52 protein-coding genes and 1 pseudogene (2 of these 53 running past the window's edge) are annotated in these 57,671 nt (G+C 36.2%); 30 read left to right on the forward strand and 23 right to left on the reverse strand.

The window, feature by feature from the left end; all coding sequences use genetic code 11:
* From MZO21_RS04945 to rapA, 4 genes are all read left to right on the forward strand, one after another.
* On the forward strand, positions 1 to 100 hold the 3' end of the coding sequence (locus MZO21_RS04945; RefSeq protein WP_248103719.1) for a GlcG/HbpS family heme-binding protein. The gene continues 317 nt to the left of window position 1, outside the view; the window shows 100 of its 417 coding nt (coding positions 318-417); the start codon falls outside the window, past its left edge; it ends in the stop codon at positions 98 to 100.
* A 130-nt stretch (positions 101 to 230) separates the two neighbouring features.
* Positions 231 to 935: a phosphopantetheine-binding protein gene (locus MZO21_RS04950; protein WP_248103722.1), complete on the forward strand. Its 705-nt coding sequence runs from the start codon at positions 231 to 233 to the stop codon at positions 933 to 935.
* A 132-nt stretch (positions 936 to 1,067) separates the two neighbouring features.
* Positions 1,068 to 1,712: an RluA family pseudouridine synthase gene (locus MZO21_RS04955; protein WP_154773400.1), complete on the forward strand. Its 645-nt coding sequence runs from the start codon at positions 1,068 to 1,070 to the stop codon at positions 1,710 to 1,712.
* A gap of 152 nt (positions 1,713 to 1,864) precedes the next feature.
* Complete coding sequence (gene rapA / locus MZO21_RS04960; RefSeq protein WP_248103725.1) at positions 1,865 to 4,693, forward strand: RNA polymerase-associated protein RapA; 2,829 nt, start codon at positions 1,865 to 1,867, stop codon at positions 4,691 to 4,693.
* 105 nt (positions 4,694 to 4,798) lie between these two features.
* Here the strand turns inward: rapA and MZO21_RS04965 are convergent, their stop codons facing one another.
* The gene (locus tag MZO21_RS04965; RefSeq protein WP_248103728.1) at positions 4,799 to 6,025 is read right to left on the reverse strand and encodes a pyridoxal phosphate-dependent aminotransferase; all 1,227 of its coding nucleotides are present in this window, start codon (positions 6,023 to 6,025) and stop codon (positions 4,799 to 4,801) included.
* 221 nt (positions 6,026 to 6,246) lie between these two features.
* Between MZO21_RS04965 and MZO21_RS04970 the strand changes: the two genes are divergently transcribed.
* Positions 6,247 to 6,429: a hypothetical protein gene (locus MZO21_RS04970; RefSeq protein WP_154773402.1), complete on the forward strand. Its 183-nt coding sequence runs from the start codon at positions 6,247 to 6,249 to the stop codon at positions 6,427 to 6,429.
* Positions 6,430 to 6,485: 56 nt separating this feature from the next.
* Here MZO21_RS04970 and MZO21_RS04975 read toward each other — a convergent pair whose 3' ends face one another.
* Entirely contained in the window at positions 6,486 to 7,925 is a 1,440-nt protein-coding gene (locus MZO21_RS04975; protein ID WP_248103731.1) for a sensor domain-containing diguanylate cyclase, read from the reverse strand.
* A 197-nt stretch (positions 7,926 to 8,122) separates the two neighbouring features.
* Positions 8,123 to 8,905, reverse strand: coding sequence for an A1S_2505 family phage non-structural protein (locus MZO21_RS04980; protein WP_248103734.1), 783 nt, complete (start codon positions 8,903 to 8,905; stop codon positions 8,123 to 8,125).
* Positions 8,906 to 9,127: 222 nt separating this feature from the next.
* Here MZO21_RS04980 and uvrB point away from each other — a divergent pair, with 222 nt between their 5' ends.
* From uvrB to rarD, 3 genes are all read left to right on the forward strand, one after another.
* Positions 9,128 to 11,155, forward strand: coding sequence for an excinuclease ABC subunit UvrB (gene uvrB / locus MZO21_RS04985; protein WP_248103737.1), 2,028 nt, complete (start codon positions 9,128 to 9,130; stop codon positions 11,153 to 11,155).
* A gap of 97 nt (positions 11,156 to 11,252) precedes the next feature.
* Complete coding sequence (locus MZO21_RS04990) at positions 11,253 to 11,843, forward strand: lipocalin family protein (protein WP_248103741.1); 591 nt, start codon at positions 11,253 to 11,255, stop codon at positions 11,841 to 11,843.
* 150 nt (positions 11,844 to 11,993) lie between these two features.
* Positions 11,994 to 12,938, forward strand: a complete 945-nt coding sequence (gene rarD / locus MZO21_RS04995; protein WP_248103744.1) for an EamA family transporter RarD — start codon at positions 11,994 to 11,996, stop codon at positions 12,936 to 12,938.
* A gap of 113 nt (positions 12,939 to 13,051) precedes the next feature.
* Here rarD and MZO21_RS05000 read toward each other — a convergent pair.
* Together MZO21_RS05000 and MZO21_RS05005 are read right to left on the reverse strand one after the other, a co-directional pair.
* Positions 13,052 to 13,444: pseudogene (locus MZO21_RS05000) on the reverse strand (transposase family protein); the annotation flags it as partial.
* Positions 13,445 to 13,481: 37 nt separating this feature from the next.
* A complete protein-coding gene (locus MZO21_RS05005; RefSeq protein ID WP_152872730.1) occupies positions 13,482 to 13,886 on the reverse strand; it encodes a transposase family protein in 405 nt (134 codons plus the stop codon).
* A gap of 175 nt (positions 13,887 to 14,061) precedes the next feature.
* Here MZO21_RS05005 and MZO21_RS05010 point away from each other — a divergent pair, with 175 nt between their 5' ends.
* Positions 14,062 to 15,831, forward strand: coding sequence for a hypothetical protein (locus tag MZO21_RS05010; RefSeq protein WP_248104079.1), 1,770 nt, complete (start codon positions 14,062 to 14,064; stop codon positions 15,829 to 15,831).
* Between the two features lie 239 nt (positions 15,832 to 16,070).
* Positions 16,071 to 17,528 carry a glyceraldehyde-3-phosphate dehydrogenase gene (locus MZO21_RS05015; RefSeq protein ID WP_171501341.1) on the forward strand — a complete coding sequence of 486 codons (1,458 nt, stop codon included), beginning with the start codon at positions 16,071 to 16,073 and terminating at the stop codon, positions 17,526 to 17,528.
* Between the two features lie 60 nt (positions 17,529 to 17,588).
* Here the strand turns inward: MZO21_RS05015 and MZO21_RS05020 are convergent, their stop codons facing one another.
* Positions 17,589 to 18,443: an SDR family oxidoreductase gene (locus MZO21_RS05020; protein ID WP_248104077.1), complete on the reverse strand. Its 855-nt coding sequence runs from the start codon at positions 18,441 to 18,443 to the stop codon at positions 17,589 to 17,591.
* A gap of 120 nt (positions 18,444 to 18,563) precedes the next feature.
* Here MZO21_RS05020 and MZO21_RS05025 point away from each other — a divergent pair, with 120 nt between their 5' ends.
* Entirely contained in the window at positions 18,564 to 18,935 is a 372-nt protein-coding gene (locus MZO21_RS05025) for a winged helix-turn-helix transcriptional regulator (RefSeq protein WP_154773408.1), read from the forward strand.
* Positions 18,936 to 19,085: 150 nt separating this feature from the next.
* Complete coding sequence (locus tag MZO21_RS05030) at positions 19,086 to 19,679, forward strand: cold shock domain-containing protein (protein ID WP_248104074.1); 594 nt, start codon at positions 19,086 to 19,088, stop codon at positions 19,677 to 19,679.
* A gap of 76 nt (positions 19,680 to 19,755) precedes the next feature.
* Here the strand turns inward: MZO21_RS05030 and MZO21_RS05035 are convergent, their stop codons facing one another.
* Entirely contained in the window at positions 19,756 to 20,952 is a 1,197-nt protein-coding gene (locus MZO21_RS05035; protein ID WP_248104071.1) for an MFS transporter, read from the reverse strand.
* Between the two features lie 261 nt (positions 20,953 to 21,213).
* On the opposite strand from MZO21_RS05035, the gene cgtA reads away from it, so the two are divergent.
* Positions 21,214 to 22,428: an Obg family GTPase CgtA gene (cgtA, locus tag MZO21_RS05040; RefSeq protein WP_154773411.1), complete on the forward strand. Its 1,215-nt coding sequence runs from the start codon at positions 21,214 to 21,216 to the stop codon at positions 22,426 to 22,428.
* Positions 22,429 to 22,457: 29 nt separating this feature from the next.
* Entirely contained in the window at positions 22,458 to 23,591 is a 1,134-nt protein-coding gene (proB, locus tag MZO21_RS05045) for a glutamate 5-kinase (protein ID WP_248104069.1), read from the forward strand.
* 284 nt (positions 23,592 to 23,875) lie between these two features.
* Here proB and MZO21_RS05050 read toward each other — a convergent pair whose 3' ends face one another.
* The 3 genes from MZO21_RS05050 to MZO21_RS05060 all read right to left on the reverse strand — a co-directional run bounded on the left by MZO21_RS05050 (position 23,876) and on the right by MZO21_RS05060 (position 26,098).
* A complete protein-coding gene (locus MZO21_RS05050; RefSeq protein ID WP_152875444.1) occupies positions 23,876 to 24,538 on the reverse strand; it encodes an IS1595 family transposase in 663 nt (220 codons plus the stop codon).
* Between the two features lie 101 nt (positions 24,539 to 24,639).
* Positions 24,640 to 25,236: a phosphatase PAP2 family protein gene (locus MZO21_RS05055; protein ID WP_248103923.1), complete on the reverse strand. Its 597-nt coding sequence runs from the start codon at positions 25,234 to 25,236 to the stop codon at positions 24,640 to 24,642.
* A gap of 157 nt (positions 25,237 to 25,393) precedes the next feature.
* Complete coding sequence (locus MZO21_RS05060) at positions 25,394 to 26,098, reverse strand: SIMPL domain-containing protein (RefSeq protein WP_248103925.1); 705 nt, start codon at positions 26,096 to 26,098, stop codon at positions 25,394 to 25,396.
* A 462-nt stretch (positions 26,099 to 26,560) separates the two neighbouring features.
* Here MZO21_RS05060 and MZO21_RS05065 point away from each other — a divergent pair, with 462 nt between their 5' ends.
* The 8 genes from MZO21_RS05065 (at position 26,561) to sohB (ending at position 37,125) form a co-directional block, all read left to right on the forward strand.
* Positions 26,561 to 27,934 (forward strand): diaminobutyrate--2-oxoglutarate transaminase, encoded by a 1,374-nt coding sequence (locus tag MZO21_RS05065; RefSeq protein WP_154773558.1) that lies wholly within the window; start codon positions 26,561 to 26,563, stop codon positions 27,932 to 27,934.
* Positions 27,934 to 29,466, forward strand: a complete 1,533-nt coding sequence (locus MZO21_RS05070; RefSeq protein WP_248103927.1) for a pyridoxal phosphate-dependent decarboxylase family protein — start codon at positions 27,934 to 27,936, stop codon at positions 29,464 to 29,466. Before MZO21_RS05065 ends, MZO21_RS05070 begins: the two co-directional genes overlap by 1 nt.
* Before the next feature lie 185 nt (positions 29,467 to 29,651).
* Positions 29,652 to 30,923, forward strand: coding sequence for an amidohydrolase family protein (locus MZO21_RS05075; RefSeq protein ID WP_248103929.1), 1,272 nt, complete (start codon positions 29,652 to 29,654; stop codon positions 30,921 to 30,923).
* A gap of 265 nt (positions 30,924 to 31,188) precedes the next feature.
* Positions 31,189 to 32,214, forward strand: a complete 1,026-nt coding sequence (locus MZO21_RS05080; RefSeq protein ID WP_154773561.1) for a substrate-binding domain-containing protein — start codon at positions 31,189 to 31,191, stop codon at positions 32,212 to 32,214.
* Between the two features lie 89 nt (positions 32,215 to 32,303).
* The gene (pstC, locus tag MZO21_RS05085; protein ID WP_248103932.1) at positions 32,304 to 33,683 is read left to right on the forward strand and encodes a phosphate ABC transporter permease subunit PstC; all 1,380 of its coding nucleotides are present in this window, start codon (positions 32,304 to 32,306) and stop codon (positions 33,681 to 33,683) included.
* Positions 33,683 to 35,071 carry a phosphate ABC transporter permease PstA gene (pstA, locus tag MZO21_RS05090; RefSeq protein WP_248103934.1) on the forward strand — a complete coding sequence of 463 codons (1,389 nt, stop codon included), beginning with the start codon at positions 33,683 to 33,685 and terminating at the stop codon, positions 35,069 to 35,071. Before pstC ends, pstA begins: the two co-directional genes overlap by 1 nt.
* Positions 35,072 to 35,085: 14 nt before the next feature.
* Positions 35,086 to 36,006, forward strand: coding sequence for a phosphate ABC transporter ATP-binding protein PstB (gene pstB / locus MZO21_RS05095; protein WP_154773564.1), 921 nt, complete (start codon positions 35,086 to 35,088; stop codon positions 36,004 to 36,006).
* Positions 36,007 to 36,162: 156 nt separating this feature from the next.
* Positions 36,163 to 37,125 (forward strand): protease SohB, encoded by a 963-nt coding sequence (sohB, locus tag MZO21_RS05100; RefSeq protein WP_248103936.1) that lies wholly within the window; start codon positions 36,163 to 36,165, stop codon positions 37,123 to 37,125.
* Positions 37,126 to 37,284: 159 nt separating this feature from the next.
* Here the strand turns inward: sohB and MZO21_RS05105 are convergent, their stop codons facing one another.
* Entirely contained in the window at positions 37,285 to 37,947 is a 663-nt protein-coding gene (locus MZO21_RS05105; protein WP_152875444.1) for an IS1595 family transposase, read from the reverse strand.
* A 78-nt stretch (positions 37,948 to 38,025) separates the two neighbouring features.
* Here MZO21_RS05105 and MZO21_RS05110 point away from each other — a divergent pair, with 78 nt between their 5' ends.
* Together MZO21_RS05110 and MZO21_RS05115 are read left to right on the forward strand one after the other, a co-directional pair.
* Entirely contained in the window at positions 38,026 to 38,430 is a 405-nt protein-coding gene (locus MZO21_RS05110) for a hypothetical protein (protein WP_248101877.1), read from the forward strand.
* A gap of 27 nt (positions 38,431 to 38,457) precedes the next feature.
* Positions 38,458 to 38,709 (forward strand): hypothetical protein, encoded by a 252-nt coding sequence (locus MZO21_RS05115; RefSeq protein WP_248101874.1) that lies wholly within the window; start codon positions 38,458 to 38,460, stop codon positions 38,707 to 38,709.
* Between the two features lie 203 nt (positions 38,710 to 38,912).
* On the opposite strand, the gene purB is transcribed toward MZO21_RS05115, so the two are convergent.
* Genes purB through MZO21_RS05135 form a run of 4 tightly spaced genes read right to left on the reverse strand, consistent with a single transcriptional unit; the run spans position 38,913 to position 42,726 of the window.
* Entirely contained in the window at positions 38,913 to 40,301 is a 1,389-nt protein-coding gene (purB, locus tag MZO21_RS05120) for an adenylosuccinate lyase (protein ID WP_248101871.1), read from the reverse strand.
* A 56-nt stretch (positions 40,302 to 40,357) separates the two neighbouring features.
* The gene (hflD, locus tag MZO21_RS05125) at positions 40,358 to 41,089 is read right to left on the reverse strand and encodes a high frequency lysogenization protein HflD (RefSeq protein ID WP_248101868.1); all 732 of its coding nucleotides are present in this window, start codon (positions 41,087 to 41,089) and stop codon (positions 40,358 to 40,360) included.
* 13 nt (positions 41,090 to 41,102) lie between these two features.
* Entirely contained in the window at positions 41,103 to 42,236 is a 1,134-nt protein-coding gene (mnmA, locus tag MZO21_RS05130; protein WP_154773570.1) for a tRNA 2-thiouridine(34) synthase MnmA, read from the reverse strand.
* Positions 42,237 to 42,240: 4 nt separating this feature from the next.
* Positions 42,241 to 42,726 carry an NUDIX hydrolase gene (locus MZO21_RS05135; RefSeq protein ID WP_154773571.1) on the reverse strand — a complete coding sequence of 162 codons (486 nt, stop codon included), beginning with the start codon at positions 42,724 to 42,726 and terminating at the stop codon, positions 42,241 to 42,243.
* A 255-nt stretch (positions 42,727 to 42,981) separates the two neighbouring features.
* Between MZO21_RS05135 and MZO21_RS05140 the strand changes: the two genes are divergently transcribed.
* Positions 42,982 to 44,280, forward strand: a complete 1,299-nt coding sequence (locus MZO21_RS05140) for a flavin monoamine oxidase family protein (protein WP_248101864.1) — start codon at positions 42,982 to 42,984, stop codon at positions 44,278 to 44,280.
* On the opposite strand, the gene MZO21_RS05145 is transcribed toward MZO21_RS05140, so the two are convergent.
* The 6 genes from MZO21_RS05145 to MZO21_RS05170 all read right to left on the reverse strand — a co-directional run bounded on the left by MZO21_RS05145 (position 44,277) and on the right by MZO21_RS05170 (position 48,334).
* Complete coding sequence (locus tag MZO21_RS05145; RefSeq protein WP_248101861.1) at positions 44,277 to 44,867, reverse strand: DJ-1/PfpI family protein; 591 nt, start codon at positions 44,865 to 44,867, stop codon at positions 44,277 to 44,279. The genes MZO21_RS05140 and MZO21_RS05145 overlap by 4 nt on opposite strands.
* Before the next feature lie 113 nt (positions 44,868 to 44,980).
* A complete protein-coding gene (locus MZO21_RS05150) occupies positions 44,981 to 45,451 on the reverse strand; it encodes a hypothetical protein (RefSeq protein ID WP_154773198.1) in 471 nt (156 codons plus the stop codon).
* A 49-nt stretch (positions 45,452 to 45,500) separates the two neighbouring features.
* On the reverse strand, positions 45,501 to 46,031 hold the full coding sequence (locus MZO21_RS05155; protein WP_154773199.1) for a gamma carbonic anhydrase family protein: 531 nt from the start codon (positions 46,029 to 46,031) through the stop codon (positions 45,501 to 45,503).
* A 110-nt stretch (positions 46,032 to 46,141) separates the two neighbouring features.
* Positions 46,142 to 47,290, reverse strand: a complete 1,149-nt coding sequence (dacC, locus tag MZO21_RS05160) for a D-alanyl-D-alanine carboxypeptidase family protein (protein ID WP_248101858.1) — start codon at positions 47,288 to 47,290, stop codon at positions 46,142 to 46,144.
* Between the two features lie 118 nt (positions 47,291 to 47,408).
* On the reverse strand, positions 47,409 to 47,786 hold the full coding sequence (locus MZO21_RS05165) for an MCR_0457 family protein (RefSeq protein ID WP_248101856.1): 378 nt from the start codon (positions 47,784 to 47,786) through the stop codon (positions 47,409 to 47,411).
* Positions 47,787 to 47,965: 179 nt separating this feature from the next.
* Positions 47,966 to 48,334 carry an MCR_0457 family protein gene (locus MZO21_RS05170; RefSeq protein WP_248101853.1) on the reverse strand — a complete coding sequence of 123 codons (369 nt, stop codon included), beginning with the start codon at positions 48,332 to 48,334 and terminating at the stop codon, positions 47,966 to 47,968.
* Between the two features lie 108 nt (positions 48,335 to 48,442).
* Between MZO21_RS05170 and surE the strand changes: the two genes are divergently transcribed.
* The 3 genes from surE to MZO21_RS05185 all read left to right on the forward strand — a co-directional run bounded on the left by surE (position 48,443) and on the right by MZO21_RS05185 (position 51,244).
* A complete protein-coding gene (surE, locus tag MZO21_RS05175; RefSeq protein WP_248101850.1) occupies positions 48,443 to 49,213 on the forward strand; it encodes a 5'/3'-nucleotidase SurE in 771 nt (256 codons plus the stop codon).
* Positions 49,214 to 49,399: 186 nt separating this feature from the next.
* Positions 49,400 to 50,221 carry a peptidoglycan DD-metalloendopeptidase family protein gene (locus MZO21_RS05180; RefSeq protein WP_248101847.1) on the forward strand — a complete coding sequence of 274 codons (822 nt, stop codon included), beginning with the start codon at positions 49,400 to 49,402 and terminating at the stop codon, positions 50,219 to 50,221.
* A 93-nt stretch (positions 50,222 to 50,314) separates the two neighbouring features.
* Positions 50,315 to 51,244 (forward strand): LysR family transcriptional regulator, encoded by a 930-nt coding sequence (locus MZO21_RS05185; RefSeq protein WP_154773204.1) that lies wholly within the window; start codon positions 50,315 to 50,317, stop codon positions 51,242 to 51,244.
* Positions 51,245 to 51,318: 74 nt separating this feature from the next.
* On the opposite strand, the gene MZO21_RS05190 is transcribed toward MZO21_RS05185, so the two are convergent.
* The gene (locus MZO21_RS05190) at positions 51,319 to 52,530 is read right to left on the reverse strand and encodes an aspartate aminotransferase family protein (RefSeq protein ID WP_248101845.1); all 1,212 of its coding nucleotides are present in this window, start codon (positions 52,528 to 52,530) and stop codon (positions 51,319 to 51,321) included.
* 200 nt (positions 52,531 to 52,730) lie between these two features.
* On the opposite strand from MZO21_RS05190, the gene grxD reads away from it, so the two are divergent.
* Positions 52,731 to 53,072 (forward strand): Grx4 family monothiol glutaredoxin, encoded by a 342-nt coding sequence (gene grxD / locus MZO21_RS05195; RefSeq protein ID WP_154773206.1) that lies wholly within the window; start codon positions 52,731 to 52,733, stop codon positions 53,070 to 53,072.
* A 56-nt stretch (positions 53,073 to 53,128) separates the two neighbouring features.
* Here the strand turns inward: grxD and MZO21_RS05200 are convergent, their stop codons facing one another.
* On the reverse strand, positions 53,129 to 55,759 hold the full coding sequence (locus MZO21_RS05200) for a Lon protease family protein (protein WP_248101842.1): 2,631 nt from the start codon (positions 55,757 to 55,759) through the stop codon (positions 53,129 to 53,131).
* A 181-nt stretch (positions 55,760 to 55,940) separates the two neighbouring features.
* On the opposite strand from MZO21_RS05200, the gene MZO21_RS05205 reads away from it, so the two are divergent.
* Positions 55,941 to 57,671, forward strand: partial view of an AmpG family muropeptide MFS transporter gene (locus MZO21_RS05205; RefSeq protein WP_248101884.1) — the 5' portion only. Its footprint extends 423 nt past the window's final position; only the first 1,731 of its 2,154 coding nucleotides appear in the window; the start codon lies at positions 55,941 to 55,943; the stop codon falls past the right edge of the window.

Consider the following 57,671-nt stretch of genomic DNA (forward strand, 5'->3'; position numbering starts at 1 on the left):
ACAAGTGGTTGGTGCTGTAGGTGTTTCTGGTGTTCAATCTCATCAAGATGCTGAAATTGCTCAACATGCAATTGATAAGTTTTTAGCTCAAGCGGGTTAATAAAATTCTAAATAGCGATAGTTAGATCTGTTTATTATTTAAATTTTGTCTATCTATCGCTTATTTTTTATATTATTTCATCATTGAATTACTCGTATAATTCAATTAATTATCCCAAATCTTTTTCTCAATGTTCTATTCATTTCCAAAGAAAATTCAGTTACAAGCCAGTTTAGCCAAATGGGCACTTTCATCTACAGACAGTGTTTTACTTATTCTTGGTTTAGATGAATTACAACAAGATCAAAATTTTGAACATTCAGAATTAAATCAACATTTAACGAGTTTAGTTAAAAAAGCGAAAACGCTAGAAATTCCAATTGTATCTTTAAATACAAATGAACTTATGAACGGCATGATGTTTTTAGGTGAGCAAGTGAGCCTAAGAAAACAGCTTATTGTTACGGGAAAAATCACAGCTCAAGCAAAGCAATTAATTGAATATTTAGGTTCAGTTACTGAAAATATTTGCGTAATAAATGATGCAATATTACTTTCAAATATTGAGCAACATATTCAATGGATTGAAAGCATTTCTAAGCAAAAATATCATCATACAAACACTTATACTTTATTGCGTTTGTGGACTTTAAGTGCGCCCAAAGAATTCATTCTTTCAAGTAAGGGAATTTTATTGTCTATTGCAGAAGCTTTAGATATAGAAGCATTAGAAATTGATCCAACTATAGATTTAAAAAACTATGGATTAGATTCTGTATCTATCGTGAGTTTAGTTGGATTATGGCGTGCAAATGGCGCAAATATTCAATATGAAGATTTTACGAAATATCCAACGCTGGAAAAATTATTGGCTTATTTAGTGAATCGACAGTAAAAAGCGTAAATTGAAAATTTTATTGAGATAAATCGGAAATTTCGTCGGTTATTAACGCTTTAAACATTGTATTTTAAATCTAAGATTCATATCATTGCTCGCTTGTTTTCGTGATCAGATTGGAATAGAAACTTGAGTAATTTTCTAAGCGAACACCTGATTCATCGTGATGAAGATTTCATGGTGATTCATAAACCAGAAGGAATACTCACTGTTCCCGGGAAAACAGCCGATTTACAAGATTGTGTCATCAATCGCTTATTAGACATTGAACCTAAAACGTTGCTTATCCATCGTTTAGATCGCGATACATCAGGTATTTTGGTTTTCGGTTTATCTAAATTTGGTCAAAACAGAATTTCGCGTCAATTTCAAGAAAGACAAACTTCAAAAATTTATCAAGCCGTTGTTGCCGGACATTTAGAAGGTGAGGGAACTGTAGATGTTCCTGTCATTTATGATCCATCTCGACCGCCATTGCATATTGCAGAACCATCTCATAATAAACCTGCGCTAACACATTGGCAGGCAACAGAACATTTTCAAATTCAGGGACAAGATGTAACTCGCGTAAAACTTACGCCAATTACAGGTCGTTCTCATCAACTCCGTGTACATATGCAATATTTAGGTCATCCAATTATTGGAGATACTTTGTATGCAACAGAAGAACAGCAAAAGCTTTCTGAAAGATTATGTTTACATGCGGAAAGATTAAGCTTTAATCATCCAAAAACAGAACAGCCAATTGATTTTTATTGTGCTGTGCCTTTTTAAGATGAAAGTGTTTCAAGAGATTTAATTTAGCTCACTTTTTAGTGGGCTTTATGTCAAAATATATTGCTTAAAGGTGTGGTTTTTTGATCAAATGCTAATCAATGGTATTGGATAAAAAATACATCCTAACTTCTAGATAAAGGTGGAAAAAATTGCAGCAGTTTGCTATTGGTCAACGTTGGCTTTCAGACACAGAAACAGAACTTGGTTTAGGAGTTCTCATTGATGTAGATGAGCGATCGGTCAGCATTTTATTCCCCAAAAGTGATGAAACTCGTGTCTATGCACGAAGCAATGCACCTTTAACCCGTATTATCTTTAATACTAAAGATGAATTAATGGATCAAGAAGGTACAACGTGGATTGTTGAGTCTTTTGAAGATCGCAATGGCGTTATTCGTTACGATGTTATTCGTACTCTTGAAGATGGTACGGAAGAGCGTAAATCTTTAAATGAAACCCGTATTGGCGCAACAATTCAGTTATCTAAACCGCTAGATCGTTTACTTGCAAGTCAAATTGATTATAAAGAATGGTATGACTTGCGTATTGAATCTTTGCTTATGCAAGCGAATATGAAATCTAGTCCATTACGTGGCATGATTGGTTCGCGTGTGGGTTTAATTCCGCATCAGCTTTATATTGCACACGAAGTAGGTCAGCGTTTTGCACCACGTGTTTTACTTGCCGATGAAGTAGGTTTAGGTAAAACCATTGAAGCAGGTTTAATCATTCATCAACAACTAAAAACGGGTCGTTCTGAACGTATCCTAATTTTAGTGCCAGATTCACTGCAATATCAGTGGATGATTGAAATGCGTCGTCGTTTTAATCTTCAATTTTCATTGTTCGATTTAACACGTACTGCGTCTATTAAAGAACATGATCCAGATTTAAACCCATTCTTGACAGAACAATGCATCATCGCAAGTGTCGATTTAATGATTGACCATGATGATTTACGTGAACAAGCAATGGAAGCAGGTTTTGATCTTCTTGTTGTCGATGAAGCGCATCATTTAATGTGGAGCGAAGAAGATGGCGGAAACGATCGTTATGACTTGGTTGAAGAACTAGCACAACAAACTGCGGGTGTATTGTTACTCACAGCAACCCCTGAACAGCTTGGTGTAGAAAGTCATTTTGCCCGTTTACGTTTACTCGACTCGCAACGTTTTAGTTCTTTAGATCGTTTCTTAGATGAAGAAGAGCAATATCAACAAACAGCTAAAATTGCTGAAGTGTTGATGTCTGATTTGCCTTTAGAAGAAGCACATTTAGCTGCAATTGAGGGCTTATTAGGTCATCGTATTGAAGATCATCCTGAACAGCGTTTCCGTGCAATTCACGAATTATTAGACCGTCATGGTACGGGTCGTATTTTGTTCCGTAACACACGTGAAGCAATTCAAGGTTTCCCTGGCCGTGATTGTCAGCCAGCACCTTTACCAGCACCAGAAAATTGGTCTAAAGAAGGTAAACTACGTGAACAGATGTGGCCTGAAGAAGCACAATTAGACGGTGCTTGGATGGAAACAGATCCACGTGTTTCGTGGATTATGGAAATGCTTCGTACGCAGTTAAAACACAAAAAAGTGTTATTAATTGCACGTAGTGGTCCAGTTGTTGAAGCTTTAGAAAATGCACTTCGTATTCATGCAGGTATTCGTACCGCAATGTTCCATGAAGGTATGAGCTTACTTGAGCGTGACCAAGCTGCAGCTTATTTTGCTGAAGACTCTTATGGCGCACAAATTTTATTATGTTCGGAAATTGGTTCAGAAGGTCGTAACTTCCAATTTGCATCTGACTTAATTTTATTTGATTTACCTGCAAACCCAGATGTACTTGAACAACGTATTGGTCGTTTAGACCGTATTGGTCAAGAAAACCGTATTCAAATTCATGTGCCTTATTTGGTTGGTACTGCACAAGAACGTATGTTCCGTTGGTACAACGAAGCTTTAAATATTTTTGGTAATATTTCGCCTACAGCGCAAACTTTACAAGAAAACTTTATTGTAGATTTAAAAGACTGTTTGCTTACAGATATGGGGCAAAAGTTTGAAGAGTTACTTGAAGCGGTTGTTGTTCAGCGTGAAGCTTTAGAAGCAGAGCTTCAAAATGGTCGTGACCGTTTGCTTGAGTACAACTCTTGCCGACCTATTGTGGCGCAAGAAATTGTTCAAGCACTTGAAGATTATGATGACAACACGACTTTGCCAATGTTTATGAAGCGCTTTATGGCATCCACAAACATCGACTTTGATGAGCAAAGTAACGGTACTGTTATTATAAAACCAACAGACCAAATGCAAGTTCAAGGTTTAACACTTGATGAAGAAGGTATGACGGCTACGTTCTACCGAGATCAAGCGCAAATTCGTGAAGATGCTGAATATTTAACGCTAGAACATCCATTTACAGAAAGCGTAATGGAAATGATTGGCACGCAAGGTTTTGGTAGCACAAATGTTGCTGTACTTAAATCTGCGGCTTTACCACAAGGTTCTGTACTTCTTGAAGTATGGTTTAAGGTAGATGTTGTTGCACCAAAAGCATTGAATTTGCCATCTAGCTTACCGCAACAATTAGTACGTGTATTATTAAGTGAAAAAGGTCAGGATTTATCTCAAAAAATTGCACCTGAAATTTTAAAACCTTATATTCATCACTTAGATGGTAATAGCTGTCGTCAGGTTGTAAAAGCACGTCGTGATATTATTGAAGCGCGTTATGCACAAGCTTTAGATATTGCAAAAGCAGCTTTACCAAACTTCAAAGAACAAGCGAAAGAAGTGTATGGTAATAAGTGGCAATATGAAATTGACCGTTTAACTTACTTAAAACAATTTAATCCAAGCATTCGTGAAGATGAAATTGCACGCCTACAAAAATTCCAAAAAGAAGGAATTAGTTTGTTAGATGGATTGGCTGTAACACCAGAAGCAATTCAGGTGATGGTTGTTGTGAAACCATAAGTTAGAATAGTAAAAAAGCACCTTCGGGTGCTTTTTATTTGCTTATATTTTTCACATAAAAAACCCGCGAAAATCGCGGGTTTTTTAAATCTGTTTTAAAGCAGATTATTTTTCAGCAGCAATAGAAGCAATTGCAGCATCTACGCCTTCAATTGAGTCTGCAGCTTTTTTGATACGTGAAAGTGCATCAACAAGTACTTCGTCAGCAGTTGCATAAGAAATACGCATGAAACCGCCTAAACCAAATGCATCACCAGGAACAACTGCAACACCAGTTTCTTCCAATAACCATTCAGAGAATTCTGTGCAAGATTTCAAACCTTTCGCACGAATTAACGGACGGATGTTTGCGTATGCATAGAATGCACCATCAGCAGGTAAGCAAGAGATACCGTTGATTTCGTTCAAGCCGTTTACCACTAAGTCATGACGACGTTTGAATGCTTCAATCATTGGCTCAAGAACATCTTGAGGGCCATTCAATGCAGCTTCAGCAGCAACTTGTGAAATAGAAGTTGGGTTTGAAGTAGATTGAGATTGGATTTTTTTCATTGCACCAATAAGCTTAGCAGGACCCGCTGCATAGCCAATACGCCATCCAGTCATTGCATATGCTTTAGACACACCGTTAAGAACGATTGTGCGGTCATAAAGGTCAGGTGCTACAGTTGCAATGTTGTAGAATTCATCATCCCAACGAATTGGTTCGTACATATCATCAGAAGCGATATAAACTTCTGGGTATTTACGAAGAACTTCAGCTAACGCTTCTAATTCAGCTTTAGTGTAGATCATACCTGTAGGGTTTGAAGGGCTGTTTAAAACAACTAAACGAGTTTTGTCAGTAATCGCTGCTTCTAATTGAGCAGGTGTGATTTTGAAACGTTGCTCTTCACCACATTTTACAATTACAGGAACGCCTTCAGCGATGATTACCATATCTGGGTAGCTTACCCAAAATGGCGCAGGGATAATAACTTCATCACCTTTGTTTAACAAAGCTAAAGCTAAGTTAAAAAATGATTGTTTACCACCACAAGAAACCAAAATTTGGTTTGCAGCATAGTCAAGGTTATTGTCACGCTTAAATTTAGCAATAATTGCTTTTTTAAGACCTGGCGTACCGTCAACAGCCGTGTATTTTGTGAAACCATTGTTAATTGCTGCAATTGCTGCATCTTTGATGTGTTGTGGTGTATCAAAATCTGGTTCACCAGCACCCAAACCAATAACATTTTTACCTGCAGCTTTTAATTCAGCAGCTTTATTGGTAACAGCAAGTGTAGGGGACGGTTTGATGGCATTTACACGATCAGAGAGACGTACGTCCACGGCAGTATTCCTTCTTATGGGGTTTAAAAAATAAAAAGCATTTAATCTTATCCTAAAATGAGGCTGTTGGGCGTACATAATCTTTACAAAATCATAAAAAAAGTAAAAAAATGATAAAGCTCATGCATTTCCTTATATCCAATTTGTGCATTTAAGCGCAAAGGGTCGCGAAGCTTTCAAAAATTACGTACAATATGTGCAGTTATAATTGAGTGAATCTAATGAGCACCCAAAATACTCCCAAGAAAAAACCTGTGGTAAAGCTACCTTTCCCTGTGAAAGAAGTAAACGATGCAAAAAGTGCAGATGAGGAAGTGGAAGGTTTACGTCCTAAACCAACACCTTATGCTGACCGTACTTGGATGCCTCCACGTGGTACACGTCGTTCGATGGGTAAACGCTAAAAAAAATAGGTGCATTAAGCACCTATTTTTTTTAATTTTAATAAACTCTTCAGCTATTAAGGCGTTGCTTTTAAGCCTTCGTAAAACTCTCTCTTCTGAACATACATAAGTTGATCTGCACGTTTTAGCATATCTTCAATTCTTTCATTTTCTTTAGAAGTTGCAGAACCAATAGAGAAACTAATTGGTTGATTAGAATAAAATTGATTATCGATGTGAATGAGTTCAATTAAGGCATCTAAGCAATTTTGTAGTGCTATTTCATCTGCACCTGGTAGTAAAACAACAAATTCATCACCGCCAATACGAGATGTGCTATAAAGCGTGTTTTGAATAAGTTGTGTCAAAATCCCGCCTGTACGTCTTAAAAGATCATCACCAACATCATGTCCTTGAGTGTCATTAACAGGTTTTAGACCATTCATATCCATAAAGATACAAGAAACGGGGCGTAATGAATTTCGCTCTAAGCGATTAATTTCAGCAGTAAAGAAAGAGCGATTATAAAGTTTTGTTAAAACATCATGCTTACCTAAATATTCTAAATAGTTCTCTGCTTTTTTACGTGCTGTAATATCGGTTAATGCCAGTTGCGCCATGCTCCAATCATTTTCAAAACCAGGGAAAATGGTAAATTGAAGTAAAACATGTCGAATACTGCCATCTAAAGCGTAGTTCACAGCTTCACATTGATGGTGGATGTTGCCTTTCCAAAGTTCGATAAGTTGTCCACGGAAAGTTTGCAGGGTTTCAGGGCCAAATACTTTATAAATATTTTGCATTAAGTGTTCTTTAGATGAAGCACCAAATAAATTTAGCGTTGATTGATTTACATCAATAATTGAAATATCACGTAGACATTCAACAATAAAATCATTGTGAACATCTAAAAAAGTAACAAAGTCTTCAATACCTAAAGCTTTTAAATGATCTAGACGAGTTTTGATTCGACTAAAATCTTCCACCCATAAAGACGTGGGTGAATAAGTGAAACGTGCTTCTGCAATTGAGCGACTACGCATTTCTAAGCGGCAAGCATCTTGATAAGAAGTAATGTTTTCTGTGCTGAGTAAAATGAGTGATAAATCATTTTCATGACCAGGTAAAACTGTTCCTCTTAAATGAATATCAAGGCGTTTACCAGATAATGAATAATTCACAGCAGTATTTGAAAAACTGAGCTCTTTCTTCCAAAGCGCAAGTAACTCATGTATATGGCTTTCTGCCATATCATTGCTAAAAATTTTGCTTAAATTTCCCCGTAAATGATCTATATCTTTAGCTTCATAAAGATCTAAAGTTTTCTGATTTACTTTAATAACTTTAATTAAATTTGCGCAGTGTAAAACTCGAGAAGTATCTTCTTTTAAAAAGGTTTCTAAGTCTGTTATGCCATCACTTTTCCATAGATCGAATTGGTTTTTGACTGCACTAAAATCTTCGAGCCAAAAAGGAATGGGGGACAAATCAAAAATAGAAGAATCAAGAATCTCCATTTTATTAATACCTAGCATTTTTATATGTTCTAATGTGTGAAATATATCACTAAAAAGTAAGTAATAACATAAGGATAGTGATGGAAGTGTTATGAAATATCTATTATTTTTATATTGTTAATCGATTTTATGAAACATACATTAATTAAACATAATATATGTTTCATGTGTTTGATTTGAGTGTAAAAGAGTAATGATTATTTTTTGGCTTTATGTGCAGGTTTGGGGGCTGATATTTCACGTGAACCATTCCATACATCTATAAAGTCAGATTCATTAATTATATAGAGTTCGAGTATTGCCAATACAGCTCCACCTAAAATGAAACGTGATGCAGAAAGCGCTGGAAATTGAACTGCTTTTGAACTTAAGTTGTGTAAAATATCTTCAATTTCAAAAGTTCGATCTCGACCATTACTATCATTTGGATACATTTGAGTATTAATGATAATTTTCGCTAGGCTAATTTCATTGTCAGTTAAGTTAAATTGTTCAAGTGAGAGTTCATCTTCTTGAGCCGCATAAATACGGTCTTCATTAAAAAGCTCATGTAGAAATTTTTGATTGAGTTTAGGTAGTGATTTTTCTACAAAAGGTCGAAAAGAAGCAGGAAAAATCACATTATGGCTAATGCCTTTAAACATCGGTGCGATTTCTTCAACTTTATAGCCTGCAATTCCACAGCCAATAGATGTTAAAAAATATTTATTTTTCGGGTGATTCTTCGTATAAGTTTTAAAATCATCAATATAGTGCTGAATTTGAGAAAGTGGCATTTGTTGTAAATGCTCATTCATGGTTGGAATTGCAAAGCTTTGACCTGACCATCCACGACCCACACCATTAAGCGCACCAAAATGCTCTAAAGCAGTTTTTGCCGCGCCAGAACTATGTTCACCTGCCAAATTACTTCCAAAGACAAAAGTAGTGTCTTCAGCTAAGGTTTTAATAATGCTTTCATCGTGATATTGGTAAGTCATGGCGTGCTACTGTATCTAGATTCTTCACTTCATGTTGCCTTTGAATAGCGGAGGGGTCAAGCAAAACTTAGTCAAAAAAAACTCTATAAAAATTGAATAAAACATAAAGACATTGATCAATTTTTTAACAATAAAATGAATGAAAAATTATGATTATTCTTTGTTGTGAGTGCGAATCTGCTAAAATCTTTTGTTCTAAAAATATATTGAGTAATAGATCTAGTGAGTGAGCATCAACCTTTCGAATTAGTAACTAACTATGCGCCAGCAGGTGATCAGCCTCAAGCGATTGAAAAGCTAGTACGTGGTGTTGAACAGGGTTTACGTGATCAATTATTACTTGGTGTAACGGGGTCGGGTAAAACCTATACCATGGCAAATGTTATTGCTAAAACGCAAAGACCAACTATTGTTATGGCACATAATAAAACTTTAGCAGCCCAACTTTACGGCGAATTTAAAGCATTTTTCCCACATAATGCGGTCGAATATTTCGTGAGTTATTACGATTATTATCAACCAGAAGCTTATGTGCCATCTTCAGATACTTTTATTGAAAAAGATTCGTCTATTAACGACCATATTGACCAAATGCGGTTATCTGCAACGCGTTCATTATTAGAACGTCGTGATGCCATTATTATTGCATCTGTTTCTGCAATTTATGGTTTGGGTGACCCAAATGCATATATGAGCATGTTGCTTCATGTTGTGCAGGGTGATTTTATTAACCGAGATGACATTATTCGTCGTTTGGTTGAAATGCAATATTCAAGAAATGAACTTGAATTTTTACGTGGTACTTACCGTATTCGTGGCGAAATAATTGATATTTTCCCTGCGGAATCTGAACAACATTCTATTCGAATTGAACTATTTGATGATGAGGTAGATTCAATTCGTTGGTTTGACCCAATTACAGGAAAATTGGTACGTAAAGTACCACGGGTAACAATTTATCCAAAGAGTCATTATGTAACGCCAAAAGATAATTTAGAGCGCGCAATTGGAACCATTAAAGAGGAATTAAAAGAACGTTTAGTTTTCTTTCGTGAAAATGACAAACTGCTTGAAGCTCAGCGCATTGAACAGCGTACACGCTACGATTTAGAAATGATGCAACAGTTGGGTTATACCAACGGTATTGAAAACTATTCACGTCATTTATCGGGGCGCCCTGCGGGTGAAGCACCACCTACATTGTTTGATTATATACCCGATGATGCATTGCTCATTATTGATGAATCTCACGTGACAGTTCCACAAATTGGCGCCATGTATAAAGGTGACCGTTCACGTAAAGAAAACTTGGTAAATTACGGTTTTCGTTTACCAAGTGCATTGGATAACCGACCAATGCAATTTGAAGAATGGGAGCGTATTGTTCCTGCGACAATTTATGTGAGTGCAACGCCTGCACGTTATGAATTAGAAAAATCTCAGCAAATTGTAGAGCAAGTTGTACGCCCGACAGGTTTGATTGACCCAGAAATTGAAATTCGTCCTGTATTAACACAGGTTGATGATGTTCTTTCTGAAATTAATATTCGTTCTGCGATGAGTGAGCGTGTTTTGGTCACAACGTTGACCAAGCGAATGGCGGAAGATTTGACATCCTATTTAAAAGAATATGGTGTAAAAGTCGCATATTTACATTCAGATATTGATACCGTTGAGCGCGTTAAAATTATTCACGATTTACGTATGGGCGTACATGACGTTTTAATTGGAATTAACTTATTACGAGAAGGCTTAGATATGCCTGAAGTATCTTTGGTGGCAATTCTTGATGCTGACAAGGAAGGTTTTTTACGTTCTGAAAGATCGCTTATTCAAACCATTGGTCGTGCTGCACGTAATTTGAAAGGTAAAGCAATTTTATATGCAGACCGCATTACAGATTCTATGCAAAAAGCGATAGATGAAACAGATAGACGTCGTACCAAACAAATCGAATTTAACAAAGAGCATGGCATTACGCCACGTAGCGCAGTTCGCCAAGTGATTAAAGAAATTGATACGGGCGAGGTGTTAGATGATGATCAAATTGAACGTCAAATTTCAGAGCAAGATAAAGCAATTACAGCAGATGAACACCATTTAATGTCAGATCCAAAACTGTTTGCTAAGCATTTAGCGAAACTTGAAAAGGAAATGATTAAAGCCTCTAAAGAGTTGCAATTTGAACAAGCCGCTCGTTTAAGAGATGAGATATTACGTTTAAAAGCACAAATGATTCAGTTGAGTTAAATAGTTGAAATGTTTATTACATTTTTCAACATTTCAAGCTTAAAAAATAAGCTATTTTAAGAGTGAGAACATTAAAAATTTAACGAAAGGTGTATGTATGACAAAAGGAAGCGTTCCTAAAGCAAGTTATAAGCTTGCAAAAATTGCACTTGGTGGTGCAGTTTTAGTAGGTTTGGGTATGGCGACTATGGCATATGCAGAACAAAAGCCATTACATACGGTTGAAAAAGTTGAATTAGATAAATACTTAGGTGTTTGGTATGAGGTTGCTCGAAAACCTTTATCTTTCCAGAAAAAATGTGCAAGAGATATTTCCGCACGTTACACATTAAATGAAAATGGCAATGTTGTTGTAGATAACCGTTGTTATGATCAAGAAGGAAAATTGAGTCAATCTTTGGGTGAAGCATATGTGCAAAATGCACCTTTTAATTCGAAGTTAAAAGTAAGTTTCTTACCTGAAGCAGTTCGTTGGTTGCCTGTAGGGCGTGGTGATTATTGGATTCTTAAACTAGATGAAGATTATCAAACTGTTCTTGTCGGTGAGCCGAATCGTCAATATATGTGGCTACTTTCACGTGATACAGATGTAAAACCAGAAGTACTAAATGAGTATTTAGATTATGCAAAATCTGTTGGTTATGATTTGTCTGATTTAATTCAAACACCGCATACCAATAAAGACTAAATTTTATAAATAAAAAAGCCATGTCAAAACATGGCTTTTTTATTGAGTCTGTAAACTTTTATTTTTAGTTTAGAGATTTAGCATATTGAAATAGATATACTGAACATTAAAGAAATTTAGAACATGATATAAAGTGAATAGGGGTTGAAGATGTACAAAGGCGTAGCATTGTCGGTTTTGGCATCTCTTACTTTTGGTGTGCTGTATTTTTATACAGAAGTTTTAAAACCCCTAAATAGTGAAGAAACCTTTGCATGGCGAATGCTAGCAACAATTCCATTTGTTACTTTATTAATGTGGTGGATGGGCGACTTAAAACTTATTTCCGATATTTTAAACCGTGTAAAAAAACAACCTATATTAGTTTTGTGGCTTATTTTAAGTTCCATATTGTGTACATCTCAATTATGGCTTTTTTTATGGGGACCTATTAACGGTCGGGGTTTACAAGTTTCTTTAGGGTATTTTCTTTTACCTTTAGTAATGGTGCTCATAGGCTGTGTGCTTTATAAAGAGAAATTAACCAAGTGGCAGATTGTTGCAATTATTCTTGCTAGTGTAGGTGTAGGGCATGAAATTTGGCGTATTGGTTCTATAGCTTGGGAAACAGCTTATGTTGCGCTTGCTTATCCGTTATATTTTTATTTACGCCGTGTATTTAAAACAGATAATTTAGGCGGTTTTTGGTGGGATCTAGCTTTAATACTGCCACTTTCTATTTATTTGGCATTTGTGTATAGCGATACCATTTCAATTATTACAGCATTTCCATATTTAGTTTTATCAATTATTGGTTTAGGCTTTTTAAGTGCGTTAGGTTTGGGTAGTTATATTCTCGCAAGTCGTTATTTACCGTTTGTGATTTTTGGTTTGTTAAGCTATTTAGAACCTGTGCTTTTAGCATTTGCTTCAATATTACTTGGTGAGCGTGTTCATGCAGCCGAGCTATTTACTTACATTCCAATTTGGATTGCAGTATTGCTTCTTGTGATAGAAGGTACTTTGCATTTAATTCGTCAAAAGAAAAAGCAAGATGAACTTAAAATAAATGCCAAAAACTTGGAAGCTCGAATAGTGAGAGATGATGATAAATAAATTTAAATTGAGTTGATTTAAATTTGGATATTTGCATGGAAATTACTTTTATTTTCTAAAAGAAAATTTTTCTTAATATATTTATTAGACTTCCTTCATAAATCATTTTTCAATCAATTTAATTGTTTATCTTTCACCCAATCTAAATTGTATATGCCAGCAAGTAAATTAAACCGCAGGTTTAATCGTTTACGACGATTTCTATATACACAAGATAAAATCTTAAAACATTTCATCCTTCCAAATACATGCTCTACTTGAATTCGTCTACGACCAATCTCTTTATTTAACTTTTTTAATTCAGAATCTAGTTTTTCAGTTTTCTTTGCTTTAGATGGCATGAGGCATCCAAAACCCAATTTCTTTATCCCTAAATACCCCTTATCAACGATAAAAAAGGGCTTAAATTTTAATTTCCTCATGCTTTTTTTAAATATTTTAAAATCATGCATGCTTCCATGACTTCCACATACACTCAGTATTTCACCTGTTGTATAGTGCATAGATAGCTGAAATTTAAAGGTATGTCGCTTTTTTTTACCGCTATACCATTTCTTCTGTTTTTTTTGGACGTTGAACTAATATTTCAGTTGCATCAATCACAACAACTTCCCAATCCACTTCATCTCGATTAGGAAGTTGTTTTGGCAAGTTAAATTTTCCAGAACGGATTAAGGTATCTTCAATAACGCGTGTGATACGAATTGCACTCGTTTCAGATACACCGTAACTCATACCAAGATGGAAAAATGTTCGATATTCTCTCCAATATTCTATACATAAGAGCAAACGATCTTCCAACGGTAATTTATGTGGTCGTCCTTTACCAATATGACAAGGTAACTCCTTATTTAGCTCGGCCAACATGAGGTTAAATGTAGCCCAACTAACACCGGTAAGCCTACGAAACTTAACGTCTGATAATTTTTGAATATCTTTGAATTTCATCCAAGGATTATCCCTTGGATTAAATAATTTTGCTGATTAATTTAAGATCAAATAAATTGTACGTTTTTTGATTTATGACGGAAGTCTATTGATTAAATATAAAAATGACAAGATATAAGCTATTATTTGCACAAATAATATTTAGATTAATGATCTTTAAATCAAGGGGCTTGGTGTGCAGTCAAATGCTATTCCATATCAAATACGTGCAAAATTATTGCAACTAGAGCCAAGTTTGGATTCGGATTGGCATCTTACGGTTCTAGAAGTTCTTAAAGATGCAGAGCAACAATTATGTGAAGATATTGATAGTCAAATACTAAAGCCCAAGGAAATTCATTGGAATCGCCTTGCGAATACTTTTGAATATAAAGCAAATACAAGTTTAGCAATTTTAAGACATCGTCTTACGCATCCTAAAATGGGCGAGTTTGCTAAAACATTAAGCGAGTCATTAGAAAGTTTAAAAGAACTTAGTGATAGTTTAAAAATTGCAGATTATTTAGAAAATGCAATTGAGCAAATTAATCAAATACAAGTTGAAGAGGACTTTGTACTTCAACGTGAGAAAATTTTAATTCATCGTACATTTTTATTAAATGCTGCAAAAATTATTAGAAGAATAAAAATAGATGAACTTCAAGGTTTAAGAAATTTAACGGAAGAAGAAATTAAAGGTTTTATTGTAGAAGTCTATATTAAGCAGCAACTTCTTGATTATTGGTATAAACCCTTATTAAAGAAGGATTCTGAACTAAATAAACTGCCAATCTTTAGATATTTGATTTTACGTGAACAAAAGGTTCGCCATTTTCATATTGTTAAAACGTCATCGTTTATTTATCTCGTTGCACCTGTCATGCATGTTGAAAATAACCCGTATTCAATTCGACGTTTTTTAATTGAGGAGCAGGGTGCACTTCCAGATCAAATTTTCTTAAATGCAATTGTGCTGGATTTATCGAAGTCTGAAGAAATTCAATATATTGAAAATTTAAAAAGCTTAATTAAGCGAATGGTGACTATTCAAAGTCAAATTCATTTAGATGTGATAGATGTTGTTCATCAACTAGAAGAAGTTTATGAAGATAAACTGATTCCTTTATTAATTGAACCTATTCAGTTTGTCGCAAAAAATGCAGATGTTGTTGCACAAATGCATTTAAAGAAATTTGAAAATGTATTAACAGGCGAGTTCTTTTCATTAATGCATGTGGCATCGAAAAAGCATTTATCTCATATAGAAGAATTTGATTATTTATATTTAAAAGGGCATCGATTACTTTCAGAATTATTGGCATATTACAGAGAGTTTAAGTCTCAACCATCATTAATATTTAATCATTATGTGCAAATGTTTGAATATAAATTATTTGCTTATGTGAAGTTACTTGAAAAACGCAAACAAGAATGTTTTGTTCCATTAAATGAAAATGATTGGAATTTTATGCATGAACGTTCAATGCAACCTATTCGTGCTTTGCAATCTACAATAAGCCAGAACCTTGTAGATTATCGTGAACTTAGAATGTTTATTAATAAGTTTAAACGTGATCAAACAAAGCAGACATCGTTGTTAAAGCGCATGATGAAGTCAGATCAGGCAGAAAATGATTTGCTTGATGCTCAAAAATCTTCTATTGAATTAAAGCGGAAGATTTTCATGAGTATTCTAGATATTCCTCGCTCTTATCCAAATGCGAGCGTATTTATTGAATTTGAAAGTATGCATAATTTTACCGATAAACAGCGACATTATGCATTTCCATGTGGTGACAATGGCTTAACACGGTTGCCAATTTTATTAAGTGTACCAGATACCTATACAGAGTTTGATGTAGAGGAGTTTAATGCGCTTATTCAATACGATTTAAATTTTTCGTCATCCTCTAGAGCTGAAAAAATAGGTTTAGATGATCATTCACCTATTTCGTATAGCGTGTAAAGGTATTAATTGCATGTAATTTCATCAATTAAATGAATTATTTAAAACCGCTAAATATACGATTTAGCGGTTTTATTTTTTAAATCATGAAAATAATTGCTACTATTTCATAAATTTATAATGAATATACAAGAAAATAGTACAGTCTTATTCAGCTTTTGATACAAAGTTGCCTTTAATTCCATTACAATTATGGGGTTTATATATTTATGATTCGCAATTAATTAGAGGACGTATCTGTGAGCAAAGACAGTATCATTGCCCTACATACAGAGCACCAAGGTCGCTGGAAAAACCGTGAGGAACTAGCGGAACGTATGATTGCCCTAGTAGGTCAGTTGTATCGTGAAAAGAATATCGTAGTTACAGTTTATGGTCGTTCTTTAATTAACCGTTCTGTAATTCAGATTTTAAAAGCTCACCGCCGTACACGTGTATTAGACGTAGAGCTTTCTGCTGTTCATACTTTCCCAATCCTTGAAGCTTTGGCGAAAATTGAAAATATTGGTTCTGCAGAAGTAGATTTAGGCAAACTCGCAGTTGAATTCAATGCTAAAGGCGGCGATATCAATGCGTTTGTTGCAGAAGCTGTAAAACCTTTAGCGGGTAAAGACACAGCTGTAGAACATAAAGATGTTGTTCTTTATGGTTTCGGTCGTATTGGTCGTATCTTAGCGCGTTTAATCATTAGCCAATCTGGTCTTGGTCGTGGTTTAAATCTTAAAGCGATTGTTGTTCGTAAATCATCTGATGGTGATTTAGAAAAACGTGCTTCACTTTTACGCCGTGACTCTATTCATGGTCCATTTGCAGGCACAATTTCTGTAGATGAAGAAAACGAAGCAATTATTGCAAACGGTAACTTTATTAAAGTTATTTATGCATCTAACCCATCTGAAGTTGATTACACAGCTTACGGTATTAACAATGCATTAGTCATTGATAATACGGGTAAATGGCGCGATTCTGAAGGTTTAGCTCAACATCTTAAATGCCCAGGCGCTGCACGCGTAATTTTAACTGCACCTGGTAAAGGTGAGATGAAAAACGTTGTATATGGCGTAAACCATGCAGACATCTTAGATGAAGACACAATCATCTCTGCTGCAAGCTGTACTACAAACGCAATTACACCAACACTTAAAGTGTTAAACGACAAATACACAGTGATTAATGGTCACGTTGAAACAGTTCACTCGTTCACAAACGACCAAAACTTAATCGATAACTACCATAAAGCTGACCGTCGTGGTCGTGCTGCTACATTGAACATGGTTATTACTGAAACTGGTGCTGCTAAAGCTGTTGCTAAAGCACTTCCTGTTCTTCAAGGTAAATTAACAGGTAACTCTGTACGTGTTCCTACACCAAACGTATCTTTGGCTATTCTTAACCTTACTTTAGGTCAGGATGTAGATCGTGATGAAGTAAACGAATATATTCGTCAAATTTCAATCAATTCTAAGCTACAAGGTCAAATTGGTTATACAAACTCTACAGAGGTTGTATCTTCTGACTTTATCGGTTCGCGTACTGCGGGTGTGTTTGATGCGCAAGCAACAATCACTTCAGGTAACCGTTTAACAGCTTATGTTTGGTACGATAACGAAGTTGGTTATAGCTGCCAAGTATTACGTATTGCTGAACAAATGGGTGGCGTAAGCTACATTAAAGTTCCTGCTGAAACAAATGCATAATTTGTGATGTAGACAAAAAAAGAGCCTCAATTGAGGCTCTTTTTTTATGTGATATTTGAATTATACAAGTAAAGATTTAATCGTTTCTTCAAGTGACGTAGTCGGGCGATTTAATAAAGTTTCTAAGTCTTTACTATCACTTAGCATTGCTCCATTTTGAGCTTCAATATCTGCTTCAACAATCACATTAACTAAACTTTCAGGTAAACCTGCTTGTAAAAGACCTTGTTTGTAATCTTCAGAGGATAAGTTGGTATAAGCCACAGTTTTATTGCTAACTTTCGAAATGGTTTCTGCCAAAATTTCTAAGTTAAATGCAGTAGAGCTTGCCAATTCATAAATTTTATTTTGATGAGATTCGCTAAGTAATACATTTGCAGCAGCTTCCGCATAGTCAGTTCGTGGCGCTGCGCTGATTTGAGCATTTTGAGTTGCTCCATATAAAATGCCTGTTTCAATATTATGAGCAATACCTGCTAAATAATTTTCGCTATACCAATTATTTCTTAAAAAGGTATAACTTAATCCGCTTTCACGAATCAATTGTTCGGTTTCACGGTGTTCTTGTGCTAAACCTAAAGGCGATTTGTCTGCTCGTAAAAGACTTGTATAGGCAATATAAGGAACTTTGGCTGAAACAGCAGCGTCAATAACAGCTTTATGTTGTGGTGTACGATGACCTACTTCGTTCGCTGAAATAAGTAAAATTTTATCTATACCTTGTAAAGCAGGAACAAGCGTAGCAGGTGAGTAATAATCGAAATAACGAATATCAACTCCTTGTGCTTTTAAATGTTCTGCTTTTTCTACATTGCGAACTAAGGCTACAATATTTTCAGCTTGAGTTTGTTTTAATAGGTGTTGAATAACGAGTTGACCAAGTTGACCCGTTGCGCCAGTAATTGCAATTTTCATATTTTAATCTCACATTATTTTGATGAATAAATAAACTTGATCGATGAATATTAATTTGGTAACTTACCAAAAGAAAGTACATACCAAAAAGTAAGTTAATTACTAAAAAGGAATATTTTTATGTCTAGCTATGAAACGAGTAAATTATTAGGTCAAGTTTTATCTACAGATTGTCCATCTCGGGAAATATTGGAACATTTAACAAACAAATGGTCTGTTCTAGTTTTGAGATGTTTAAGTGACGGGGTACATCGTTTTAGTGAGTTAAAACAGCGTATAGAGGGCGTGAGCGAAAAAATGCTTTCACAAACGTTAAAAATGCTTGAGCAAGACGGTTTTATTTTACGTACGGTTTATCCTGTTGTACCGCCAAAAGTGGAATATCAACTGACAATTTTGGGGTCACAAGCAGCCGAAAAGATGAATTATTTAATTCAGTGGATTGAGCGTAGTTTGCCTGAGATTTTAGATAATAAAAAAACAGGATCTTAGCTTGAATTATTATTTGACTCTTATTGTTTTTTATTAAACTTAAGTTTTAGGTAAATTGCTGTTAATCAATATGTTTTGGCTTATTTTGCACTAAAAACACTCAGTTTTTAGTGTATAATTATTTCTTTATTAAGAATTAAAGTTAGTCAAATGTTTTGTGAAGGTGTTGTAAAAACTTATAACGAAGATAGGGGTTTTGGTTTTATTAAAGTTGAAAATCAACAGAAAGATATATTTTTCCATATTAAAGATTTTCCTAACAAAAATATTCAACCAAAAATAGGTGAAAGACTTAAATTTAGAATTGCTAATGATCATAATGGAAAAGCTAAAGCAGAAAATATCGTACGTTTAGATGTTTATGTTGAAGAGCGTCAAAATATAAATTCGTCTGTAGCTTATTCAAAAAGACAAACCAACCGCAAAAAGCAACAACCGAAAACTTTTAATTTTTTAAATTTCATATTGGGTTTTGTCATTATTGCTGTTTTTTTAGCAGTGTTTATTCCTTTTGTGACAGGGATTTATAAAAGAGAAACTTTAAAAAGACAGGTTGCTGAACCAATGGCAATGGTCTCTAAAACTACTGATAGCACTACAAACTCAAATTTTAGATGTGATGGGCGTAAGCATTGTAGTGAAATGAGATCTCGTGATGAAGCTGTGTATTTTATTAATAACTGTCCTGGAACTCTTATGGATGGCGATGGTGATGGTGATCCGTGTGAGGGGCAGTTTCGTTAGATCGAAAAAATTGAATTGATATGCTCTAAAAGTCGAAAAATATAAAATATATTTTTCGACTTTGATTAATAAGCAGCTATGAGGTCACTTTCATCTTTTTAAAATCCCATCGATCAATTACTAAAATTCCTATTGAGAAGACAAGACCAAGAACAACACAACCGATCCACTCATAATGTTCCCATGCATATACAGCCCCTAAAGAACCTAAGGCAGCACCTGTAAAATAAATGGTCATATACACGGCATTAATTCGTGAGCGAGCCTTACCATCAATGCGATAAACTAAATTCTGATTTAATACATGGAATGCTGTTAAACCAAAATAACTCATTAGCACGCCAATCGCATAAATCCAAATATTTTGTTGTGCAAAGAACAATGGAATGCAAGAAAATAGCATGAGCATAATGCATAGCTTTGCAACAAAATTTTCTTTACCTAAGCCAACCGTTTTACCTGACCAACTTGATGAATAAATCCCAATTACTCCTAAAAGTCCAAAAAGACCAATTTCAAAATCAGAGAAATAATAAGGCGCTGTACCCAACACAAGAGTCATAGAGGTAAAGACCATCGATAAAATGCCAAAACCTAAAGCACCTGCACAGGCACGGCGAATAAGATGTGGATTATCTTTGGCAATATTCCAAAGTGATCGATAAATTCTACCAACGGTTAAACCTGCTTGTGCAGAAGTATTGGGAAGTTTTTTCCACATAATGATGGCAAAAAGAAGAGTGATAATTCCACTTGAAAAATACACGCCTTCCCATGACCAATAGGTAGAAACAAAACCTGCAAATGTACGAGATAAAATGATCCCCATCACCAAACCACTCATGAGCTTTCCTACGGTTGCTGCACTTGACTCAGGAGGGCTAATGGTTGAAGCAAAAGGAATTAATACTTGGGCAGAAATTGCACCAAAAGTAGCACATAGGGTAAAAATATAAAGCGTAGATAATGTCGTACTAAAGGATAATAAAATTTGAGAGAGCGCGGCAAATACCATTAAGCTCACAATGAATTTTCGCTTATTTAAATAATCGCCTAAAGGAACAAGTAGCATTAAACCTAGAACATAACCAATTTGTGCTACAACCACTGCAAAACCTGCTTGGCTTGTTGTTACCCCTAAACCTTTCTCGATAGAATTAATTAAAGGTTGGTTGAAATAAGCTGAACCTGCACATAAACCACATGCAAGTGCCATCAGTAATACAAATTGAGATGACAAAGGTTGAGTGTTTTTCCTTTCCGCAGTAGACATAAGCATACTCAAAATTTTAATTGTGAAACTATAGACAGGTGAATGCTAAAGTAGAAATAATTAAAAACAATCATTTAATTGTTGAAAGGTATAGATGATTGAATATATGAAAAATAAGCTAAAATAAATTAATTGAATAGGAAAATAATCAGGACGAGCTAAGCGAATCATTTCTTTATTGTATTGTGTGTAAATATAGTCGAGAAATTCTTTAAAATGTGGCAGAATATGGGGTTTTAAAGTTTTTAGAGGATTGGCAATATGCGCTTTGTTGATGAAGCAGTCATTACCGTAGAGGCTGGCGACGGTGGCAATGGCGTAGCCAGTTTTCGCCGTGAAAAGTTCGTACCATTTGGTGGTCCAGATGGTGGTGATGGTGGTCGTGGCGGTAGTATTCATATTCAAGCCGACGACGACACAAGTACACTTGTAGATTATCGTTATACCCGTAGATACCGCGCAGAACGTGGTAAAAATGGTCGTGGCGCAAACTGTGCAGGCCGTGGTGGTGAATCAGTAATTCTAAAAGTTCCAGTTGGAACAACTATTGTTGATGTAGAGTCTGGCGACATTATTGGCGATTTGATCGAAGATGGTCAAAGCGTAATGGTTGCACAAGGTGGCGATGGCGGTTTGGGTAACACACACTTCAAATCATCTACAAACCGTTCACCACGTAAATGTACCCATGGAACAAAAGGTGAGTTCCGTGAAGTACGTTTAGAACTTAAAGTATTGGCGGATGTTGGCTTGCTAGGCATGCCTAATGCGGGTAAATCAACCTTTATTCGTGCAGTTTCTGCTGCAAAACCAAAAGTTGCAGATTATCCATTTACCACTATGGTTCCAAACCTTGGTGTTGTAGATGCTGACCGTTATCGTTCATTTGTAATGGCAGATATTCCAGGTCTAATTGAAGGTGCATCTGAAGGCGCGGGTCTTGGTATTCGTTTCCTTAAGCATTTAGCACGTACACGTATTTTATTACACATTGTAGATGTTCAACCAATTGATGGTTCTGATCCTGCATACAATGCAAAAGCAATTTTGAAAGAGCTAGAAAACTTCTCTCCTACACTTTCAAAATTACCAATTGTATTGATATTAAATAAAGTCGATCAATTAGCTGAAGAAACTCGTGAAGAATGGTGTAACCATATTCTTGAAGAATTACAGTGGAACGGTCCAGTATTCAAAACTTCTGGCTTAACGGCAGAAGGAACGAAAGATGTTGTTTATTACTTGATGGATCAAATTGAAGAACAACGCGAACGTGAAGTTGAAGATCCTGAATACGCAGCAGAAATGAAAGCGTTTCGTGATCAGCTTGAAGCTGAAACACGTGAGCAAACATTGGCTGCGAAAGAAGCATATCGTGAAATGCGTCGTCAACAACGTCTTGCTGGTATTTTGGGCGAAGACGATGAAGATGATGAAGACGACGATAACGATGTAGAAGTAGTTTACGTACGTTAAGCTCTTATGGAAGAGTAACTGAGGACAAGATGATAGAAGTGGTAGATGGGCAACGTCAGCTCAAGGGTTGTAAACGAATCGTTGTTAAGATCGGATCATCTTTACTCACAGCAAATGGGCAAGGTTTAGATATAACTGCAATTTCGCATTGGGCGGAACAAATTGCAGATCTACACAATGTAGGACACGAGATTATTCTTGTGTCATCGGGTGCTGTGGCTGAAGGTATGGTTCGAATGAAACTTGAAAATCGACCCACAGATCTACCTAGTCTTCAGGCGTGTGCTGCCATTGGTCAAATGGGTTTAATACATACATGGTCAAGTGTGCTGGACAAACATAGCATACAAACGGCTCAAGTATTATTAACCCATGATGACTTGGCAGATCGTCGACGCTATTTAAATTCATGTGATGCTTTGCAACACCTAATTGATTGGCGTGTGATTCCTGTTATTAATGAAAATGACACGGTTTCTACAGATGAAATTCGCTTTGGTGATAACGATACTTTGGCGGCAATGGTCGCAGGTCAGGTTCATGGTGATTTGCTCATCATTTTAACTGACCAACAAGGTATGTTCGATTCAGACCCTCGTTCAAACCCAAATGCTAAGCTTTTTGACACTGTTCGTGCTTTAGATGAAAGTCTATTCGATATGGCAGGCGGTGGTGGTAAGTTTGGTCGTGGTGGTATGTTGACCAAAGTTCGTGCTGCTCGTTTAGCTGCAAAGTCGGGTTGTCCTACGCTTATTGCAAGTGGGGATAGTGATCGAGTTCTTTCTCGTTTAATGGCGGGGGAAATGCTCGGTACATTGTTTGTTACGGACAATGATCGTATGACAGCACATCAGCAATGGTTAGCTGCTCACTTGCAAACAGCAGGGCGTTTGGTGATTGATAATGGCGCAGTTAAGGCAATTAAAGAGAACCACCGTAGTTTGTTACCTGTAGGTGTAAAAGCGGTAGAAGGGCATTTTGAACGTGGTGATGTCGTTGAATGTGTCGATATTGATGGTGGTCGTGTTGCTGTTGGTCGTGTGAACTTTAGTTCTCGTTCGGCTGATATTGTAAAAGGCTTATCTTCAGATAAAGTTCATCAGGTTTTAGGTGAAGCTCGTTCACTTGAGATGATTCATAGAAATCATATGGCGATTTATTAATACATTTTTGAATAGATGTTGAAAGGCTTAATTCTGTAAAGAGTTAAGCCTTTTTTATTTTAATGTATTAAATTAATTCAACAAAATGATAGAGAATTTAAATTAAATCAGAGAGCACGTTCTTTTAATTTGATAGGGTAAAAGGGAGTAGTCTTTAGAAGGTATTCCTGAAATGATAGGTTTTCCATTTTTATCGTAAAAAAATGATGTATTGTTCTGAGACTGAGTTTTACAATTTATTTCATATTTAATAAGGCTCTAGACTAGCAGATTTGCACTTAGTTTTACCTAATGAGGTCCCACAACTCTGTTGCTAGCTCATTAGGCTCCCTCATCCAACGCCATTCTGTTTCTTTAAGATGATAATCAAAATACTCTTTTGATATACCGTTGAACTTTGCTAGCCTTCTTTTACAAAAGCTCCAGAATGATTCTATTCCATTTATATGACATTGTCCTCTGGCAAATTCATTCGCTCCATGATTTACTCTAAAATGCTTTGAGTAACCAACATCTACCAAACCATTGTATCCACGCCAACCATCACTATAAATTACACTTTCAAGTGCAACTTTACCTAAGATAACTTGTTGTAATGTAGTCTTTTTACAATCAGGGACTATTTCTGTATAAACTCGACCATTCCTTTCAAATATTCCAAATACAGGTTGTTTTAAAGTACCTCGACCTCGCTTCAATTTCCCATGAAAACCACGTTGTCTTTTTGCTCCAAAATAGCTCTCATCAACTTCAATAGAACCTACAAACTTTGCTCTTAAATCTGTTTGATGATCGTAGATTGCTTCTCTAAAAAGCATGTACCAATAGTTGATGGTATTACGGTTCAAGTTAAGCAATAAGGCTGTTTTAGAAGCAGGAATATCAATGCAAAAGCACTGAATAATTTTTTTAATCTTATAGTGACTTAATTTACTGTTTTCTATCATGATTCTAGACTAACATATCTATTCTGCTAGTCTAGAGCCTACATAATTTGCTTTTAAATTAGAAATTTTTAATAACATTTGATTTTAATAGCTATAATTTTTTATTGAATTAACCCTTTATTAATTAAAAAGGAAAATATTTTTCGGTAAAGCATCATCACCCAAGCCATAAGTCGCTCTTTATAGATATTCCATAGTTTTAGACCTGAAATATTTACAACAAAAGCAAAGAAAAAAGCACCAAACATATCTAAAGGGAAGTGAACGCCCACATAAACACGTGCCCATGCAACTAACCAAGCGACGGCAAGAAGTAATTTACCTAATTGTCTTTGTGATGAAAAATAATAAGACAAGGCGAGTCCACTAAAAATACTCATATGATTACTTGGAAAAGAGCCAGTAGGTGCGTGCGTTAAAATGGTTTCGCCAACGTTCATTACAAACGGTCTTGGTGTATCTAATACAAAAGATAAAATTTCACTAATGAATAACGTAATTGATGTAAATATAAATGCTTTTAAGATGTTCTTTTTAGTTTCAATGTTGCCAATAAGCCAAGCACAAATAAAACTTAAAAATACAATGTAAATTAAATCATGTGCGATAAAAGTTGCATACGACATCATAAAATGAGATGCCTGCTCTGGAACATTAAAGATGTGAAATAAATATAAATTTAAGTTTTGAAAGGGCATTTTTAAAGAAGATAAGATAAGAATAGAAATTTAATGATTCACTTTAACTAATTTATTATTTTTATTAAGTGGATTTATTGTTAGTTTGTTTTAATAAAGATCATATGAAAGAGAATCAAAACCGCAGTAATTGTATGCGGTTTTGATTTCATAAATCTTATTTTAATTGAATAGAGCCATTTGCATTTACGGTAATTTGAGATTCACCACTTGCCATTTCTTGTTCTGGCATTGCATCTGAACTTGAAGCTTTTAACATTGCCATACGTGGTACAGCTCGATTGGTATAACTATTTGTATTTAAATTAAGATTAATGAGTTGATAACTGGGTTTATTCCAAGCTTGAGCCAATGATTTTGCGCGTTGTTGAAAATTTTTAGATGCTTCAATCATGAGTTCATTTTCAACTTTCTTACGTTGACTATCTGAAACATTAAAGTTAATAGATTGGGTCAGGAAGTTTTGTTGAAGTTCGCTAATAAGTTGGCTTGCAGCTTTGAAATCTTTACTTTCTAAGCGAATTTCAGCACGACCACGCCATTCTTTTACTTTGCGATTATCATTGTCATAAATTGGATATGTACTTTGCGAACCTGTTTCAACCTTAATTTGCGTATATTTTTTAGCTGTATTAACGGCTTGTGTCATTAATTGGTTGATTTCACTTGAAAGCTGAGCAGGTTGTTTATTTGTCTTCTCTATATATAAAACAGCCGTCATTTCATCATTTGAAATTTTACGTGAAGCTTCAGCTTGAATATTAAGAACATTGTAATTTAAAACTTGGTTGTCTTGAGCAAAAGCTGGAGCAGAAATAGAAGTTGTTAAAGCAAGTGCTAAAGTAGTGTAAAAATGACGCATATTTATTCCTAATATTTAGCTATATTTATATTGTTTATAGCATAAAAATTTTATGTGCATCATTTATGCAGGAACTGTAGTTTCTCTGTAAAAATAGATTTCTCTGCTGAGTTAACTACTTTAAATAAAATTATTAATTTTTAGTGGGTTATCTATCGATTGAGTGTGCTTTTTTTAATCTAAAAATATATAATAAAAAATAGGCTTTTCTTTTATTTGTCACAGCGTAAGATGATAATTCAATCTATTGGGTGGTTGAATGTAATTTTCCAATAAATTAAGGGTAATTTAATTTCCTAAAAGTGTTTATTTTTTAGAAAAATTAGGTATTATCCGCCTCCTAGTTAGTGAATGCAGAATCTGCGAAATTAAACTAACTAGAAAACCATAAAGCACCGAGTCAAAAGACCGAAAGTCCCCCGACTTATTTCTTTCAACCCATATCAGAGATGGTAATTCGATATGAGCGTTTCTTCAGTAAATCCTGCCACTAAGTCTACTAACGAATACTACCTGACTCGCCAAAGTCAGATGGAATCTAATGTTCGTAGCTATCCACGTAAACTTCCACTTGCGATAGCAAAAGCTTTGGGCTGTTGGGTTACCGATGTTGAAGGTACAGAGTACCTCGATTGTTTAGCTGGGGCAGGGACTTTGGCATTAGGCCATAATCACCCTGCGGTCATTCAAAGTATCCAAGATACACTTGCAAGCGGTTTACCGTTGCATACTTTGGATTTAACAACACCTTTAAAAGATGCTTTCACTGAAGCACTACTTGAGCAGTTACCTGGTGGTAAAGCTGAGTATTGCCTGCAGTTCTGTGGCCCGTCTGGTGCAGATGGTACAGAAGCAGCAATTAAATTAGCAAAAACTTACACTGGTCGTAGTTCAGTAATCAGCTTCTCAGGTGGTTACCACGGTATGACTCACGGTTCTTTAGCAATGACAGGTAACTTGTCTGCTAAAAATGCTGTGAATGGCTTAATGCCAGGTGTTCAATTTATGCCGTATCCGCATGAATACCGTTGCCCATTGGGTATTGGTGGTGAAGCAGGTGTTGATGCATTAACTTATTTCTTTGAAAACTTCATTGAAGATGTAGAAAGTGGTGTAACTAAACCTGCTGCTGTTATTCTTGAAGCAATTCAAGGTGAAGGTGGTGTGGTAACTGCACCTGTAAAATGGTTGAAAAAAATCCGCGAAGTGACAGAAAAACACAACATTGTGTTAATTCTAGACGAAGTTCAAGCGGGCTTTGGACGTTCAGGCAAAATGTTTGCCTTTGAACATGCGGGTATTGAACCAGATGTAGTTGTAATGTCTAAAGCTGTTGGTGGTAGCTTACCGCTTGCAGTGCTTGGTATTAAACGTAAGTTTGATGCTTGGCAGCCTGCAGGTCACACGGGTACTTTCCGTGGTAACCAACTTGCTATGGGTACTGGTCTTGCAACAATCAAAACCATCAAAGAACAAAACTTGGCTCAAAACGCACAAGAACGTGGCGATTTCTTACAAGCTGAATTTAAAAAATTAGCTGTAGAATTCCCATGTATTGGTAACGTGCGTGGTCGTGGTTTAATGCTTGGTGTTGAAATTGTAGATGAGCGTCAAGCGGCAGATCATATGGGTTCTTTACCAGGTGATTCTCAATTGGCAGCAGCAATTCAAGCAGCGTGTTTCGACAACAAATTGTTGTTAGAAAAAGGTGGTCGTAACGGTACAGTAATTCGTTTACTTTGCCCGTTAATTATCACTCATGATGAATGTGTTGAAGCCGTTGCTCGTTTCAAGAAAGCAGTTGCTGAAGCTCTAGTTGCAGTTCGAGGCGCATAATGGTTGATTTTGCAGAACATCGTAAAGCGTTATTCTGCAATGATGCACAATCCATTGCTGACTACCAGTCAGCAATGGATTCAGCTGTAAAAGCTGTATCTGCATGGTTGCAAAATGACAAAATGTACACGGGCGGTAGCATCAAAGAGCTTCGCTCTGCTATTGCATTCAATCCTTCTAAAGAAGGTTTAGGTGTACAAAAATCTCTTGATCGTATGGTCGAGCTTTTCTTAAATAAAAGCTTAAAAGTACATCATCCTCATTCTTTAGCGCATTTGCACTGCCCAACGATGGTGACAAGTCAAATTGCGGAAGTGCTGATTAATGCAACAAACCAGTCAATGGATTCATGGGATCAAAGCCCTGCAGGTTCATTGATGGAAGTTCAGTTGATTGACTGGCTTCGTCAAAAAGTGGGCTATGGTGCAGGTCAAGCAGGTGTATTCACCTCTGGCGGTACACAGTCTAACTTGATGGGCGTACTTCTTGCTCGTGATGCGTGTATCGCGAAAAACTGGAAAGACGAAAACGGCAATCCGTGGTCTGTTCAGCGTGATGGCGTGCCTGCTGATGCTATGCGTAACGTGAAAGTCATTTGTTCTGAAAATGCACACTTCTCTGTGCAAAAGAACATGGCGATGATGGGCATGGGCTTCCAATCTGTTGTGACTGTTCCTGTGAACGACAACGCACAGATGGATGTAGAAGCACTTGAAAAAACGATGGCTCACCTTCAAGCTGAAGGTAAAATCGTGGCATGTGTGGTTGCAACTGCGGGTACTACCGATGCAGGCGCAATTGATCCATTGAAAGAAATTCGTGAAATCACTAACAAATATGGCGCGTGGATGCATATCGATGCAGCTTGGGGTGGTGCGTTAATTCTTTCTAATGATTATCGTTCTATGCTAGACGGTATCGAGCTTTCTGACTCAGTTACGCTTGATTTCCATAAGCATTATTTCCAAACGATTTCATGTGGCGCATTCTTGCTGAAAGATGAAGCGAACTATCGTTTCATGCATTATGAAGCGGAGTACTTAAACTCTGCTTATGATGAAGAGCATGGCGTACCAAACCTTGTGTCTAAATCGCTACAAACAACGCGTCGTTTCGATGCATTGAAATTGTGGATGACGGTTGAAGCATTGGGTGAAGAACTTTACGGTTCGATGATCGATCACGGTGTGGGTTTAACACGTGATGTTGCAGAATATATTACTGCAACTGACGGTCTAGAAATGTTGGTTGATCCACAATTTGCTTCAGTATTATTCCGTGTAATTCCTGAAGGTTATCCAACAGAATTACTGGATACACTCAACCAAAACGTAGCAGATGAATTGTTTGCTCGTGGTGAAGCGAATATTGGTGTAACTAAAGTGGGTCAAGTTCAATCATTGAAAATGACGACTTTAAGCCCAGTTGCGACTTTAGACAATGTGAAGAACTTGCTTGCACTTGTGCTTGCAGAAGCTGATCGTATTAAAGATCCAATTGCAGACGGTACATATGTAACAGCATTAGATTAATTTAATGCTTTACATAAAAGAGGCGCTCACTTGAGCGTCTTTTTTTTGAGAATTACATTACAATTTTTTGTGAATCATCATTATTATTTTTAAAGCATGATGTATTATTTATAAGTTAAATAAGAAATGAAAACCTCAAATTACAAATAAAAAGACATCTCAAAATATGTTTCTACGGAGAGAAAATGAATACTAAAAAAATGGCGTTCAAAACATTATTGCTTAGTGCATTTATAAGTACTCAAGCTTATGCAGCAGATATCATTATTAAGAATGCAAATGTATTTGATGGTACGGGTTCAGACCTGATTAAAAATGCAAATGTCATTATTGAAAATGGCAAAATTAAAGCCATTGAAACAGGACAGATCAAAGAAAAAGCTAATCAAATTATTGATGCCAAAGGCAAAACAGTAATGCCAGGAATTATTAATAGTCACTTGCATTTGTTTTGGAATATGTATGATTTACCGCCTAAAATGCCAGCAACCAATGATGATGAAGCTAAGCAATTTATTAACGGTGAGCTGAAAGAGCGCTTACACGATCATTTAGCACATGGAATTACTTCTATTTTATCTCCAATTGATTTTTGGCCTTATATTGATGAAGTGAAAAAGAAAGTAGAAGCAGGTGAAATTTCGGGACCACGTGTATTTATGGCAGGTCCTGTACTCATTCAAGCGGGTGATTATTATGCTTGTGCAGGTTTGTCGGGTGCGGAATTAAAATGGTGTGACGAGCATGTTCGTTTGCCAATTGATACCCCAAAACAAGCCAAAGCATCGGTACAGAAATTAGTGGGTTATAAAACAGATGTTATTGTTTATGACGGTGTCACCAATCAAAAAGAATTTAATCTGCCATCTTTAAAAGCAATTGTTGATGAAGCACATAAAAATAATTTGAAGGTGCTTGTTCATAATGCCGATGCTAAAAATGTCCCAGCGATGATTGAAGCGGGTGTAGACGTATTTATTCATCCACCTGCAATTACTAAAGATACAGATGGCCGTTATTTAAAAGTATTAGGCGAGAAGAAAATGCCACTTGCGATTACGCTTGGTTTTATGGAGCGTTATATTGGGCTAGGTTTTGCTTCTGAAAAAGACAAAAATGATTATGACATTATGCAAAATAATATTCAGGTCATGCTAAAAGCAGGTGCAACGCCATTATTTACATCGGATGTGCCAGGTATTCCTGCAAAGGAAGTTATTCCAATGGTGACAGGTGTTATGAAAGGTCAGGGCATAGACAATAAAACAATTTTATTATCTGCTACACGAGAAGGTGCTAAAGCTTTAGGTGTGACAAATTTAGGGACGCTTGAGCAAGGTAAAATTGCAGATTTAATTCTTGTAGATGGTGACCCATTAAAAGATATTAAGGCGCTTGAACGTGTTCAATTGGTTGTAAAAGATGGTGCTGTTGTTGTAAATCATCTTAAAAAATAAGATATTCAAATATTGAGTTTTAAGTTATTTAAGAACTGGAATTCGATAGATAAATATTTAAAAATTATAAATATCCGTGCATTTTTGTGCGGATATTTTTATTGAATAGAAAGTATAAAATTTTTGATTGTGTGCCAAATATAATAAAATCGTAATATAGCTGTAACCTATCTGTCATATTATCTGCTCAAAATGCAATAACACAGAACAAGTACAAAACTAAAAAAAGTGGCGTACTCCAAGTTTGCATAAAAGAGAGATTCAAATGCGCTATACAAATATTGCAATTGCATTAGCAGTTTCAGCGGCAGCTGTAGCAACAACAGCAAATGCGGCTCGTGACACAATTCAAATCGCTGGTTCTTCAACAGTACTTCCATATGCAAGTATTGTAGCTGAAGAATTTGGTAACACTTTTCCACAATTTAAATCACCTGTTGTAGGTTCAGGTGGTAGTTCGGGTGGTTTGAAACAGTTCTGTAATGGTGTTGGCGATAACACGATTGATATTGCAAACTCTTCTCGTCAAATTAAAAGTACAGAGCTTGCTGCATGTAAAAAAGCAGGCGTTAACCAAGTATTAGAAATTAAAATTGGTTATGACGGTATTGTATTTGCATCAAACTCTAAAAAAGCGGCTTATAAATTACGCCCACAACATGTATTCGCAGCTTTAGCAGCTGAATTACCATCGAATGGTAAAATGGTTAAAAACCCGTATACGCGTTGGAACCAAATTGATAAATCACTTCCAAATGAACCAATTACTTTAGTAATTCCAGCTTCTAACCACGGTACACGTGAAGTGTTCCAAGAAAAAATGGTAGAAGCAGGTTGTGAAACATATTCAGCAATTAAAGCTTTAAGTAAAGATGAGCAAAAGAAAACATGTTCAACTTTCCGTAAAGATGGACGAGTAATTGAAATTGCTGGTGATTACACTGAAACATTAGCGCGTCTTAAGACATCGCCAAGTGCTGTAGGTGTGTTTGGTCTAGGTTTCTATGAACAAAACCGTGACAAGCTTCGTGTTGCAACAGTAAACAATGTTGCGCCATCTGAGCAAACAATCTTAAATGGTTCTTACCCTGTATCACGTCCATTGTTCTTCTACGTGAAAGGTGAGCACCTTAAATCAATCAAAGGTTTATCTCAATTTACTGAATACTTCTTAAGCAAGAAAGTGTCTGGTAAAGGTTCTAAGTTAGATAAAGCTGGTTTGATTTCTATGTCAGACAAAGAGCGTGCTCAAGTTCTTGCGAACTTCAAAGCAGGCAAAGCAGTTAAGTAATACCGATAAGCTGATGATTAGTTCACTAATCATCAGCTTTTTTACGTTGTCACAATATTCAAAAATAGTTGGAAATTGGTGGAAAATACATGAATCTGCTACTTATTGGTGTGCTATTAGTACTTATTGCTATGGCTTATCAAATTGGGTTAACCAAAAGCCGCACACTAGCAGGTAAGGGAAATAACTCTGCGAAATTACATTCGCGCCCAGGCTACTATGGTGCATTGGTCGCTTTGTGGTGTGGTATTCCTGCATTCTTGATTTTATTGGTTTGGAATATTGTTGAACCAAGCATTTTAACGCATGTTGTACTCAATAATGTGCCTGCAACTGTTTCAGCAAGTCTAGATCCTGCAACGACAGGTGTTTTGGTAGATCGTGTGCAATCAATTGCTTCAGGTTTTGGGGTGAGTGATATTCCTGCAGCTTATGAAGTAGCAGCGGCAGAACAATTAGCAAAATTTCAAAGCATTGCGACTTTTGCCAAAATGGCACTTGTTGTGTGTGCTGCATTAATTGGTTTGGTTTTAGCGAAAAAGAGAATTTCTGAACAATTCCGGGCTCGAAACCAAGTCGAAAAAATCATGAATATTTCTTTGGCATTATGCTCTGGCGTTGCAATTTTAACGACCATCGGCATTGTTATGTCAATGTTTAGTGAAGCTTTAAGATTTTTCAATTTTGTAAATCCATTCGACTTTTTCTTTGGTACAGAATGGAATCCTGGTTTTAGTACATCAGGAAATGCAGAAGGCAGTTATGGTTTACTTCCATTGCTATGGGGTACCCTCATGGTTAGTGGTATTGCACTATTGGTTGCTGTACCTGTTGGTTTAATGATTGCAATTTATTTAGCTGAATATGCATCTTCAGGATTCCGTTCTTGGGCAAAGCCTGCAATTGAAGTTTTAGCGGGTATTCCAACAATTGTTTACGGTGTTTTTGCCTTAATGATTATTGGACCTTTTGCAAAACAAGCGGGTGCATATATTGGACTAGATATTAATGCAACAAGTGCTTTAACCGCAGGTTTTGTGATGGGGATTATGATTATTCCTTTTGTATCATCACTTTCAGACGACATTATTACCCAAGTTCCAAGATCACTTCGTGATGGTTCATTGGGCTTAGGTGCAACAAAATCTGAAACGATTCGTCAGGTGGTTTTACCAGCTGCATTACCTGGAATTATTGGCGCATTTTTACTTGCTGCATCTCGTGCGATTGGTGAAACCATGATTGTGGTTTTAGCAGCAGGAAATAGCCCATTACTTCATATTAATCCGCTAGAAGCTGTTTCTACAGTTACGATTACTATTGTGAATCAATTAACGGGAGATACAGATTTTGCAAGCCCACAAGCATTGGTAGCCTTTGCTTTAGGTTTAACATTATTTGTCATTACCTTGGGTTTAAACATTGTTGCACTTTACATCGTGCGTAAATATCGCGAGCAATACGACTAATGAGTAATACGAATACAAATACATTAAGTTCAGCAGATGCTAAAACTGCTGCTGAACTCAGAGAAGAGCGTAAAAATACGATTGCGGGTTCTTTATCTAAGCGTCACCGTAAAGAAAAGACATTTCGTGTTTTAGGTTTTTCCGCTGTAGTTACAGGTTTGTTTTTTGTCGTACTTTTATTCGGCAGTATTCTTGCGAAAGGCTTACCATCTTTTTGGCAAAGCAGCTTAACAGTTCCTGTTTATTTCGATCCTGCAGTGATTAATGTTGGAGCGAAACCTAAGCCACACAGCAATGAAGAGCCTGCAAAATATCAAGAACGTTTGATTGAATGGCAAACTCAACTGGGTATGGCTGATTGGGATCTGTTGTTGGTAAATGGTATTATTTCAGAAGATCCTAAATTAGAATCTAAGCGTGATGACATTTCTTCACTGTATACAAGTTCTGAGTCATATCGTTTAAGAGATATGGTACTTGAAAATCCAAGCATTATTGGTCAAAAGCAAGAAGTTAAAATACTTGCAGATGCAAATATTGATGTTTGGTTGGCAGGTAATATTGACCGTTCTTTACCAGATGAACAGCAGCAGCTTAGCCCAGAAGTACGTCAATTAGCAGATGATTTAAAAGCACAAGGTATTATTGAAAATACATTTAACATGAATATTTTCTTTAGTCCTGACTCGCGTAGTTCACCTGCAACTTCAGGTTTGGCGGGTGCATTTATGGGTTCATTATTCATGATGTTCATCGTGATTCTGATCTCAATTCCAATTGGTGTTGCATCTGCAATTTATTTGGAAGAGTTCGCACCTAAAAACTGGATTACAGATGTAATTGAAGTAAATATTAATAACTTGGCTGCGGTTCCATCAATTGTATTTGGTTTGCTTGGTGCTGCCATCTTTATTGGATGGATGCATATGCCATTATCTGCACCTGTAGTGGGTGGTTTGGTATTGAGTTTAATGACTTTACCAACAGTAATCATTACCACACGTGCATCATTAAAAGCAGTACCACCATCTATTCGCCAAGCGGCATTAGGTTTAGGTGCATCAAATTTACAAACCGTATTCCATCATGTATTGCCTTTGGCTTTACCAGGTATTTTAACAGGTGCAATTATTGGTGTAGCGCAAGCATTAGGTGAAACAGCACCACTATTGTTAATTGGTATGAGTGCTTTCGTAGCAAGTGTACCAGTATCACCATTAGATCAATCTACAGCATTACCTGTGCAAATTTTCTTATGGCAAGGTAATGAACTTCGTAACTTCTTCGAAGGACGAACGGCAGCAGCAATTATCGTACTTTTAGCATTAATGATTAGCTTAAACAGCCTTGCTATTTGGTTACGTAAAAAATTTGAAGTTCGTTGGTAATTCAGGGCATGATTATGAATACAGTAACAGCTACAAAAACAAATTCCTTAGAACAGGATAAATCAGTGAACTCAGAACATACGCAATTTACATCTCCAAATGTAGATCAAAAACCTACAACTTCTTTTGTATCTCAGTTTGATACGCAAGCTTCGGCAAAAAAAGAGCCAAAGTCTTCTAATGTTAAACTGAGCACTTCAGACGTACATGTTTATTATGGTGAGTCTGAGGCGATTAAAGGAATTGACCTTAATATTTACGAAAATGAAGTGATTGCATTTATTGGACCATCTGGTTGTGGTAAATCTACATTTCTACGTACTTTAAACCGCATGAATGACACGATTGATTCTTGTCGTGTAACAGGTAAGGTTTTACTAGATAATCAAGATATCTACGATCCTAACCTAGATGTGGTGTTGCTTCGTGCGCAAGTTGGTATGGTATTCCAAAAGCCAAACCCATTTCCAAAGTCTATTTTTGATAACGTTGCTTATGGACCAAAATTACATGGCTTAGCACGTGATAAATACGATTTAGAAGAAATTGTAGAAAATAGTTTACGTAAAGCAGGCTTGTGGGATGAAGTGAAAGACCGTTTAAGTCAGCCGGGTACAGGTTTGTCTGGTGGTCAGCAGCAGCGTTTATGTATTGCACGTACAATTGCAGTTTCACCAGAAGTGATTCTAATGGATGAACCGTGTTCTGCGCTGGATCCAATTGCAACTGCAAAAGTTGAAGAATTAATTTCTGAACTTTCTACGCAATATACAATTGCGATTGTAACGCACTCAATGCAACAAGCAGCGCGTGTTTCTGATCGTACAGCTTACTTCCACTTAGGTGATTTAATTGAAGTGAATGCGACTGAAAAAGTATTTACTCAGCCAGATCATCAATTAACTGAAGCCTATATTACAGGTCGTTTTGGTTAATATTGTGTTATTCGTAAAGTAAAAAATTAAAAGAGCCAAATTGGCTCTTTTTTTGTTTAATTATTCAATGAGAATTATTTTCAAATAGGCATTGATTTTTTGTTACAAAGCCCACATCTTATAAATCATAAATATGTATTAGATGAGCTTAATTATATGTTATTTCACGCAACTAAACTTCCTGCTGAAATTCGTGTGCATCATTTAAATGCTCGCGTAAATGAACAACGAAAAAAAATAGCTCAAACCACGGCATCTAAATTTGAACTTTTACAATTGACTCAACAGCTTGTAAAAGAATCGCGCGTACGTAAAAAAACCAATGAAAAAATTTATGTACTCGACTTTAAAGGTGATACAGCAGCATCTGCGGTAGAACAATTACGTGAAGAAATTACACTGGTTTTAGCAACTGCAAAAGCAGGGCGAGATCGTGTGGTTTTACGTTTGGAAAGCCCAGGTGGTATGGTTCATGGTTATGGACTTGCTGCTGCGCAATTGGTTCGTTTACGTGATGCAGGTTTTAAACTCACTATTTGTGTAGATAAAGTCGCTGCAAGTGGCGGTTATATGATGGCATGTATTGCATCTGAAATTGTATCTGCGCCATTTGCTGTGGTGGGTTCAATTGGTGTAGTTGCACAAGTGCCTAACTTTAACCGTTTGCTGAAAGACAATAAAATTGATTTTGAGCTTTATACGGCAGGTCAATTTAAGCGTACAGTGACCATGTTTGGTGAAAATACCGAAGAGGGTAAAGCCAAGTTTGAAGAAGAGTTACAGCAAACACATAACTTATTTAAGCATTTTGTTGAAAAGTACCGTCCGCAATTAAATGTTGAAAAAGTTGCAACAGGCGAGCATTGGTATGGTCAAGATGCTTTAGATTTGAACTTAGTAGATGCTTTAAAAACGTCAGATGAATACATTTTAGGATTGTTGCCTAAACACGATATTTATTTGGTAGAAACACGTAAAAAGCCAACATTTGGTGAAAAACTTGGTTTGCAAGCAGCACAAGTTGCAGACTCACTTGTACCTACAGTCTTAAATAAAGTGATGGAAACTTTAACTAAAGCAAATTCAAGTTTAGTACAAATGCGTGATCCTAAGCTTTAAGACTAGTTTAGTTTAAATATTTGAAAAGCTCACTTCGGTGGGCTTTTTTTTATGGGTAAAATTATATAGTTATGCTATAAAGATATTGATTTTATTCAATATAAATAATAATGCCTACGTTTTTGCTATGGCTCTAGACTAGCAGATTTGCACTTAGTTTTACCTAATGAGGTCCCACAACTCTGTTGCTAGCTCATTAGGCTCCCTCATCCAACGCCATTCTGTTTCTTTAAGATGATAATCAAAATACTCTTTTGATATACCGTTGAACTTTGCTAGCCTTCTTTTACAAAAGCTCCAGAATGATTCTATTCCATTTATATGACATTGTCCTCTGGCAAATTCATTCGCTCCATGATTTACTCTAAAATGCTTTGAGTAACCAACATCTACCAAACCATTGTATCCACGCCAACCATCACTATAAATTACACTTTCAAGTGCAACTTTACCTAAGATAACTTGTTGTAATGTAGTCTTTTTACAATCAGGGACTATTTCTGTATAAACTCGACCATTCCTTTCAAATATTCCAAATACAGGTTGTTTTAAAGTACCTCGACCTCGCTTCAATTTCCCATGAAAACCACGTTGTCTTTTTGCTCCAAAATAGCTCTCATCAACTTCAATAGAACCTACAAACTTTGCTCTTAAATCTGTTTGATGATCGTAGATTGCTTCTCTAAAAAGCATGTACCAATAGTTGATGGTATTACGGTTCAAGTTAAGCAATAAGGCTGTTTTAGAAGCAGGAATATCAATGCAAAAGCACTGAATAATTTTTTTAATCTTATAGTGACTTAATTTACTGTTTTCTATCATGATTCTAGACTAACATATCTATTCTGCTAGTCTAGAGCCTTGCTATTTTTAGGTTTTCTAGTAATTGTGCTGTGTCCAATGCTAAGTGTGTTATATGCTGAAGCAAAGATTATTGTTCCAGAACGAAAGAAAATCATATTCTTTTTGGCTTTTATTCCAGGATGTTTAATTTTTGTTTTGGCGACTGTGCTAAAAGAAGATCATCCACCTGTCATATCTAAAGCATGCGGCACCGTTAGTTTTTATAAAACTTATGCAGTTAGACATGATTATTTTGAACGGATTGCAATCCAATTTGATGGATCAAAATATAACAAGCATCTTAAATTTAATGATGATTTGATGCGGAAACAAAAAGGTGAGCGGGTCTGTTTTGAATTTTATGATCGATTGAAAAATAAAGATGTAAGCGAATCTAAAGTAATTCGATGGATTGACCTCGCTGAAATGCAAACTATTACGAGTTCTAATCAGATAAAATAAAGCATATTTCATTGTTAGAGCAGAAAGATGGCTGTCACAGAAGCATTTGTAGCAACGCAAAATTGCTATTTTAATTATGAGTTTGAAGAACTTTATTTAGATGATGATTTCCCAGAAGAACTCTCAATTTCTTTACGTGGCATGATGTTCCGTCATGAAATTCAATATCCTAACGCTACTTATTATATTTACTATAGCGATGTTCTCACGGGTTGTGAGTTGCAACGAATGAAAGATGATTGGGCGAAGTATTGTCCTGAAGATAAAGGTTTATTCTAAAAACTCCTTCTCCCTTTGGGAGAAGGTTGGGATGAGGGGATACCTCTCCCTAACCCTCTCCTAAAAGGAGAGGGAATTAAAACGTTGCGGAAATAAAAAAGCGAAGCCTAAGCTTCGCTTTTTTATTGTAAGTTTTTCAAATTTACACCCTCTTTGTATTTCTCCCAAAGGGAGACAAAAGATGTAGTGAAAAACTTAACGAATTAGATTTTAGAAATCAAGTCAGCAACTTGTTTTGCTTGTTCTGCTGCATTACCTGTGTAAGTTGCAGGTGTCATTTCAGCTAAGCGCGCACGATCTTCAGCAGGAACAGCTGAAAGTTCGTTACCATTTACGAAATCAACCATCATTTCACGTGTCATTGCTTGACCACGAGTAAGGGCTTTTAATTTTTCGTAAGGTTTTTCAACTGCATAACGGCGCATAACTGTTTGAATAGGCTCTGCAAGAACTTCTTGAGCATTGTCTAAATCTTCAAGAATACGGTCAGCATTCAATTCAAGTTTGCTAATACCTTTAGAGCAAGCTTCAAAAGCAATTAAGCTTTGCGCGAAACCAACACCCATGTTACGAAGAACAGTAGAGTCAGTTAAGTCACGCTGCCAGCGAGATACAGGAAGTTTTTCACCTAAGTGACCAAGCACTGCATTTGCAATACCTAAGTTACCTTCAGAGTTTTCGAAATCAATTGGGTTTACTTTATGTGGCATAGTTGAAGAACCAACTTCGCCTTCTTTCAAACGTTGTTTGAAGAAACCAAGTGAGATGTAACCCCAAACGTCACGGTTAAAGTCGATTAAGATTGTGTTGAAACGACGTAATGCATCAAAAAGTTCCGCCATGTAGTCATGTGGTTCAATTTGAGTTGTGTACGGGTTGAATGCTAAACCTAAAGACTCAACAAATGCTTGAGAATGAGCAGGCCAGTTAATTTCTGGGTAAGCAGAGTAATGCGCGTTGTAGTTACCTACAGCACCGTTAATTTTACCCAATAATTCAACTTGTTTGAATTGTTTGATTTGACGTGCAAGGCGGTAAGCCACGTTCGCCATTTCTTTACCCAAAGTTGTTGGGCTTGCAGTTTGACCATGTGTACGAGACAACATAGGTTGTTCTGCATGAGTTACAGAAAGCGCAACAATTGAATCAATGATTTGCTGCATAGCTGTAACTAAAACGTCACGACCATTTTTAAGCATTAATGCATGAGACAAGTTGTTAATGTCTTCAGAAGTACATGCAAAGTGAATGAATTCACCTGCATCTTTCAATTCTGCGATATTTGCAATTTGTTCTTTAAGGAAGTATTCAACCGCTTTAACGTCGTGGTTTGTTGTACGTTCAATTTCTTTAATACGGTTTGCATTGTCTTCTGAGAAGTTCGCAACAATTGCATCAAGAGCAGCATTTGTTTCTGCGCTAAAAGCAGGAATTTCAGTAATTTCAGGACGGTTTGCAAGTGCTTGTAACCAGCGTACTTCAACAGTCACACGAGCATGGATTAAACCAAACTCAGAGAGGAAAGGGCGCAAAGCATCACATTTGCTAGCGTAGCGTCCATCTAATGGAGAAAGTGCGGTTAAAGCGTTCATAGCGATTCCTTAAACTTTGGAACTAAACGAAAAAACAAAAACTCGATGTGCATCAGTTAAACCACCTGAAACTGTAATCGAGCCAGATCTTGAATATCTTTAAGTAACTTACGTTTGGTGAAGATCATGCTCCATGAACTTCCACCAGACTGGCGCCATAAATGCGCCATTTGTAAGCCTGTAAATAGCGATGCGCGAATACGATTGGTATGCGAACTGTCTTTAAAAGCTTCTGCATTGCCTTTCACCATAATACGTGGATTAATTTGTCCTGCTGTATCTACATAGGTTTGGGCTAAATTGGCAAGAATGCTTGGGTGTAAATAGTTATTGTCGAAAAAAGAAAGTTGCTGCAAGATTTTTTGTTGTGATTTTTCAATAATTTCTACAAATTTAGGATTGCTATAAACCTTCTTTTCTAAATGAAGAAGTGCCATTGCATAAGACATTGGTAGTTTTGTTTGTGAAAATTTTGGAAGTTTAGACTTTGGAGAAGGATTAAAAGGTTGGGTAATACTACTTTCTAAGGTTTTTAATCCTAATGAAATATCGGCAAGTTGATTAAAATAATCTAAAGTTTGCGAACAAGGCTTGGCTTGTGGTCGAATATTTAAACTGGCTTTAATTAACTGTTCTAGATAAAAGTTACCGTTTTCGCCTGTGCTCTGTCGTCCAGATAGTGCAGTCATGTGCGTAAGCTGTGCCGATTGAAAAACAGCAGCCAACGCCAAAGCTCTATTTTGACGTACATTCAGAGTTTGAAGCGGTTGAAACGGTAACTCTGTCATGCCAAATATTCCTTTAAATAAAATCAGGTTTCGGGGCATTAGTATGATGAATCACACCGCCACCTAAACAAACTTCATCTGCGTAGAACACTACACTTTGTCCTGGGGTTACAGCACGCTGAGGTTCATCAAATTCCACACGAACACCATTTGGCATTGTTGGATCTTTGAATAAAACACAGTCTTGGTCGGGTTGGCGATAACGCGTTTTAGCAGTACAACGGAATCCTGATTCAGGAATGTCCTGTTCACCTGCAACCCAGTCAATTTCCTCGCTCCAAAGAATAGAACTTTGCATAAGCGGATGTTCATGACCTTGACCAATTACAAGGCGGTTATTTTCGATGTCTTTGTATAAAACAAACCATGCACCTTCAGCAGCACCTTTTAAGCCGCCTAAGCCAATACCGCCACGCTGACCGAGCGTATAGTACATTAAGCCGTGATGTTCACCAACCTCTTTACCATCATCAAGTACAATTTTTCCTGCTTGAGCGGGTAAGTATTGTTTCAAGAAGTCATTAAAGCGACGTTCTCCAATAAAACAAATACCTGTAGAGTCTTTTTTCTTTGCTGTAGCTAAACCAAGTTCTTCTGCAATACGACGAACTTCAGGTTTTTCAATTTCACCAACAGGGAATAAAGTCTTGTTAATTTCACGACCATGAACAGCATGTAAGAAATAAGTTTGATCTTTATTTTGGTCAAAACCACGAAGGAGAGGAGCGTATTCTTCGCCACGTGAATTTTTTAAAGTTTCACCACGACGGCAATAATGACCTGTTGCAATAAAGTCTGCGCCAAGATTAATAGCATGATCTAAAAATGCGCGGAATTTAATTTCTTTATTGCATAAAATATCTGGGTTTGGTGTACGACCTGCCGCATATTCTGCTAAAAAATGCTCGAATACACGATCCCAATATTCCATAGCAAAGTTTGCGGTATGCAATTTAATACCAATTTTATCGCAAACGGCTTGTGCATCGGCTAAATCTTCCATTGCCGTACAGTATTCCGTGCCGTCATCTTCCTCCCAGTTTTTCATGAAAAGTCCTTCAACTTGGTAACCTTGTTGAAGAAGTAGTGCAGCAGAAACAGAAGAATCTACACCACCAGACATACCGACGATGACACGTTGTTGCATAGGATTAGGCATCCATATTTGTAAATAGGGGAGAATTTTGGTGCTCGTAAATGAGCGATAAAGGATATTTTTGACCTTTTAAAGCATCTTCAACGGCTTTAGTCACTAAGGGACTACGCGCACGTGCAGATTCTTTTAGCTCATCTAATGACATCCAAACAGCACCGATAATACCTGTATCTAATTCAGCATTTTCATGATGATAAAGATCTTTAGCTAAAAAGCAAAAACGGTAATAGGTACGGTCTGGAAACATAGGTGGCGTATAGCTATAAATACCGAGCAATGATTCAATTTCCACATCATGCCCAGTTTCTTCTAGGGTTTCTCGAATAGCGGCTTGAATAAGCGTTTCGTTGCATTCAACATGACCCGCAGGCTGATTAAATACAGTGTGTGTTACGCCTTCTGTATGTTCTTCAACAAACAGAAATTTTCCGTTTTTTTCTATAACGGTAGCAACAGTCACGTGAGCTGTCCAAGCGTTCATTAAAAAACACCAAAGCAAAGGATGATCTATTGTATAAAATTTTGGAGTTTGTGGCTATGAAGATTGGCAACATTCATCAAAATTCGAAGAACATCATAATAATTGCAGATAAAAGGCTTTTTAAGCGCTGTTATCTAAAACTTAAATAAAATGATTGAGTTGATTTGGATGTCAATAAATGAATTAACTGAAAAGCAACATGAAAATTTAAATGAAGAATTATATTTAAAAGCTGTTTTATATGTTTGATTCGAAATGTTGAATAATTTAAATATAAGTCATTGTTACGATGTTGTGATTATTGGCGCAGGAATTTCTGGGCTGGCTTGCGCTCAAGCATTAAAAAATGCAGGAAAAAATGTTGTTGTTTTAGAAGCAAAAGAGCGAATTGGCGGACGTTTACATTCCATAAATTATGAGGATGAAACTTTCGATTTAGGCGCATCTTGGATTCACGGCATTGACAACAATCCAATTTGGGAAATTGCTCAGAATAATGAAATTGAAACTGCCATATTTAATTATATAGGTTCAGATTTTTTTCATGAAAATGGTCAAGTATTTACAGCACAAGAAAAACAAAAATTTGTGGAATATATACAATGCATTGAAAAGCTATTTTTAGAATCTAAGCAAGATTCTGCGCAAAATGCATTGATAGAAATATTAGATAATTTAGAAACAAATAGCCTAAGCTTTTCAGCGAATCAATTAAAGGAATTGCTGTATTCGTATTTTGAAAAATTTGCCAATGATCCTTTTGCGACAGAATTGAATCAGCTTTCTACGCAGTTTCAAAAATATGAAGGCTATTTTGAGGGAGATGAAGTCATTTTTCCGCAAGGTTACTCGCAAATTTTAAACGCATTATGCAAAGACATTGCTATAAAAACCAATGTGAAAGTTAGTCAAATCATTCTAGAAAATAACACTGTAAAAATTATTGATGCTCACAATACAGAATATTTAGCCTCTAAAGTTGTAGTGAGCGTACCTTTAGGTGTTTTGAAAAAAGATTTAATAAAGTTTGTTCCTGAACTTCCAAAGCAACATCAAAATGCTATTTCTGAAATGGGTTTTGGCTCATTTAATAAAGTATTTTTTGAATTGGAAGATTCATTAAATTTAGAAGCCAATTCAGATTCGAATAGTTTTTATTATTGGGTAAATGGTACTTGGTTTAATATTTTAGATTTATCCAAAATTTATAATAAACCGATTTATTTAATGTTGTTTGGCGGTGCTCAATCTGAATTTATAGATAAGACGACAGATGTTGAAGTGTGGGATTTTATTTATAAAAATTTGAATACGAGCTTGATAAATTTACCAATTAAACCGAAACGAATATTCATTACGCGTTGGGGCGCGGATGAATTTAATTATGGTTCATTTAGTTTTCCTGCTATTGGGCATAGTGAAAGTTTGGTTGCTACTTTAAATGAGCCTGTGGAAGATCGTATTTTCTTTACAGGCGAGCATTGTAGTTTGGAATATGCAGGTACGGTGCATGGCGCATATTTAAATGGTTTAGAAACAGCAGAGAAGATCTAAACTGTTTTAAAACCCATTCGTTTTTTAATGTTCAGCATATTTTCCGTTGAGGTGAGTTGTTCTAGGGTCATAAATGCGACATCTAGCGCTGTTTCAGGTGAAGAAGATGTAATGATATTACTGTCTTGAACAATTTTTTTATCGCTTAGAATTGTACCTAAATCTTGTAGTTGTTTTCGTCTGAAACTTCCTTCGAAGTTATAGGTTGTTGCATTGCGACCATTGAGAACACCACTTTTGGCAATGCTCAATGCTGCCACGCAAATAGAAGAAATTAACTTATTTTCTTTATTAAAGTATCGAATCACATCTAAAAAGCGTTCATCGAATGCATCTATATAAAAGCCTGTTTCTTCAAACCCACCTGGTATGGCTAAAGCATCGTAATCTTCTAATTTGATTTGGTCTAATGTGAAATGTGGGATGCATTTATAGCCCCAAGTACATTCTAGAATAGGGTGTAGTCCTACAGAATCAAGCTGAACAGAGCCATCGCCTTCAAATGAGTTCCAACCAAATACATCTGTAAATACGCTAGCTTCATAAGATTCAAAGCCATTCGCGAGTAAAAGTAATATTTTTTTCAAAGCATGAACCGTATTGTTTTAGATGTGGGTGCTTTAAAACTATAAAATGTCTTTGTATGTGGTGATTTATGAAATATATAATGATTAATTTGAAATTAAAAGCCCAATAAATATTAATCAGGTTTTGATGAGAGGGGGTATTGTTCTTTAATTGTTTTTGAGATTTTTTTGTCATTCATGTGTTGACTTGGTCCTAGCATTCTATTTTGTACAGTTTCATTGGACATTATATTTACCATAGATGTACGACCCAAAAATTCAAATGCACTTTCTAAAGCGTTAGTCCCTTCATTTTTAATAACATCACGAATTTCTGTACTACAATTTTTAATTAGAATTCGTTCATAAATTTTAGCTATTTTCTTATCTGAACTGATTAACTCATTTGCGGGTATATTGACATATTTTGAAAAATCAGGATTAGCAGCTATCGAGAAAAAGATATATTTAGCTAATTGTGATTTATCATTTTTAGATATATTGTTGTCTAAACATTGTTCAAGATTGTGTTGGTAAGGACCTGCATGGCTTATTGTTGTTAATAAAATGAATGGTATGCCATATAAAGCTGACTTTAATTTCATGAATTGTTACTCGTTATTAACGTTAAAATATATTTATCCAAATAGTGAATTATTTATAATTCCCTGAAACTTTCACATAGTTCTGAGCAGAATAAGGTAAAAAAGCGAGTTCTTTTTCAGTCAATTTGCGAACTTGCTTAATAGGACTTCCCACATACAAATAACCACTTTCCAAACGTTTATTTGGTGGAACAAGAGAGCCTGCGCCAATCATCACATCATCTTCAACAACAACGTCATCTAAAATAATTGTACCAATACCTACAAGAACACGATTACCAATGGTACAACCATGTAATTTTACATGATGCCCAACAGTCACATCTTCACCAATAATTAAAGGTGAACCTTCAGGCTTATCGGCTTTTTTATGACTCACATGAAGCATTGAGTGATCTTGAACATTCGAATTTTTACCAATACGAATATAATTTACATCGCCACGAATTACCGCAAAAGGCCAAACAGACACATTTTCAGCTAAAACAACATCACCCACTACAACAGACATTGGGTCGATATAACAAGAATTATCAATTTGTGGGGCAGTGTCTAAATAAGGACGAATGTTTTGGCTCATGGTATTAATCAAATTTTTTAGAATTAAGGGAAGTATAAATAAAAAAGCACCTATATCGAAATATAGATGCTTTATCTTAAGTCTAAGAGGGAATTATCAAAGATAAATTCTTAGAATAAGTTCGCAAAGAATTGTTTAATATGATCGATCATGCGAGAGAAGAAACCAGCTTCTTCAACGGCTTGTAAAGCTACAAGCGGTTTTTCTGCAATTACTTTACCATCTAAACTTGCAACAAATTTACCAACAACTTGACCTTTTTGAAGTGGTGCAGTCAATTTTGGTTGTACAACAAGTTGAGTTTTAATTTCGTTTGCTTTGCCTTTAGGCATAGTCACGTTAAAGTTTTCAGCTAAACCAATTTGTACGTCACTTTCTTTACCGTACCAAATTTTTGACTTAGCCAAAACTTGGTTTGCAGACTGAACTTTTACAGTTTCAAAGTTTGCATAACCCCAAGCTAACAATTCACGTGTTTGTGTTGCACGTTCTTGCATAGAAGGCGCACCAAAAATCACAGAAATTAAACGCATTGGACCACGTTTAGCAGAAGTCGTTAAGCAGTAACCCGCTTCATTTGTATGACCAGTTTTTAAACCATCAACACTTGGGTCTGTGTAAAGCAAAGCATTACGGTTGCCTTGTTTAATACCATTAAATGTAAATTCTTTTTCAGAATAAATTGGATAGTATTTAGAGCTGTCATGAATAATGTGTTTTGCAAGTGTTGCCATGTCTTTCGCAGTTGAATAATGACCTTCTGCAGGCATACCTGTAGAGTTCATAAATTGCGTATTTGTCATGCCAATTTTTTTAGCTTCTTCATTCATCATGTGAACGAAAGTGCCTTCATTACCTGCAATATGTTCAGCCATTGCTTTAGAAGCATCGTTACCAGACTGAATAATAATGCCGCGTAGCATTTCTAAAGCTGTAGCCGTACCATTAAGCGGAACGTACATACAAGATTCTGTGCTACTACCACGACACCATGCAGACTCGTTCATACGAACTTTTTCGTCTTCTGTAAGTTCACCTTTCAATAACTTCTGTTCAATAATGAAACTTGTCATCATTTTTGTCATTGAAGCAGGCGCTAATTTTTCATTTTCACCTTTAGCAGCTAAGATTTGCCCTGTCTCGTAATCCATCAAAACATAAGATTTATTATTGAGTTCTGGTGGCGTCGTTAAAACTGTCGCTGCATATGAAAAACTAGGTAATAAAATTAATGCAGCAAGGGCGCTTTTTCTGGTCATTTTTAGGTGTTTCCAATATTCTGATATAAGCACAACGTTTATGCATTCTAGGTGAAATGTAAGCCGACTTCTACGGGAAAAATCAGCTAATTGTCAAAACTATTGTAACTAAAATAAATTAATTGTTATAAGTCGCTACATCTTCGCAAATTGCTTTGTTTTTCGCATCGCCCGCTTTTTTAGCATCTGATTTTGCTTCATCTAAAATAGACTTAAAACTAGACTGTTTAGAAAGCAAATTTAAAGCTACAACAGGATCTTTTTCTTTAGGTAAATACTCAGTCACAAGCTTTTTATAACCTGCTTCAAATTGTTTTTGGTCTGAAACTTGGTTAGGGCAAATTTCAGATAAAACATAAATTGCAGCCAATTCTTGATGCGTAACATCTTGAATAGGAGTAACTTCAATATTTTCATCTTTCTTTGCATTTGTAATTTGGCTTAACGTTAAGCTTAATGCAATTGCGCCAACTGTTTTTAAAACTTGATATTTCATAACGAATATTTGCCTAAAATTTTTGTAAGTGTTTTAACTTTATGATGATTGTATATTTTTATAAAAATGAAAAGATGCTGAATGTATAAAAGATGTTGAAAGTGCAAAGATTTTGCAAAAAAATTAACAATTAAAAGATAAAAAACAGGTTGCATGATATTTCATACAACCTGTGAATTTTATAATTCGATATTTAAAGCTTCTTCGCAAGCAAGTTTATTTTCAGCTTGAGATGTTTCTTTTGCAGTAGAACGTGCTTCTTGAATTAATGTTTTGTATTCAGCATCAGATTGAAGTTTATCTAAAGTCATAGATGAATCTGAATAATCACGTAAATATTCTGAAATTAAGCTTTTCATTTTTTGATCAAACGTTGCATTTTGACCAATAATCGCAGGGCACAGCTCTAACATAATTTGAGCAGATGCAACATCTTCTTTAATAATGCTATTGTTTTCAGCAGTATCTAAATCAGTTGTTGCATAAATATTGGGTGCTATAAATAGTATTAATCCTAATGAACAGCATAATGCTTTAAAAATTTGCATTTTAATCTCAATGTTTGAGTGGAACTGAAAGCAACAATATATATAATATTTATTATATTTCAATAAATTGTACTTATCGGTCAATAAATTTATCTACAAGAGATTTACGTGAATATTTTAATTTCAAATGATGACGGTGTTTTTGCTCCAGGTATACAAGCTTTAGCACAGGCATTGAAGCCTTTAGGTCGAGTTGTAATTGTTGCGCCTGAAAGTGAACGAAGTGGTTTTTCAAGTGCTTTAACGTTAGACCGTCCATTACGTCCTATTCAAATTTCACAAGATGTTTGGGCAGTAAATGGCACGCCAGCAGACTGTGTTTATTTGTCGATGAATGGCTTATTCGATTTTGAGTTCGATTTAGTTGTAAGCGGTATTAATAGCGGTGCAAATCTTGGTGATGATGTTTTATATTCAGGAACTGTTGGTGCAGCATTTGAAGGGCGTTTAATGGCTCAACCTGCATTAGCTGTTTCATTTTGTGGCGCAAATGTGCGTTCATATAATGATGCGAAAGATTATGCGCAAGCAGCACAATGGGTTCATGATTTTATTGCACGTGGTTTACCTGAAGTTCCACCTCGTCATATTTTAAATATTAATATTCCAGATGTTCCCGAATTAAAAGGTGCAAAAATTACCTATCAGGGGCGTCGTAGCCAATCTAAACCTGTAACCAGTCTTGTTGATCCTCGAGGACGCCAAGTGTTTTGGATTGGACTTTCTGGCGAGTCTGTAACGGAACAGAAACATGGCTTAAATAATATTGAGTCTGACTTTTATGCTGTTGCAAATGGTTATGTCAGCATTACGCCAATTCAAATGGATGCAACTAATTATTCGATTCTAAATAATCTGCAGCGTACTTTAAGTGAGTAAAACTTAAGGCAATTGAATTTCATTTTATTTCTTTCATTTTTTGCATATAACTAAAATGTGAACGATTTATGTGCCTGAATGTTATAACTTTGTGAAAAAATACTTAATCTCGAATTTTAATGTATTTTTTTTGCTACTCTTAGTGTTAATGCACGGAATTAATTTAAAAATTAGTGGGGAAGATGAATGACTTTGGTGTCAAATTATCGTGGACTAGCTATGCCATTTAAACTATTGAAAACGATCGTAATCTCTACAGCTGTGATTTCGACAGTGGTGTTAAGTGGTTGTGCTTCTAAACCACAGATAAATAATGCTACACGTTATGCAGCAGCGCCAAATTATTACACAGTACGTACAGGCGATACATTAAGTGGTATTGCAGCACGTTATGGTCTAAGTTATACCAGTGTTGCAGATATGAATGATATTGCAGCGCCGTACCGCATTTATGTTGGGCAATCATTGCGTCTTAAAAAAGGTAGTGCGCCACGTACAACCAACACTCAAGCAATGACTCAAGCTGCACCAATTCAGCGTCAAAAAATTGATCTTCCATCTGCAACAACACAGCAGCCTGTTGTTAAACCAGTAACACCTGTTACACAACCAACAGTTACTGCAAGTTCTGCATCTAGTACTTTAATTTGGGTGAAACCAAGTAATGGTACAATTATTTCTAAATTCGATGCTGCATCTAATGTAAAAGGCATTCGTTATGGTGGAAATGTAGGTGACCCAATTTATGCTGCTGCCAATGGTCAAGTGGTATATGCAGCAGATGGCTTAAAAGAATACGGAAATTTAGTTTTGGTTAAGCATATAGACGGTTATATCACTGCTTATGCACATAACAGTAAAATGTTGGTTAAAAGCGGTCAAAACGTAACGGCAGGTCAAAAAATTGCGGAAATGGGTTCTACAGGTGCAACTCGCACAATGTTAGAGTTTCAGGTTCGTTTAGATGGTAAGCCAATTGACCCAATGAGAATTTTACCAATAAATTAAATTTTATAATGCAAAACATAGATTTCACCGTATAATACAATGAGTTGCTTTTACTTTTTAGTGGAAGCTTCTCGTAATTTCAGAGGGAAATTTATGTTAGATCAACTTCGTGCAATGGGCGTATTCGCGTGCGTTGTTGAAAAAAGTTCGTTTAGTGGCGCAGCTCGTGAGTTAGGAATTACTACGAGTGCGGTCAGTCAACAAATCCGTTCTTTGGAAAATGATATGGAAGTTACGCTTCTGCATCGTTCTACCCGAAAATTGAGTTTAACTGAAACAGGACAAGCTTTTTTCCACAGTTGTAAAGAAATGCTTGCTGCTGCCGAACGTGGGAAAATTAGAATTAATGAATTACGTGATGACCTTGTAGGGGAGTTACGTTTAGCAACGACACCAGAGCTGGCTGCAAATCATGTTATTCCAGCATTGTCGCATTGGATGTCTGCTCATCGTGGTTTATCAATTCATATTGAAGCTGATAATCAATATATTGATTTGATTGAAGGTCGTATTGATATTGCGCTTCGTTTAAGTTTGAAAACAGAAGATTCTAATTTACAAGTTTTTCCGTTAACTCGGGTAGAGCAGGTATTAGTTGCATCTCCAAGTTATTTAAATCATTCTACTCCAGTATCACGCCCTGAAGATTTTCGTAATCATGACTTAATACCTGTGAGTTTATTAAAAAATTCTCAAAACTTTACATTCCAGCATATATCTACTGCTGAAACGATAAGTCTGGATATGGATTCACGCTTTACAACAAATAATGTCATGGTTGCGAAGTCATTGTGTTTGCAAGGACATGGTATCGCAAGATTAACTTATCTTGATGTGCAAAATGAACTGAAAACAGGGGCTTTAGTTGAAGTGCTGCCTGAATGGAAATTGCCTGCATTCACTTTAAATGCAATTACATCCAGACATGATCAACAGCCTATGAAAATTCACCGTTGTTTAGATGCGTTGAAACAGTATTTTAGTCAGCTTTCTAGCGGTCGTAATTTTCAAGAAGCATCATAATTCACTTGAATTATTAAACGTAAAAAAGCCGCTTAATGCGGCTTTTTTAGATCTTAAGTATTTTAAATGCTTAATTAAGCTAGGAAAGCTTTAACCATTTTAACAATACGTTCAACGAGTTGGTCTGCTTGTGCTTTATCAATATTTAAAGCAGGAAGCAAACGAATAACAGAGCCAGCAGTGACATTAATAATCAGCTTATATTCATCGCGTGCAACGTCAACCAATTCAGGGCAAGCTTTAGGTAGTTCAATACCAATCATGAGACCAAAACCACGAACAGTGACATTTTGCTCTGCAAGTTGTTGTCTAAATTGATCAACAATATAAGCACCCATATTGGCAGCATTTTCAACTAAGTTTTCTTTTTGAATGGTATCAATAACCGTATACACAACACGTGAACCTAGTGGTGTTCCGCTATAAGTTGAACCATGGTTGCCCGCAGTTAAAACACCAACGCCACGACCTTGAGTCATTACCGCGCCAATAGGGAAGCCATTACCTAAACCTTTAGCAGTTGTAATTACATCAGGAATAATATTGGTATGTTGGTAAGCAAAATATTTACCTGTACGACCATTACCAGTTTGAACTTCATCTAACATCATTAACCAGTTATGTTGGTTACAAAGTTGACGAATTTCTTCTAAGTAGCTAAAGCCTTGTGGCGCAGTATTTACACCGCCTTCACCTTGAATAGGCTCAACCAAAATTGCAACAATATCTGGATGATTAATTGCTGCTTCTTCAATGGCTTCAATATCGCCAAATGGAACACGAATGAAACCTTCAACAAGTGGCCCAAAACCTTCTTGAACTTTTTTGTTGCCCGTTGCAGAAAGTGTTGCCATTGTACGACCATGGAATGAATGATCGGCTACAATAATTTTAGGGTTAGCAACACCTTGCATATGACCAAATTTACGTGCAATTTTAATTGCACCTTCATTCGATTCTGCACCACTGTTTGAGAAGAATACCTCTTCCATACCTGCAACTTTTGCAAGTTTTTGCGCAGCAGCCGTTTGCCAAGGCACTTCAAATAAGTTACTTGTATGAATTAAAGTTGAAGCTTGGTCTACAATTGCTTCTGTAACAGCAGGGTGAGAATGCCCTAAACCACAAACAGCAATACCTGTAAGTGCATCGAAGTATTCCGTACCATCTGCTGTATATAGATAAGAACCTTGTCCTCGGACAAAGCTGATCTGCTGACGGCCAAATACAGGCATCAAGTGTGATGGTTGATCAGTTTGCACGGGAGCAAAGGTAACGTTATTCATGGCTAACTCTTATCTGTTAGTTGATTGGGAAATTTGGATATTAATGCTAGAGAGATCAAAGGCATTAAGATGTTCTATATAAGCAAAATCTACCTGAAAATTAAAGCCCGATTGCAAATAAAAATGGATTTATTGCTTTTGACATACTGTTTTGTGTAGATTTGGGTATAATGCCAAACAGAATTATTGAGGATTTATCAATGACTGAACAAGCACGCGATACCGAAGCGTTAATTCGTGACCAAATTGCTAAACATGCAGTTCTTCTTTACATGAAAGGCACTCCACAATTTCCACAATGTGGTTTCTCTGCACGTGCGGTAGAAGCGCTTAGTCAAATTGGTCGTCCATTTGCTTATGTAAATATTTTGGAAAACCAAGATATTCGTACAACTTTGCCACAAATTGCAAATTGGCCTACATTCCCGCAATTGTGGATCAATGGTGAATTGATTGGCGGTAGCGACATTATGCTAGAAATGTTCCAAACAGGTGAATTAAAAACCTTAGTTGAACAATACAGCGCAGCACCTGAAGCTTAATTCAGTTGCTAAAAAATAAAAAAAGCGCCTAAAGGCGCTTTTTTTACGGCTAAGACTTAGCTCGCATCAGGTTTTTCATCTGAATTTTCAGTTGTCTGTTCTACAACTTCTTGCTCTTTAGCTTTCGACTTTTCCTTTTTATTGGCTTTGGATTTTTTCTTCTTCTTTTTCTTTGGCTTTTCTTCTTCAAGAACAGCACCATCTTCTATCGCTTGCCAATATTCAAGTTGCTCCATAACAGCCGCATAAATTGAACCTTTGGTGTATCGACCTTTTTTGTCGAGTGTTCCAACAGAGCGCGCCATGAGTATTTCAAGCGCTTGGTCAATGGTATCAATGGCATGAATATGGAATTGACCTTCTTTAACGGCTTCAATCACATCTTTACGCAACATTAAATGTTCCATATTTTGACGTGGAATAATCACACCTTGTTTGCCTGTTAAGCCTTGAAGCTTACATGCGTCGAAGAAGCCTTCAATTTTTGCATTTACACCACCAATAGGTTGAACTTGACCTAATTGGTTCATAGAACCTGTAATTGCCCAAGATTGATCAATTGGTAATTGGCTAATTGCAGAAATTAATGCAGATAGCTCAGCAACGGTTGCGCTGTCACCATCAACTTGACCATAGCTTTGTTCAAATGCCAATGCCGCAGAAAAATGAAGAATTTGTTCACGACCAAAATGTGCTTTTAAGAAGCTCGACATGAGTAACACGCCTTTGGCATGTAGTGATCCGCCTAATTCAACACTGCGTTCAATGTCTAGAATATCTCCGCCACCTTGATATACAGAGGCTGTTAAGCGAGAGGGTAAGCCAAATTCAACATCTGCATATTGAATTACAGAAAGGGCATTAATCTGTCCTAAACGATGTCCACGTGTTTCAATAAGCTGTGTACCACGTGACAGGTCTTGCCAATACAGTTCACGTAAATAACCTAAACGATATTTACGGTGATCTAGCGCAGTATTGATATGTGCTTCGGTCACCATTTTGTCATCTGCTTTGGCAGCATGATGATGTGCTTCTCGAATTAAATCACCCAAAGTGAGCGCATGTAATGACAATGAACTTTGATCTTCTGCTTGGCGACTTGAATCTGTTAGTAAAGCAGCGAGTGCACTACGGTCAAATGGAAGTAATTTGTCCGATTGAACATAGTCTGCAATAAGCTGCATATACGCTTGTTCGTTTAATTCATTGCGTTGCAAAGTATCTGTAAAATCTGCACGAATTTTGAAAATGCTACCGAGTTCAGGTTCAAGTTCTAAAATTTCATAATAGATTTCAGGCTCTGCAAGTAAAATCACTTTAATATTTAAAGGAATTGCCGCAGGTTCAATAGAAATGCTACCTGTTAGGGTAATCATATGTTCTAAAGATGAAAGCTTGAGCTGTCCTGATTTGAGCGCGCGCTTCAAACCTTGCCATGCATAAGGTTGTTCTAGCAATTGCTCGGCTTCAAGCATTAAAAAGCCACCATTGGCTTTATGCAATGAACCAGGGCGAATTAAGGTGAAATCTGTAGTAATTGTACCTGTTTGAGTTAGTTGCTCCACATGACCCAGTAAGTTGTAATGGGTAGGGAAGTCTTCAAACACAACAGGCATACCTGAATTTGGTTTGTGTGTAACGACAATATTGGCTTGATAGCGCGGTGGCACACGACTAAATGAACCTGCTGTAAAATCATCTTCTTCTTGTTCTAATACAATTTCAACATTATTAATAATGTCTTCTGCATAATGTTTTAGGTATTCGGCTAAACCAGCGACATCTTTAAATTTGTTTAGAATAGATTCAATGCGTGGTACTACAACTTGCTTTGCAATATCACGGTTGAGAACTTGAACTTTGTCACGTGCATGATCTTCTAAATCGCCCAAATGCATGCCTAAGCGTTCAAGCTTTTTATTCATATAACGCACATTGGTTGAAATTTCTGCACGTTCTTTACTGTCTAATGCATTAATTTCTGCTTGCGTCATTTCTTGCATTTTATTGTATTTTAAATGCACAGGAACAAAGCAATGTTCTTCATTGGTTGAAATGAGTTTTAAATCTAACTCTTCACCTTCTTTGGTTAGTTCAATGAGCGCTAAATGTTGTTCATCACCTGCTTGCTGACGAATCATTTCAATACGATTGTGATACGTTTCTGCGGTAAAGCGACGCTCAAGCTGTTTTAGAACAGCTTGCCAAGTTTGGTGTAATAATGTTTGAAATTTTGGTGCTTGTCCTGCAGGCATTTGAAGGGCAATAGGTTGACGAGGATGTTGGAAGTTATAAACATAAACCCAGTCATTTGGCGTAGGCATGGTTTTCGCGTGTTGTTCTAGTAAGCGCTTCACCATTGTGCGCTTGCCTAAACCTGCTGTACCTACAGCAAAAATGTTATAGCCTGAATATGGCAAGGCAATGCCTGCTTCTACAGAAGCGCGTGCACGGTCTTGTCCTAAGAAATTATTTAAAGGTTTAATGCGTTTTGTTGATGTTGGAATTTTAACGTAATTTGGCGTATGTGTAAGCTGTGACGCTTCAAGCTTAGTTTGAGCAAGCGTAGGATGAATTTGTGTCTGATCAAATGCTGAAATAAGGCTAGTTTGTGTTGTTTCTTGGGTTGTGGTTGTTGTGTTAGTCGCTACAGCAGTTTTCACTTGATCGAGTTTTTTGGGCACAGTTTAGATCCAAAACAAAATTAAACATTAGAAGTTTAAGATATACAGGTTTAATGAAAAAATTCAAGCAAACATAAATCTTTTCTCAATAAAAATAAGAATGTTTTCATAATTCATGTTGAATCTATTTGTATTAAGCGTTTGAATAGCAATGACTCATTTTGCAGAAAATAAAAAAGCAATGACAACACAAACCACAGGATGGAAATCGGCGTTTACCGCATTTTTAGATCGACGTGCATTAATCATGTTGTTCTTAGGTTTTTCAGCGGGTATTCCAATCTTATTAATCTTTTCTAGCTTGTCTTTATGGTTAGGTGAAGCGGGCATAGATAAAAGTGCAATTACATTTTTTAGTTGGGCTGCACTGGGTTATTCCTTTAAGTTTGTTTGGGCGCCTTTGGTCGATGAACTTCCTGTTCCTGTTTTAACAAAACTGTTAGGGCGCCGTAGAGCATGGTTATTGGTCGCGCAATGCTTAATTATTCTCGCAATTTGTATTATGGCTTTTTCAGATCCATCTTTAGGACAGGCCTATATTTACCAAATGGCTGTGGGTGCTGTATTACTTGGTTTTTCTGCGGCTACGCAAGATATTGTCATTGATGCTTACCGAATTGAACTTGCTGAAACCAAAATGCAAACAGTTTTAGCGTCTACCTATAATGCTGGTTACCGTATAGGGATGATTGTTGCAGGTGCGGGCGCATTATTCTTAGCTGCATCATTAGGTACGGCAAAAGGTAATTACATTTATAGTGCATGGAAAATTACCTATTTAATCATGGCTGCGGTCATGTTCGTGGGCATTATTACCACATTATGTATTCGTGAACCGCAAGTAGATCGTATTCGTAAAGATTATAAGCGCAGTGATTATTATCGTTTAGTTGCTGTGTTCTTTGTTGCCGTAATTAGCTTTGTTTTAAGTTATATCTATTCGGGCAATTTAACTGAACTTTTAAAAGCACAATTCCAAATTAAAGATTCATTTTTATTATTTTGTTTTGAAGCTTTACGCTTTTTAGCTTCAGGTGCTGTTGCTGTATTTGTTGGTTCAGCTTTGGTAAAAGCTGGTGCTGTAAATAAGCAAATGGCATTTGAAACTTGGGTCAATCCTATTGCTGATTTCTTTAAACGCTATGGAATGAAACTTGCTTTAGTCTTGTTATTACTTATAGGTTTTTACCGAATTTCCGACATTATTGCAGGTGTTATATCTAACGTTTTTTATCAAGACTTAAACTTTACCAAAGAACAAATTGCTGAAGCAGTAAAAATTTATGGTGTCATTTTCAGTTTGGTCGGTGGCTTTTTAGGTGGTTTGTTAGCACAACGTATGAACATCATGAAACTGATGTTTGTTGGTGCAATTTTAGCATCTGCAACAAATCTTATTTTTGTAGGTTTGGTGAAGTCAGGTGAACAACTTAACGATGTTCAAATTCAGGTAGGCACAGAAAAATATATAGCGAAGGTAGATGAGGTTGGTTATTGGAAAGCTAATATTCCAAATCAGGTTTTAGCGCAAAGCCAAGAGATTGATGTAAAAGCAAGTTATGCAAAATCTGATGAAAGTGTGGTTGTAAATTTACCGTATTTGGTACAAAACAATCAGCAAAGCGTTATGCAATTACTGCCTATTACAAGCAACAACACAATTTCTGAAAAAGAAAAAAATGGTAGTTTGGTTATTCGTGGGCAGTATTTTGGACAGCCTTTAACTGAGCAACAAAAAATTGTTGTAAGTTTAGATGGTGAGAAATTTGATGCCAAACTAGATAAAAATGGCATGTTTAGCACCGCAATTGATGCTAAAAAATTAGTGAATTCATCATCTAAAAATATTACAGCAGCACTTGTGGAAAATGATCAAGAATCTTCTCAAGTTCAGCATGCTTATCGTGTAGAT

This window comes from Acinetobacter portensis (genome assembly GCF_023158935.1).
In the GTDB taxonomy this organism is placed as follows: Bacteria; Pseudomonadota; Gammaproteobacteria; order Pseudomonadales; family Moraxellaceae; genus Acinetobacter; species Acinetobacter faecalis.

Excerpts from the sequence above, each read along its gene's own strand:
- MZO21_RS04950 (WP_248103722.1), top strand. The coding sequence starts at position 231 with ATGTTCTATTCATTTCCAAAGAAAATTCAGTTACAAGCCAGTTTAGCC.
- MZO21_RS04970 (WP_154773402.1), top strand. The coding sequence starts at position 6,247 with ATGAGCACCCAAAATACTCCCAAGAAAAAACCTGTGGTAAAGCTACCT.
- MZO21_RS04975 (WP_248103731.1), bottom strand. The coding sequence starts at position 7,925 with ATGGAGATTCTTGATTCTTCTATTTTTGATTTGTCCCCCATTCCTTTT.
- MZO21_RS04980 (WP_248103734.1), bottom strand. The coding sequence starts at position 8,905 with ATGACTTACCAATATCACGATGAAAGCATTATTAAAACCTTAGCTGAA.
- MZO21_RS04990 (WP_248103741.1), top strand. The coding sequence starts at position 11,253 with ATGACAAAAGGAAGCGTTCCTAAAGCAAGTTATAAGCTTGCAAAAATT.
- rarD (WP_248103744.1), top strand. The coding sequence starts at position 11,994 with ATGTACAAAGGCGTAGCATTGTCGGTTTTGGCATCTCTTACTTTTGGT.
- MZO21_RS05005 (WP_152872730.1), bottom strand. The coding sequence starts at position 13,886 with ATGAAATTCAAAGATATTCAAAAATTATCAGACGTTAAGTTTCGTAGG.
- MZO21_RS05020 (WP_248104077.1), bottom strand. The coding sequence starts at position 18,443 with ATGAAAATTGCAATTACTGGCGCAACGGGTCAACTTGGTCAACTCGTT.
- MZO21_RS05025 (WP_154773408.1), top strand. The coding sequence starts at position 18,564 with ATGTCTAGCTATGAAACGAGTAAATTATTAGGTCAAGTTTTATCTACA.
- MZO21_RS05030 (WP_248104074.1), top strand. The coding sequence starts at position 19,086 with ATGTTTTGTGAAGGTGTTGTAAAAACTTATAACGAAGATAGGGGTTTT.
- MZO21_RS05035 (WP_248104071.1), bottom strand. The coding sequence starts at position 20,952 with ATGTCTACTGCGGAAAGGAAAAACACTCAACCTTTGTCATCTCAATTT.
- cgtA (WP_154773411.1), top strand. The coding sequence starts at position 21,214 with ATGCGCTTTGTTGATGAAGCAGTCATTACCGTAGAGGCTGGCGACGGT.
- proB (WP_248104069.1), top strand. The coding sequence starts at position 22,458 with ATGATAGAAGTGGTAGATGGGCAACGTCAGCTCAAGGGTTGTAAACGA.
- MZO21_RS05050 (WP_152875444.1), bottom strand. The coding sequence starts at position 24,538 with ATGATAGAAAACAGTAAATTAAGTCACTATAAGATTAAAAAAATTATT.
- MZO21_RS05055 (WP_248103923.1), bottom strand. The coding sequence starts at position 25,236 with ATGCCCTTTCAAAACTTAAATTTATATTTATTTCACATCTTTAATGTT.
- MZO21_RS05060 (WP_248103925.1), bottom strand. The coding sequence starts at position 26,098 with ATGCGTCATTTTTACACTACTTTAGCACTTGCTTTAACAACTTCTATT.
- MZO21_RS05065 (WP_154773558.1), top strand. The coding sequence starts at position 26,561 with ATGAGCGTTTCTTCAGTAAATCCTGCCACTAAGTCTACTAACGAATAC.
- MZO21_RS05070 (WP_248103927.1), top strand. The coding sequence starts at position 27,934 with ATGGTTGATTTTGCAGAACATCGTAAAGCGTTATTCTGCAATGATGCA.
- MZO21_RS05075 (WP_248103929.1), top strand. The coding sequence starts at position 29,652 with ATGAATACTAAAAAAATGGCGTTCAAAACATTATTGCTTAGTGCATTT.
- MZO21_RS05080 (WP_154773561.1), top strand. The coding sequence starts at position 31,189 with ATGCGCTATACAAATATTGCAATTGCATTAGCAGTTTCAGCGGCAGCT.
- pstC (WP_248103932.1), top strand. The coding sequence starts at position 32,304 with ATGAATCTGCTACTTATTGGTGTGCTATTAGTACTTATTGCTATGGCT.
- pstA (WP_248103934.1), top strand. The coding sequence starts at position 33,683 with ATGAGTAATACGAATACAAATACATTAAGTTCAGCAGATGCTAAAACT.
- pstB (WP_154773564.1), top strand. The coding sequence starts at position 35,086 with ATGAATACAGTAACAGCTACAAAAACAAATTCCTTAGAACAGGATAAA.
- sohB (WP_248103936.1), top strand. The coding sequence starts at position 36,163 with ATGTTATTTCACGCAACTAAACTTCCTGCTGAAATTCGTGTGCATCAT.
- MZO21_RS05105 (WP_152875444.1), bottom strand. The coding sequence starts at position 37,947 with ATGATAGAAAACAGTAAATTAAGTCACTATAAGATTAAAAAAATTATT.
- MZO21_RS05110 (WP_248101877.1), top strand. The coding sequence starts at position 38,026 with ATGCTAAGTGTGTTATATGCTGAAGCAAAGATTATTGTTCCAGAACGA.
- MZO21_RS05115 (WP_248101874.1), top strand. The coding sequence starts at position 38,458 with ATGGCTGTCACAGAAGCATTTGTAGCAACGCAAAATTGCTATTTTAAT.
- purB (WP_248101871.1), bottom strand. The coding sequence starts at position 40,301 with ATGAACGCTTTAACCGCACTTTCTCCATTAGATGGACGCTACGCTAGC.
- hflD (WP_248101868.1), bottom strand. The coding sequence starts at position 41,089 with ATGACAGAGTTACCGTTTCAACCGCTTCAAACTCTGAATGTACGTCAA.
- mnmA (WP_154773570.1), bottom strand. The coding sequence starts at position 42,236 with ATGCAACAACGTGTCATCGTCGGTATGTCTGGTGGTGTAGATTCTTCT.
- MZO21_RS05135 (WP_154773571.1), bottom strand. The coding sequence starts at position 42,726 with ATGAACGCTTGGACAGCTCACGTGACTGTTGCTACCGTTATAGAAAAA.
- MZO21_RS05140 (WP_248101864.1), top strand. The coding sequence starts at position 42,982 with ATGTTGAATAATTTAAATATAAGTCATTGTTACGATGTTGTGATTATT.
- MZO21_RS05150 (WP_154773198.1), bottom strand. The coding sequence starts at position 45,451 with ATGAAATTAAAGTCAGCTTTATATGGCATACCATTCATTTTATTAACA.
- MZO21_RS05155 (WP_154773199.1), bottom strand. The coding sequence starts at position 46,031 with ATGAGCCAAAACATTCGTCCTTATTTAGACACTGCCCCACAAATTGAT.
- dacC (WP_248101858.1), bottom strand. The coding sequence starts at position 47,290 with ATGACCAGAAAAAGCGCCCTTGCTGCATTAATTTTATTACCTAGTTTT.
- MZO21_RS05165 (WP_248101856.1), bottom strand. The coding sequence starts at position 47,786 with ATGAAATATCAAGTTTTAAAAACAGTTGGCGCAATTGCATTAAGCTTA.
- MZO21_RS05170 (WP_248101853.1), bottom strand. The coding sequence starts at position 48,334 with ATGCAAATTTTTAAAGCATTATGCTGTTCATTAGGATTAATACTATTT.
- MZO21_RS05180 (WP_248101847.1), top strand. The coding sequence starts at position 49,400 with ATGACTTTGGTGTCAAATTATCGTGGACTAGCTATGCCATTTAAACTA.
- MZO21_RS05185 (WP_154773204.1), top strand. The coding sequence starts at position 50,315 with ATGTTAGATCAACTTCGTGCAATGGGCGTATTCGCGTGCGTTGTTGAA.
- MZO21_RS05190 (WP_248101845.1), bottom strand. The coding sequence starts at position 52,530 with ATGAATAACGTTACCTTTGCTCCCGTGCAAACTGATCAACCATCACAC.
- grxD (WP_154773206.1), top strand. The coding sequence starts at position 52,731 with ATGACTGAACAAGCACGCGATACCGAAGCGTTAATTCGTGACCAAATT.